Raw genomic sequence first — 56054 nt, 5'->3', positions numbered from 1 at the left:
GGCTCAGGCCGTGGCGCACCTGCTCGTGCCACCACTGCCCGGCCCGGCCGCGGTAGCCGTAGGCGAGCCCGAGCAGGACGTCGTCGGCGTCGAGCGCGGCCATGCAGCGCCAGCCCTCACGCAGCGCGTGGGTGAGCCACATCGGCGCGCGCTGCTCGGCGGTGCCGGCCGGGTACCGCATCGCCCGGACGTAGATGTCCAGCGCCTCGGGCAGGCGGGCGCGGAACTCGTCCGAGGAGAGCTGGACGTAGCGGGAGCAGCCGGCGGGCATCGCGGTCACGGCTGGCCATTCTCCTCCGCGCCGGCGAGCGCGCCCGGGGTGCCCCCGGTCAACGCCACCAGCTCGGCGAAGGTCGTGGGAAACACCGTCTTCGGGTGCCCGGCCGCGGCCCACACGACGTCGTGGGCGCGCAGCGCGGTGTCGACGAGCGTCGGCAGCGGCTCGGGGTGCCCGACCGGGGCGACGCCGCCGATCGGCTGCCCGGTGTGCGCCCGCACGAAATCGGCGTCGGCCTTGCCGATTCCGGCCCCGGCCAGCCGCTCGAGGGTGGCCGGATCCGCGCGGTGGGCGCCCGAGGTGAGCGCGAGGAGCGCTTTTTTGTCGGACCCCAGGCGGAAGATGAGGCTGTTGGCGATGGCCCCCACGGGCACGCCGAGCGCTTCGGCCGCCTGCGCGGCGGTCCGGACCTCGGCGGGCAGCACGCGGATGCCCTCGGCGGCGGCGTGCTGCCCGGCTTCGGCCAGCGCGGCCGCCACCTTGGCGACGGCGGGGTGGTCCAGCGAACTCATGAACCTATGAGATCACGCCACCGACCTGGTGTCCCGCACCACGTCCGGGGATTCCACCCGTGGGGTTGAGCGGACACCGGGTCGGGGTTACTCTGGAAATTGTTCGAACAAGCGTTCGACATCGGTGAGCGCGCACCGGTCAGGTGCCCGGCGGCGGGGCGGGGGAAGCGTCCTGCCGCCGGGTGCTCGATCGGGCTCACCCCGCGCAGGAGGAGGGTCGTCATGTCCGTCAAGGTCGTGTCCCCCACGGAGTCCGGGCAGCCGCAGCTGCCCATGCCGCTGCGCCCGCCGGTCACCCCGGCCGCGGCCGGCACCCACCACGGCCGCCCCCGCCGAACTCGCCCGGCACCCGACGGCGAGGGCCGCCCGCGCCCGCCCGCGGCGGTTGACCCGGGGCAGCCTGAGCTGCCGATGTCCCTGCGCCCGCCGGTCGCTGATGCCGGTCAGTCCGAGGTGCCGGCTTCGCTGCGCCCGCGCACCGCTGGTGCGGAGGCCGAGCAGGTCCGGCTGCCGATGTCCTTGCGCCCGCCCACCACCGATGCCGGTCAGGCCGAAGTGCCGGCCTCGCTGCACCCGCACACCGCTGATGTGGAGCGTGAGCAGGCTTCGCCGGAGCAGCCTGAGCTGCCGGCCTCGCTGCGCCCGCCCATCGCGGACTCCCCGCAAGCCCAGCTCCCCGAATCCCTGCGCCCGCCCACCGCGCCCACCGCCAATGTGCAGAACGAACCGGCCACCGACCCTGAGCGCAGCCAGTCCGAGCTGCCCATGTCCCTGCGGCCGCCCGCAGCGCCCGTTGCCGCCGGCCTGCTCGCCCAAGCCCGGCGCGGGCTCGCCGAGGCCGAGCGGGAGACCGCTCCCGCCGAGCGCTTCATCGGTGCCTACCTCGCCGCGCTGCGTGGTGCCGCCGCCGTGCTCGCCGCCCGGGGACGGCCGCACCGGGGCCGCGCGCGGCCGGCCAGCACCTGGGTGCTGCTCGACTCCGTCGCCCCCGAACTGCGGGAGTGGTCGGCCTTCTTCGCGGGCAACTCGGCCGCGCGCGCCGCCGCGCAGGCCGGGATCACCGGCAAGGTCACCGCGGAGTCGGCCGCCGAACTGGTGCGCGCCGCCACGCCGTTCCTCGAACTGGTCCGCCGCCTGGTGCACGGCCTCCCGATCACCGGGGAAGCCCATGTCGCGTGAGCACGGCCCGGTCGACCGCGGGCGGCTGCTCACGGCGCTGGGGATCGAAGGCCGCGTGCTGGCCGAAGCCGTCCACGCGGCGCCCGCCGAAGCGCCGGTGCCCGCCTGCCCGGGCTGGTCGGCCGCCGAGGTGGCCCGGCACGTCGGGAGCCTCTACCGGATGGTCCGGCGCCGGCTGGCCGACGGCCGCAACCCCGAAGACTGGCAGCGCGACCCCGAGCCGGGCCAGAGCCTGGCGGCGTACCTGGAGACGGGCCTGGCCGAACTGCTCGACGAGCTGGCCGCGCACGACCCGGAAGAGCGCGCCGACACGTGGTGGCCGGCCGATCCGACGTACGGGTTCTGGCGGCGGCGGATGCTGCACGAGACGCTGGTCCACCGCGTCGACGTCGAGCAGGCGGCGGGCGCGGAGCAGCGTGGCGTCGCCGAGGACCTGGCGATCGACGGCATCGACGAGGCGCTGACCCTCTGGTTCGGGCAGAAGCTGCCGATGCTGGGGCTGACCGGCACGAAGGCGGGCTCGGTCGGCGTGCGCGCCGGCGCGCACAGCTGGATCGCGCGGGCCGGACCCGAGGCCACCGAGGCCTGGCGCTGTTCGGCCGAGGAGGCCGAGGCCGCGGACGACGTCGTCACGGCCGCCGAACCCGGGCGGCTCTACCTGTGGTTGTGGGGCCGGTCGTCCCTGACCTCGGTGACCGTCCGGGGCGTGCACGACCAGGCGGCCCAGCTCTGGGCGCTGCTGCGGCTCGCGACCCGATGATCCGGCCGGTGGGGAAGCCGAACCGGAACTGTCGGAGGTGGCGGTTAGCCTGCGGCGCATGAACACGCGCCTGGTGAACCTGGTGATCGACGCGGCGCGGCCGAGGGTCTTGGCGGACTTCTGGGCCGCGCTGCTCGGCTGGCGCGTCGCGGTCGACGAGCCGGACGAGGTCGACGTGCGCGCCCCGGACACCGACGGCTGGGAGCTCGACCTCGTTTTCGTACCCGTGCCCGAGCCCAAGGAGGTGAAGAACCGGATCCACCTGGACCTGGCGAGCACGTCGCTCCCGCACCAGGCGGAGCTGGTGTCGCGCGCCTTGGCGCTCGGCGGCCGCCGGGTCGATCTCGGGCAGGGCGCGGTGCCGTGGGTCGTGCTGGCCGACCCGGAGGGCAACGAGTTCTGCGTCCTCGAACCCCGTGGCCGGTACGCGGGGTCGGGCGCGGTGGCCTCGATCGTGGTCGACGCCCACGATCCGGAGCGCCTGGCGGACTTCTGGGCGCGGATCACGGGTCTGCCGGTCAGCGCCCGCGAGGGCGACGTCCTGGTGGGGCTGCGCGCGCCTTCGGGCCGCGGGCCGTGGCTCGAGTTCCTCCGCAACGACGACGTGAAGCGGGTCAAGAACCGGGTGCACCTCGATGTCTCGCCGCGGTCGGGTACCGCGCACGCGGAGGCGGTGTCGGAGGTCGTGGCGGCGGGTGCGGCGCCCGCCGACCTCGGCGGCCCGGCGCTGCCGTGGCGCGTGCTGATGGATCCGGAGGGAAACGAGTTCTGCGTACTGACCCCGCGCTGACCTAGCTTGGGAGCATGGAGACCTTCGAGTGGCAGGGGCGCCGGATCGCCTGGGACCGGGCCGGATCCGGCCCCGCGGTGGTGTTCTGCCACGGCACACCGTGGTCGTCGGCGTTGTGGCGGCCTTTCGCCAAAGCGCTGAGCGAAGACTTCACCGTGTACCTCTGGGACATGCCGGGCTACGGCCGGTCCTCGAAGGCCGCGGACCACCCGGTCGGCTTCGGCGTCCAGGCCGAGGCGTTCCAGGCGCTGCTCGCGCACTGGGGTCTCGAGCGGCCGCACATCGTCGCCCACGACTACGGCGGTGCCGTGTCGCTGCGCGCCCACCTGGTCCACGGCGTGCCGTACGCGTCGCTGCTGATGGCCGACGCCGTGGTCATCCCGCCGTCGGGCTCGCCGTTCTTCCAGCTCGTCAAGGAGCACCCGGACGTGCTCGCCCGGGTGCCGCCGTACATCCACGAGGCGCTGGTCCGGGCCTACATCGGCAACGCGAGCTTCCGCGAACTGCGGGAGGCCGACCTCGCGGAGCTCGCCGCGCCGTGGCTCGGCGAGGAAGGCCAGCCGGCGTTCTACCGCCAGATCGCCGCGTACGACGAGCGCTACCTGGCCGAGAACGAAGCGGAGCTGGGCCGGGTGGAACTCCCGGTGCGCGTGCTCTGGGGCGCCGAGGACACGTGGATCCCGGTCCCGATCGGCGAGCGGCTGGCCGCGGGCATCCGCGGCGCGACGTTCACCCCGGTCGCCGGCGCCGGTCACCTCATCCAGCTGGACGCCCCGGTCGCCCTGGCGACCGAGCTGCGGTCCTGGCTGACGAGTGTTTCGGCCGGGTTGCCGGGCCCCGGCCAACGCTGACCTGAGCGAAACACCGGCGTCCTGGCCCGGCAACAACCGCGCGGGACCGTGGAGGACATGGAGACCTCCAGAGCGTTGCCCCAGGCCGGCCCGGCGGCCGCCGTCGAGGTGGCGGACACGCCGTCCGCGTGGCGGGTCCGGATCCGGATGCACGACCACCCCGGCACCCTCGCCCGCATCGCGATCCGGCTCGCCGACCTCGAGTGCAACATCCTCGGCCTGGCCGTGCTGCCCGTGCCCGGCGGCGTGCTCGACGAGATCGTCCTGCGCCCGGCGACCGGCCTGCCCCGGCGGCACCTGGCCGACGCCATCCGCGCCGAGGGCTGCGAGTGCACGGCGATCATCGACGCCGACGTCCACGAGCTGGTCGACCCGGCGTCGTCGACGCTGCTCGCGGCCCGCCGCGCGGTCGACGACCCGGCCCGCCTCGCCGACGTGCTGAAGGACGTGCTGGCCGCGGACGTGGTCACCCGCGTCCCCACGGCCGAGGCGAACCCGGCCCGCACCGAGAGCGGGCACCGGGCGGTGTTCGCGCTGGGCGATGGAGACGCGCTGGTGGCGCGGCGCCAGTGGGCGCCATTCGTGCAGCTGGAGCTCACCCGCGCCGAAGCGCTGGTCACGTTGCTGACCGCGGCGGCCCGGAACGCCGCGGGCCCGGTGGTGCTGAACCGCCCGGACGGCGCGGCGATCGTCCTGCGCAAGGGCGTTCCCGCCGACGCCGAAGCGGTAGCCGACCTGCACCGCCGCTGCTCGACGGCGACGCTCTTCCGGCGCTACCACACGGGAGTCCGGACGGTTCCGCGCCGCTGGCTGCACCGGCTGCTGGTGCCACCGCGCGGCACGAGCGTGCTCGCGGTCTTCGGCCGCGAGGTGATCGGCCTGGCCCAGCTGATCCCGTCCGCGACGGGCGGCGCCGAGATCTCCCTGCTGGTGGAGGACGACTGGCAGCGCCAGGGCATCGGCACGGCCCTGCTGTCCAGGGTGGCGGCGCTGGCGGAAACTCAGGGCATCACGGAGCTGAGGGCGGACTGCCTTTCGGGCGACGACGTGTTGCCCCGTACGGCGGCCCGGGCGGGGCTGCGCACGGAACGCTCCCTCGAGGAGGGCACCCAGCTGCGGATGTTCCTGCCGGCTTGAGGCCTGGTCAGCGCTTCCAGAACCAGTCCTTGTCGCGTGCTTCGCGCAGGGCCGTCTTCTTGCGCTCGGCCGTGAGGCGGTCGAGGTAGAGCACGCCGTCGAGGTGGTCGGTTTCGTGCTGGAGGCACTGGGCCAGCACGTCCTCGCCTTCGACCTCGATCGGCTCGTTGTGGATGTCGACGCCTCGCACCTTCGCGTGCTTGGCCCGCTTCGTCGGGAACCACAGCTCCGGCACCGACAGGCAGCCCTCGTCGATCTCGTGCGTCTCCTCGGACAGCTCCACGATCTCCGGGTTGACGACGTACCCGGCGAGCCCGGCGACGTCGTAGCTGAAGATGCGCAGCCCGACCCCGATCTGCGGCGCGGCCAGCCCGGCGCGCCCGGCCGGCTTCACCGAGTCGACCAGGTCCCGCACGAGCGCCTCGAGCTTCTCGTCGAACACGGTGACCGGGTCGCAGACGGACTTGAGGATCGGGTCCCCGAAATAGCGCAGCTCGCGCATGGCCATGAGCAGAACATCCTTCGTGCGTGTCGGACTGGCAGCTTAGGCCCGGAGGCGCAGACCCGAGGGCGTGGCCCGGAAACCGGCCTCCCGCAGCACCTCCGCCAGCTCGGACGTCAGCGCCTGCTCGCCGTCCGCGCGCTGGACCGCCAGCTGGCCCAGCCAGCCCTCCCGGACCGCGGCCGACAGCGCCTGCGCGGCGTCCGCCAGGGGTTGCCGTTCCTCGGTGAAGCTCAGCAGTGACCTTCCTCCTCGCTCGACGTACAGCGCCGGAACTCCGTCCACCAGCACCGCCAGCGCCCCGGCCTTGCGGGCCGGACGGTGCTTGGTGTCGCCCGTCGCGGCCGGCCAGGGGAGCGCCGCGCCGTACGGCTGGGCCGGGTCCGCCGCCGCCAGCACCACCGCGCGGCCGGGCGCCGGACGGCCCGGACCCGACAGCGCGCGCAGCCGGTCCACCGCTCCCTTCGCCGCGAACTGGGCCGCGCCCAGCCCCTCCACGACGTAGCCGCGGATCACCTGGCCGGTGTCCTCCATGCCGCGCAGCACCTTGTAGATCCCCGAGAAGCCGCCGGTGACGCGTTCGGTGTCGAGCGCGCCGCGGGTCAGGACGCCGTGGCGCTCCAGGAACGCCTCCGTCCGCGCGTGGGCGCGCCGGGTCGCGTCGGTTTCGCGGGACGGTGTCAGCGCCCAGCGGCCGGCGACCGTCGGTGGTCCCGACCGCGACGGCATCTGCGGCCGCCCCGCCCGCAACCGCGCGTACCGGCCGCGGGGCGCCTGCCGCCGCGGCTTGTGCGCGCCGTGCCCGGCCACCTGGGCCCGCAGCGGTCCCAGCGTGTCGCCGGTGACCAGCCCGGCCCACACCAGGTCCCACAGCGCGGCCACGACTTCGGCGTCCCCCGGCGCCTTCTCCACCAGCACGGTCGCGCGGTCCACCAGCTGGCGGAAGAACAGCGCGCCACCCTCCAAAGTGGACAGGAGTGCGTCGTGCAGCGGGCCGGTCGGGATGTCCTCGACGACTTCCGGCAGCAGCAGGTCGGCGACGTCGGTGGGGGCGAGCGCGATCCAGCCGTCCCCGCCCGACAGCGCGCCGCAGCCCGCCCACGTGACCTCGCCCGCGGTCGTCAGTTCGTCCAGCAACGCGGGGGAGTAGCCCGGCAGCCGGCCGGGCAGGATCAGCGACTCCACCGCGCTCGCCGGCAACGGCGCCCCGGCGAGCTGCTCGACCACCGACAGCACGTCGTCGGCCGTCGGCGCGGCCCGGACGCGGCCGCCGAACCCGTGCCACGCCGGCAGGAACCGGCCCAGCGCCGCCGGCTCGACCGGCTCCACCTCGGCCCGCAGCTTCGCCAGCGACGCCCGACGCAGCCGCCGCAGCACCGCGGAGTCGCAGTACTCGACCCCCCCACCGTGGGTGTCCGGATGCCCGACGGGACTCAGCTCGCCGCGCACCAGGCGGCCTTCCCCGGTCATCCGGTCGAGGACGCCGGTGACGACCGCCATGCCCAGTCCGAACCGCGCCGCCACCGTCGCCGCGGCGAACGGCCCGCGGCTGCGGGCGTAGCGCGAGAGCAGGTCGCCGAGCGGGTCCGCGACCGGTTCGGTGAACGCCTCGGGCACCCCCACCGGCAGTGCGGTGCCCAGCGCGTCACGGACCCGGCCGGAGTCCTCGATCGCCAGGAACCGTTCCGTGCCGCCGATCCGCACCCGGATCGCCCGCCGCGCCGCCTCCAGTTCGGTGAGCCACTCCGCCTGGATCCCGCGTTCGGCGGCCTCTTCGACGGTCAGGTCGCCGAGGAAGCGCAACAGGTCGGCGGCGTCCTCCGCCGAGCGCGCGTGCCGGTCGGGGTCGAGCCGCTGCAGCGACCGCTCCACCTCACGCACGGCTTCCGGGTCGAGCAGTTCGCGGATCGCCTCGGTGCCCAGGAGCTCGGCCAGCAGCGCCGAATCCAGCGACAGCGCCGCCGCGCGCCGCTCGGCCAGCGGCGCGTCGGTCTCGTACAGGAACATCCCGACGTAGCCGAACAGCAGGCTGCGCGCGAACGGCGACGCCGCCGGCGTCTCGACCTCCACCAGCCGGACCTTGCGGGCCCGGACGTCGGCCATCAGCTCGCGCAGCCCGCTCACGTCGTAGACGTCCTGCAGGACCTCCCGCATCGCTTCGAGGACGACCGGGAACCGCTCGTACTTCGACGCGACCGACAGCAGCTGCGACGCGCGTTGCCGTTGCTGCCACAGGGGAGTGCGCCGCCGCGGGTCCCGGCGCGGCAGCAGCAGCGAGCGCGCCGCGCACTCGCGGAACCGCGCCGCGAACACGGCCGAACCGCCGACCTCCGCGACGATCAGCTGCTCGACCTCCTCGGGGTCGAGCAGGATGTCGTCCGCGCCGATCGTGACGTCGCCGCCCTCGGCGTCGAGCGCGTCCGGCAGCCGCAGCACGATGCCGTCGTCGGAGTGCGCGACCTGCGCGTCCACCCCGCGGTTCTCCCGCAACCGGGCCGCGATGGCCAGCGCCCACGGCGCGTTCACCTGCGCGCCGAACGGCGAATGCACGATGATCCGCCAGTCGCCCAGCTCGTCGCGGTAGCGCTCCAGCAGGATCGTCCGGTCGTTCGGCACGTGCCGGGTGGCCGCCTTCTGCTCGCTCAGGTACGCGAGGAGGTTGTCGCACGCCCGCTCGTCGAGCCCCGCCGCCGCGGCCCGTTCGCGGGCCTTCTGATCGTCCGCTGTGGACAGTTCGCGGACGAACTTCCCCAGCGCCCGGCCGAGTTCCAGCGGACGGCCCGGCGCGTCGCCCTTCCAGAACGGCATCCGCGCCGGTTCGCCGGGAGCCGGCACCACGATGACCCGGTCGTGCGTGATGTCGGTGATCCGCCACGACGACGTGCCGAGCAGGATGGTGTCGCCGACGCGCGACTCGTAGACCATCTCCTCGTCGAACTCGCCGACGCGCGAACCGGGCTTGTCGTCCCCGCCCGGGGTCATCACGGTGAACAGGCCGCGGTCGGGGATGGTGCCGCCGGAGGTGACGGCCAGCCGTTGCGAGCCGGGGCGCCCGCGCAGCTCGCCGGCGATGCGGTCCCAGGTGATCCGGGCCCGCAGCTCGCCGAACTCCTCGCTCGGGTACCGGCCGGCGAGCATGTCGAGCACCGCGTGCAGCGCGTCGTCCGGCAGCGACGCGAACGGTGCGGCCCGCCGCACCAGCGACGCCAGGTCCGGCACCGTCCACGGCTCGAGCGCCACCATCGCGACGACGTGCTGCGCCAGGACGTCCAGGGGGTTGCGCGGGTAGCGGACCGCCTCGATCGCGCCGCTCGCCATCCGTTCGGCGACCACCGCGCAGGAGACGAGGTCACCGCGGAACTTGGGGAACATCACCCCGGACGACACCGCGCCGACCTGGTGCCCGGCCCGGCCGACGCGCTGCAGCCCGGACGCCACCGTCGGCGGCGCTTCGATCTGGATCACCAGGTCGACCGCGCCCATGTCGATGCCCAGCTCCAGCGACGACGTCGCCACCACGCACGGCAGCCGCCCGGACTTGAGGTCCTCCTCGACGTGCGTGCGCTGCTCCCGCGACATCGACCCGTGGTGCGCCCGGGCGATCACCGGCGGCGCGCCGGTGCTCACCCCGGACTGCCCGATGGCTTCGGCCGGGAACGCGTCTTCGGGGGTGAGCTCGGTCTGCTCGGCGGCCAGCTCGTTCAGCCGCGCTGTCATCCGCTCGGTGAGCCGGCGGGAGTTGGCGAACACGATGGTCGAGCGGTGGGACCGGATCAGGCTCAGCACCCGCTCCTCCACCGCCGGCCAGATCGACGGCCGCTGCACGGGGTTGCCGGAGATCTCCTCCAGTGTGCCCAGCCCGCCGGGCGCGACCTCACCCGGTGGGAAAGCCTCGGTCATCGACTCCAGTTCGTCGAACGGGCTCGGCGCCGGGCCGCGCGGGGCGTCGAGGTTGCTCATGTCCTCGACCGGGACCTCGACCCGCACCTCGATGGTCTTCGCCAGCTTCGGCTGGACCACCCGCACCGGGCGGCCGCCGGCCAGGAACGCGCTCACCTCGTCGACCGGGCGGACCGTCGCCGAGAGGCCGATCCGCTGCGCCGGCTTCGGCAGCAGCGAATCCAGCCGTTCCAGCGAAAGTGCGAGGTGCGCGCCGCGCTTGCCGCCGGCGACCGCGTGGACCTCGTCGACGATCACGGTCTCGACGCCGCGCAGCGACTCCCGCGCCGACGACGTGAGGATCAGGAACAGCGATTCCGGCGTGGTCACCAGGACGTCCGGCGGGGTCTTGCCGAACGAGCGGCGCTCGGCCGCGGTGGTGTCGCCGGTGCGCATGCCGACTTCGATCTCCGGTACCGGGAGCCCGAGCCGCCGCGAGGCCTGCGAGATGCCGGCGAGCGGGGCGCGCAGGTTCCGCTGGACGTCGACGGCGAGCGCCTTCAGCGGGGAGACGTAGAGGATCCGGCAGCGTTTCGTGGCCTCCGCGGGCGGTGGCTCCACCGACAGCCGGTCCAGCGCCCAGAGGAACGCCGACAGCGTCTTGCCGGAGCCGGTCGGCGCGACGACGAGGGCGTGCTCGCCCGCGTGCGCCGCCCGCCAGGCTCCTTCCTGCGCCGCGGTCGGCGCGGCGAAGGCCCCCGCGAACCAGTCGCGGGTCGCGGGGGAGAAGAGGTCGAGCACGTCAGTTGCCACGTCGTCCATGATGCGCGGCACCACCGACAGTTTCGGGATCGCTCGCCAGGATCACGCTCTGGGCGAACTGCGGATAGGTGACGTCGACCTTCGGTTCGTCGGTGATCAACCGGTACTCGCGGTCGAGCGGTGCCCAATACGAAAAGGGCGCCTGGCCCAGCTTGGAGTGGTCGGCCAGCACGTACGCTTCGCCGCCGGCGTGCAGCATCGCGTGCTTGACGACCGACTGCTCGAGTGAGGGGCAGCACAGGCCCCGATCGGCCACCAGGCCGTCCGCGCCCAGGAACACCCGATCGGGTGAGATGTGTCGCAGCTGGGCCAGCACGCTCTCGCCGAGGATCGCTTCGTCGGGGTGCCGCAGCCGGCCGCCGAGGACGATCAGGTCGATCCCGGCGAAGCCCGCCAGCTCACGGATGGCGTTGACGCCGTTCGTGACGACGGTCAGCCCCTCGCGGTGGGCGAGGTGGCGGGCGAGCCTGCCCGTGGTCGTGCCGGCGTCGAGCAGCACGACCTCGCCGTCGCGCACCAGCGCGGCGGCTTCCCGGGCGATGGCGTCCTTCGCCGCCGCGTGCTCGCGGTCCTTCTCGAGCGGGCCGCGTTCGGTGTCGAGCGCGCCGCCGTAGGTGCGGACCACGTGCCCGGCTCCGGCGAGCGAGGCGAGGTCGCGGCGGATCGTCGACTCCGAGACACCGAACTCCTCGGCCAGTTCCGCGATGCTGCCCGAGCCGTCGCGGACGGCTTCCAGGAGCATCGCGCGCCGGTCACGGGTGCCTGGTCGCGGCTGGGACATGCGCCGAGTCTTCCACGACGGACGGTTTCAGCCCGAAGAACGCCAGCCCGGCGGCCACGGCGAGGAACGCGGCCAGGACGACGAAGCCGGTGGTCGCGCTGCCGGTGACGTCGGTGAGCCAGCCGACCAGGTAGGGCCCGGCGAACCCGCCGAGGTTGCCCAGCGCGTTGATCAGGCCCATCGCCACGGCCACGACCTCGATGCCGAGGATCCGGCTGGGGATGGCCCAGAACGGCCCGTACGGCATGTAGACGCCGGTCGCGACGACGCAAAGCAGCGCCAGCTGCACCGCCGCCGGCCAGTGCACGAGGTTGCCGAGCAGCAGCCCGGCGATCGCGGCGACCAGGGGGACGGTGATCGCGAGCCGCCGGTTGCCGGTCCGGTCGGACCAGTGCGCGCACGTGACCATCCCCGCCAGCGCGAGGACGTACGGGATGGCCGACAGGAGGCCCACGGACGTCGCCGAGCCGCCCGTCATCGTCTTCACCACCGACGGCAGCCACAACGAGAAGCCGTAGAAGCCCGTCGTCCAGAAGAAGTAGACGCCGACCAGCAGCAGGACCTGCCGGTTCGCCAGCGCCTGCCGGTAACCCTGCTTCGCGAACGCCGGCTTCGCGTCTTCTTCGGCTTTCAGGGTGCTTTCGAGGTACTCGCGTTCTTCCGCGGAGATCCAGCGGGCCTGCGCCGGCCGGTCCGCCACCGCGAACCACCAGACGACCGCCCACAGCAGCGGCGGCAGGCCCTGGAGCACGAACACCCAGCGCCAGGACATGTGGTCGAGCATCAGCCCGGACAGCGGCGACATGATGATCGCCGAGATCGGCAGGCAGGTCATCCACAGCGCGTTCGCCCGGGCGCGTTCCGCCTGCGGGAACCACGACGCCAGCAGGATCAGCACGGCCGGCCAGACGCCGCCTTCGAACAGGCCGAGCAGCAGCCGCGCGAGGTGCAGCTGGGTCTCGTTCTGCACAAGTCCGCACAGGACGGCTGCGATCGCCCACGCGATCATCAGCACCAGCACCGTCTTGCGGGCACTCCACTTCACCGCCAGCACGGCCGCCGGGATCTGCAGGATCAGGTAGCCGAGGAAGAAGATGCCGCTCGCCAGCCCCTTCGCGCTGGCCGACAACGGGAAGTCGTCGCCGATGTAGGGCAGGATCACCGCGACGTTCGTGCGGTCGAGGTAGGCCAGCATGTACATGACCACCGCGACCGGGATGACGTACGCCCACCGCTTGCGGGGCACCCCCGCCGGCACCGCCGTCATCGGCTCGGTGGGTAGATGGCGGGCAGTTTCCGCGCGTACGGCGCCAGCGTCGCCGCCGCCTTGAACGCCGCGACCATCGTGCCGTGCGAGGCCCGGCCGGTGCCGGCGATGTCGAACGCCGTGCCGTGGTCGACCGACGTGCGCAGGATCGGCAGCCCGACCGTCACCGAGACCGTGCCGTCGAAGTCGTACGTCTTCGACGCGATGTGCCCTTGATCGTGGTAGAGCGAGAGCACGCCGTCGAACCGGCCCTGGATCCCTTGGTGGAACACCGAATCCGCGGGGATCGGGCCGACCACGTCCAGCCCGGCGACCCGCGCGGCGGCCACCGCGGGCGCGATCGCGATGATCTCCTCGTCGCCGAACTTGCCGTTCTCGCCGCCGTGCGGGTTCAACGCCGCCACGGCGAGTCTCGGTTTCTCCGTGCCGAACACCTCCAGCGCGGTGTACGCCTCGCGGATCGCGTGCTCGATGTTCTCCCGGGTGATCTGGTCGATCGCTTGGCGCAGCGAGAGGTGCCGGGTGGCGAAGAAGATCTTCAGGCCCGAGACCCAGAACATCGTGTTGAACCGGGTCGAGCCGGTCAGCTCGCCGAGCATCTCGGTGTGCCCGAGGTGCCGCGAGCCCGCCGCCCAGATCGCCTCCTTGTTGATCGGCGCGGTGACGACCGCGTCGACCTCGCCGGCCAGCGCGAGCCGGGTGGCCACTTCGATCGCGCCCACGGCGGCGGCGCCCGCGGTCGCGTTGACCTCGCCCCACGGCAGGTCTTCGCGGACGACGCCGAGGTTGAGGATGTCGATCACGCCCGTGGTGAAGCGCGCGTCGGCGACCGTGGCGATCGGGTTGATCTCCAGGTTCAGGCCGAGGTGCCGGACCAGGCGTTCCAGCACGATCGCGTCGCCGACCGCGACCCCGCGCGCCAGCTGCAGGGACTCGGGCTCGGCGAGCGTCTTGAGGGTGATCTCGGGGCCGATGCCGACGGGGTCGCCGAGGGTGACGGCGAGGATGGGGAGGTCGCTCACGGATTCTTCCTTCCGGTGGCCGGCACGTGGTTCAGGTCTTCCAGGCAGCCGACTGTGCCTCGGGTCGGGGGCTTGCCCGCGCCGCCTGTGCGGCGTGTGGTGGCGAAGCGTGGCGGGTACCCAGGTTGATCAGCAGTGCGTCAACGCTTTCTTGCGCGATCTGCGCAACTCGGATGACCGAACTGCGCAACTATCGTGCACCGTGATCACCGCCGAAGTCAAGGAGCGGCGACTTTCGCGGGTCCGCACGCACGGTGACCGCGCGCATGGCAGCATCACGGCGAACGCCGTCAAGGCGGGTTTTCGTGAAGGGGAGTGCAGTGCGGATCCTGTCGGTGGACCTCGGGACGTCCAACACCGTCGCCGTCCTTTCGGCGCACGGCATGCCGCCCCGGGTCGTCGAGGTGGACGGCTCGGCCAACATGCCGTCGGCGGTGTTCGCGACCGAAGAGGGCACGATCATGGTCGGCCGTGACGCCGAGCGCCGCGCCCGCCTCGACCCGACGCGCTTCGAGCCGAACCCCAAGCGCCGCATCGACGAACAGACCCTGCTGCTCGGTACCGACGTCGTCCCGGTGACCGACGCGCTGGCCGCCATCCTGCGCCGCGTGCTCGAAGAAACCTCCCGCCAGCTCGGCGGCGAGCAGCCCGACGAGGTCCGGCTGACCCACCCCGCGCAGTGGGGCCAGACCCGCCGCAACGTCCTGATGTCCGCCGCCCGGCTCGCCGGGATGGGCCAGAACATCCTGCTGGTGCCCGAACCCGTCGCCGCGGCGGCGCACTTCGCGTCGTTCCCCGGCAAGTCGCTGGCCCCCGGCCAGGCGCTCGCGGTCTACGACCTCGGGGCGGGCACCTTCGACGTCGCCGTCGTCGGCGCCACGCAGAACGGGTTCACCGTGCTCGCCGAGGACGGCCTGCCCGACCTCGGCGGCCTCGACGTCGACCAGGCGCTGATGGTGCACGTCGGGCGCGAGGTCTCGCACTCCGACCCGCAGCGCTGGCAGCGGCTGCTGCGCCCCGAGTCCACCGGCGACCGGCGCACCCGGCGCGCGCTGCAGGAGGACGTCAAGGCGGCCAAGGAGGCGCTGTCGCGGCACCCGCAGACCGAGGTGCCGATGCCCGAGCCGTTCAAGGACGTCCTCGTCACGCGCGGCGAGCTGGAAGGTCTGGTCCGGCCGGCGATGCTGCGCAGCGTCGAACTGCTCTCGCGGACGCTGCGCTCGTCCGGGCTGACCCCGGACCGGCTCGCGGGCATCTACCTCGTCGGCGGGTCGAGCCGGCTGCCGCTGGTCGGCACGATGATCGCGGAGAAGCTCGGCGTCGTGCCGGGCAGCCTCGATCAGCCGGAGACCGCCGTCGCGCTCGGGGCGCAGCACGTCGCCCGCGACGGCCTGGGGATGCGCACGCAGAACGTCGAAGGGGCGGTGGCCGCCGGTGCGCCGCACCGCCCGCAGTACGCGCTCCCGCCGCAGTACCCGGCCTACGCGCCGGCGAACTTCCCGCCCAGCGGCCCGCAGCCGGTGCCGTCGAACTTTCCCGCGTACTCGCCCGCCGCCGCCGCGGAGAAGGCGGCGCCCCAGGGGAAGAAGAAGCTGCTCATCGGCATCGCGGTCGCGGTCGTCGTGGTGCTCGCGGCCGGGCTGACCTTCTTCCTGACGTCGTCGTCCTCGACGACCACCTACACCGCCGACCAGTGCAAGACACCGGGCCAGGCGGACGACAAGGGCCTCACCGGCTGCCTGCGCCAGCTCGCCGGGAAGATCGCCGACACCGGCGACTGCAAACCGGGCATGGGCAACGGCCCGGCGGCGCCGGCGGAGAACCTCGGGGTGGCCTCGACCTGCTCCGCGCCGGGCCGGGCGGGCACGCAGGTCACCTACGTCCAAGGCACGAGCGCCGACACGCTCAAGCAGTACACGGACGGCCTGCTCACCTCGGCGGGCGGCGACCGCACCGAGGCCGACTGGGGCGGCAACGGGCTCAAGGGCCACTACTCGTCGGCCGCGGGCAGGACGGCGGCGGTGCTCGTGTTCACGGTGTCGGACCGGCCGCTCGCCGGGTTCATCTACCAGCTGAACTCGAGCGACCAGGCCGAGGCGACGACGCCGGACACGTTGGCCAACTACTTCGAGGCGAGCGTCCAGCCTGGTGGGTAGGTAGGGGCCGTCAGGGAGGTTCCGGCCTGCGTCGAGCCAAGCTTCGGCGGCCCCGCGGGTAGCGAACGGACCGTTCGCGCCGTCCGGATAGAGTGGGTTCGATGCGGATCACGGTTTTTCGGCGGCTGATGGCCGAGGAGTTCGGCCCCGGGCGAGCCCAGGTGCTGGCCAGGGACCACGTGCTCAGCGCGCTCGGCGGCCGCACGGTCGACCAGGCGCTGACCGCGGGAATTCCGGCCAAAGAGGTCTGGCGCGAGGTCTGCGACGCCTTCGACGTCCCGCCCGAACGGCGCTGACCTGGGCGGATGTGCGCGATCCTGACCCGGGCGGGCGAAAATCATAGCGCAAGGGTGTGTCGCTGCCGACCTCGAACAGGTGTTCGTCTAAGGTGTTGTCCACATCGGGTCCAGCGATCCACAGATTGGGCGCCGCGCCTGGAATTGTCGGACCCCGCCGCTAGCGTCGGACCGGACAGCTGAAGAACAGACACAGAGAGCCCTCGACGGGGCTCGGACCAGCGAGGTGGACTTCCATGCCTGCAGCACCCGACAAGGACAAGGCGCTCGAGCTCGCGCTCGCGCAGATCGACAAGCAGTACGGCAAGGGCTCGGTCATGCGCCTCGGCGAAGAGGGCCGCGCGCCCATCGCCGTGATCCCCACCGGGGCGATCGCCCTCGACGTCGCGCTCGGCATCGGTGGCCTGCCCCGCGGCCGGGTCATCGAGGTCTACGGCCCGGAGTCCTCCGGTAAGACCACGGTCGCCCTGCACGCGGTGGCGAACGCGCAGCGCAACGGCGGCATCGCGGCGTTCATCGACGCGGAGCACGCGCTGGACCCCGACTACGCCAAGAAGCTCGGCGTGGACACCGACGCGCTGCTCGTGTCCCAGCCGGACACCGGTGAGCAGGCGCTGGAGATCGCGGACATGCTGATCCGCTCCGGCGCGCTCGACATCCTGGTCATCGACTCCGTGGCCGCGCTCGTGCCGCGCGCCGAGATCGAGGGCGAGATGGGCGACTCGCACGTCGGCCTCCAGGCCCGCCTGATGAGCCAGGCGCTGCGCAAGATCACCGGTGCCATGAACAACTCCGGCACCACCGCGATCTTCATCAACCAGCTGCGCGAGAAGATCGGCGTCATGTTCGGCTCCCCGGAGACCACGACCGGTGGCAAGGCGCTGAAGTTCTACGCCTCGATCCGCCTCGACGTGCGCCGCATCGAGACGCTCAAGGACGGCGGCGAGCCGGTCGGCAACCGCACCCGCGTCAAGGTCGTGAAGAACAAGATGGCCCCGCCCTTCAAGCAGGCCGAGTTCGACATCCTGTACGGCCACGGCATCTCCCGTGAGGGTTCGCTCATCGACATGGGTGTCGACCAGGCGATCGTGCGCAAGTCCGGTGCCTGGTACACCTACGAGGGCGACCAGCTCGGCCAGGGCAAGGAGAACGCGCGGAAGTTCCTGCGCGAAAACCCGGACATCGCCAACGAGATCGAGAAGCGGATCAAGGAGAAGCTCGGCATCGGCGCGCAGGTCGACGCCGAAGCCGTCGAAGCCGTGCCGGCGCCGGTCGACTTCTGAGGGGCGTAGGGATTGGGTGAGGTGTGCTGCGGGATTGGGTGAGGTGTGCTCGCGGAGTGCGCTCGCCCTGATCCCTTCGCCGTGTCTCCCGGGGGTCGAACCCCCGGACCCCCGCCAGGGGGCAAGCCCCCTGGACCCCCGGTGTGGTCGCGTTGTGTGGTGACGCGCGGCTTGGGTTCGTGAAGAACGAGGAGTAGTTCAGGTGGCGAGGGCGCCGAAGATTCCGCCGGCCGAGCTGCCTCCCGAGGAGCGGTACAAGAAGGCCAAGGAGATCTGTTACGACCTCCTGGCCGTGCGTGCGCGAACTCAGGAGGAGCTCCGGCAGGCCCTGCACCGCAAAGGATTCGACGAGGAGACCAGCGAAACCCTGCTCGGCAAGCTCGACCGGGCAGGGCTGGTGAACGACGCGGAGTTCGCCGAGCTGTGGGTGAAGTCCCGGCACGAGACCCAGGGGCTGTCCCGCACCGCGCTCCTGGCCGAACTGCGGCGCAAGGGCGTCGACGACGAAGTCGCGGCGCAGGCGGCCGGTGAGGTCGATCGCGAGTCCGAGGAGCAGATGGCCAGGGAACTGGTCCGCAAGCGCCTCGGGTCGCTGGGCAACGTCGACGAGCAGACGGCGCTGCGTCGCCTGCTCGGCTTCCTGGCCCGCAAGGGCTACCCCCAGGGGCTGGCGTACACGGTGATCAAGGAGGAACTCCGCGAGTACGGCGCGGAGTCCGCCCTCCTCGACGACGCCTACATCGACTGACCCCGAGCGACAAACCTGGCCCGGGTCACCGCGGCGAAGGCCGCGAAAAGCGCTGTGTGCCGGCCGCGTTCGTCAGGCGGAGTTCGCGGACACCGCCTCCCGGGCCACCGACCGCCGGCGGTCCGAGCGGTGCTTGCGGACCGTCAGCAACAACACCGCCAGCAACCCCATCACCACGCACGTGACCACCGCCGACAGCACCAGGAACTCGTTCAGCTGCCCGGCCGCCAGGTACGCGCCCAAGGCCACCGCCACCAGGGCGCACACCGCGCGGTCCACGATGGACTCCATCGACAGCAGCGTCGCGCGGTAGCGGGAGTCCGGGATCGAGTCGTTCAGCAGCTGCTTCTGCACCGGGAACGAGATTCCCGTGGCCACCGCGAAGACGCACAACACCAGCACTGTCGGGAAGGAGCCCACGAACACGATCACGCCGAGGCAGAGCGCCATCACGATCGTCAGCGTGAACACCGTCCCCACCGGGCCGATCGCCCGGCGGAGCCGGTGTGGGCGGGCCGCGCCCAGGGCCTCGAAGACCGTCATCGCGGCCAGCACCGCGCCGTACCAGTTCACCGACAGCGACTTCGACTCCAGGATCGGCTGGAACAGGTTCACCTGACAGATCCTGACCAGCGTGAACATCGCGATGCCCTGCACCATCAGCAGCATCAGCCACCGGGACGAGCGCAGCGCCGACAGCGCGCCACCGACGCCCGCGACCAGTGAGGCCGTTTTACCGGCCACCCGGCGGCCGCCGGGGATCGCGGGGAGCTTCAACGCGAACGCCAGCGCCACCGCCGCGTTGATCGCCGTCAGCCAGTACGGGGACGGCAGGTTCCACGCCATCAGCAGGCCGATCACCGGCCAGTACACGATCTTGCCGATCAGGCTGTACGCGCGGCCGACGCCTTCCACTCGCAGATAGTGTTCCCCTGAGCCGGAGGCGTGCAGGTACTCGTACAGGTACGCGCTCTGCGCGCCGGACACCAGTGAGCGTGCCAAGGCGATCAGGATGAAATGCACCAGGAACCCGGTGTACGAGCCGAGGAGCACCGGCACCAGGTTCGCCGCCACCAGCACGCCGGCGCCGGCCGCCAGCGAAGTGCGGTAGTCGAACCGGTCGGCGATCATCCCGGTCGGGATCTCCAGCAGGCAGAACACGATGTAGTAGATGCTCTGGATGCCGAAGATCTCGCCGTCGGACAGGCCGGCGAGCTTCTGGTACTGGTAGAAGATCGGCACCCACAGCAGCAGGCCGAAGAAGAACTGGAACCCGTAGGTCAGCCGCACGGTGCGGCGGACGGTGGGGTTCGCGGGCAGGCGAAGGCCCAGCATGGTCGTGTCTCCCGGAAGATCAAACAGAATACGGACGCAGCTGCACGAGGTGGAGGTGCTCGCCGTCGGCGAGCCACTCGACGTCCACCGGCGAGCCGAACGTGTAGTCGGGCGAGAAGTGCCCCTGCAGCAGACGGCCGGCGATGGCGAGCCGCTGCAGCTGGTCGTGCGCCCGCGAGTCGAGGTCCGACGTGGCGTCGCCGAGCGACACCGTGCGGCCGCCGCCCTCGACCGTCGAGTACAGGTACTGCATGGGCAGCGCCGAACCGTCGACGACGTCGGTCACGCGAGGCGACACGTTGACGTACACCGTGCGGAAGTCCGCGCGGTTCATCGGGTTCGTCGTCACCAGCACGCCGCCGAAGTCCGCCGCGACCTGCTCCTGGATCACCACGCCCATGTAGCACTCGTCGAGGGAGATGCCGGCCTGCCGCCGCAGCCGGACGCTGCGCACCGACACCAGCGAAGCCCAGACTTCCTTGACACTGGCGAAGATCCGTTCAGCTGTGGTGACGTGGTTGAGCGACTCGTAGATCCCGGCCGCCGAGAAGCCCGCCAGGTCTTCGGCGTTCGACGAACTGCGCACCACGAACGTCCGCACGCCGGCCAGCTGCGACACCAGCGCGGAGTCGATTTCCCCGGCCAGCGCGCCCGGCATCCGCGCCGACCGGATCAGGCTCTGCAGCTCGACGCACAGCGGCTCGATCTCCCGCGCGTCCAGTTCCAGCGCCATCTTCAGCTTGCCGATCGCCTGCTGGATCCGCGGCGACGACTCCAGGAACCGCCGCTGCAGCGAGAACGGCAGCGCGATGCCGCGGGGCACGCGGACGTGGTCGTCAAGCAGCCGGCGGGCCGCGGCGCCCAGATCAGCGTCAAGAGGGACGTCCAGCAGCCGGGCCAGGTACGGCAGCAGGTTCTCCCGCGGCGGCCGCGGCACCTGGTAGAAGCCGAGCAGCCGCTGCGACCCGTGCGCCAGCACGTGGTGCAGCTCGCCGAGGTTGGCCGCCTTGGTGCCGTAGCGGTACCGGTCGGCCGCGCGCAGCCGTGCCAGGTTCACGATCGAGCTGCGTTCGGACTCCGGTTCCTCCAACGTGACGCGCTGGGCGTACCACTTCGGCGGCTCGGCCGAAGCCGGCTCGGCGATCTCCCGCAGCGAGAGCCCCTGAGCGTCCACTGTGTACTCGACCCACTTGCCGTCCAGCCCGCGGCGGTCGATGTCGGCCAGCGCGCCGAGCTGGACGGCGTTCGGGATCTGCCACCCGGTGGCGAGGACGTTGGTGTGCGACAACGGTGTCGTGTGCCGGGCGTTGACGATGCCCGACAGCCGCGGGATGTCGTCGGGCACGCGGTCCATCACGATGATGTCCGACCAGTCCAGCGTGGCGGCCCGGTATTCGGCCTCGCCGCGGAACGCGCGCAGCCGGCCCGTGGCCGTGCCGGGGTTCAGCGCGACGAACGGTGCCGTCGAGAACAGCTCGTGCGCGAACACGCGGGGCAGCTCGCCCGGCGGGATCTCCCGGACGATCCGCTCCTGCAGCTGGTTGGCCGGCTTGAACACCAGCGGCAGCGCCGGGTCGACGTACCGCGCGACGAAGGCGTGGAACTCGCGGATCAGCGCGGCCGGCATGGTGTCGACCTCGACCGTCTCCAGCGAGAGCATCTGCGGGTGCCGGGCCAGGATGCCGAGCAGGAACCGGCGGTCCGGCGCGTGGTAGAAGTCCTGGTTGTAGGTGTCGATCTCGGCGCGCACCCGTTCCCCGGGGACGCCGAGGATCTCTTCCCCGATATAGATCGCGTGAAAGGAATGGCGCGCGTCGTTCAGGAAGTGGATCACCGCGTTTTCGCGGTCCACCACGACCTTGACGAAGGAATAGCCGCCGAGGGTGCCGCCCAGCTGGTGGAGGGCGGACAGCGAAAGGCGTTCGCCGACGAGTGCGGCGACGTTCTCGGGGGCAGGACTGGGGGCGACCACATCGGTCAGGGACACCGGATCTCCTCGCTCGAAACAGCGAGGGGGAACGATAACAGGCCGGTAAATCACCCACTGGCGCCGCGAATGCTCCATTCAGTGGCACGGCCGGGCCATTCATGACCGCCGCCACACCCGCTCGGAGCACCGTTCCAGAAAGCTGGAACGGTGCTCCCGGAATGCGGACGCGCATTCGGCCGTTCGGGCGCGGCGATGACGCGGGGTGATCTCCGCTACAGCTGCGCGGCTTCCGCGGCCAGCTTCTCGATCGTCGCGACGTCGAGCGAGGACGTCAGCCACGAGCCGCCGATGCAGCCGACGTTCGGCAGCGCCAGGTACGAAGGCGCCGAGGCCACCGTGATCCCGCCCGTCGGGCAGAACCTGAGCGAAGGCAACGGGCCCGCGATCGACTTCAGGAACGCGACCCCGCCGGACGCCTCCGCCGGGAAGAACTTCATCGCCGTGAGCCCGCGTTCGGCCAGCCGCATCGCCTCCGACACCGTGCTCGCGCCGGGCAGGAACGGCAGCCCGGTCTCGAAGCACGCGTCGAGGACTGCGTCGGTGCAGCCCGGCGTCACGAGGAACTTCGCGCCCGCGTCGGCGGCCTGCTTCGCGTGCTCGGGCGCGGTGACGGTGCCGGCGCCGACGACGATGTCCGGCACCTCGGCCGCGACGCGCTCGATCGCGGACAGCGCTGCCGGGGTGCGCAGGGTCAGCTCGATGACCCCGATCCCGCCGGCGAGCAGGGCCCGGGCCGTGGGCACGGCGTCGGCGGCGTCGTCGATCACCACGACGGGCATCACGGGGGACAGCTCGAGCAGGTCCTGACCGGTGGTCACTGACCGACCTCCTGGGTTTCCAGAGCGGGCATTCCATGTTCCCTGGGGCCAAGCCCCAGACCCCGGCCGGGGGGCAAGCCCCCCTGGACCCCCGAAAGGACGCCGAGGTGCTCCGGCGTCAAGCCGCCGAACACCGAAGCGCCCTGGTCGGCGGGGCCGACGGCACGGCGCAACGGGGCGAACAGCTCTCGGCCGGTGCCGGTCCAGGATGCTTCGGACGGCGGCGAGTCCACAAGCTCACGCAGGGCGAGTTCTTCGTCACCGACCAGCACGTCGAGTGAGCCCGTGGACGCGTCGAGCCGGATGACGTCGCCGTCCGCGACGCGGGCGATCGGGCCGCCCGCCGCGGCTTCCGGCGTCACCTGGATGGCCGCCGGGATCTTGCCCGACGCGCCCGACATCCGGCCGTCGGTGAGCAACGCCACGGCGTGCCCGCGGTCCATCAGCACGCCCAGCGCGGGGGTGAGGCCGTGCAGCTCCGGCATGCCGTTCGCCCGCGGGCCCTGCTGCCGGATCACCACGACGACGTCGCGGTCCAGCTCGCCCGCTTCGAACGCGGCCGTGAACGCCTCCTGGGTGGTGAACACCCGGGCCGGCGCCTGCACGACCCGGTGCTCGGGCGCCACCGCGGACACCTTGACGACCGCGCGGCCCAGGTTGCCCTCGACCATCCGCAACCCGCCGTCCGCGGCGAAGGGCCGCCACGCCGGGCGCAGCACCTCTTCGTCGAGGCTGCGGGTGGGCACGTCGCGCCAGACCAGCTCGCCGTCGGACAGAATCGGTTCGGCCCGGTAGCGGTGCAGGCCGAACCCGGCCACGGTGTGCACGTCCTCGTGCAGGAGCCCGGCGTCGAGCAGCGTGCCGACCAGGAACTGGATTCCGCCGGCAGCGTGGAAGTGGTTGATGTCGGCGCTGCCGTTCGGGTAGACCCGCGCCAGCAGCGGCACGACGGCCGAGAGGTCGGAGAAGTCGTCCCAGGTCAGCTGGATGCCCGCGGCCGCGGCGATCGCGACCAGGTGCATCGTGTGGTTGGTCGAGCCGCCCGTGGCGAGCAGCGCGATCACGCCGTTGACGAACGCCTTCTCGTCGAGGATCCGCGAGACCGGCGTGTACTCCTCGCCCCGCGAGATCGCGACGACGCGCCGGCCGGCCTCTTCGGTCAGCGCGCGGCGCAGGGCCGAGCCGGGCTGGACGAAGCTGGCGCCGGGCAGGTGCAGGCCCATCACCTCGACGACCATCTGGTTGGAGTTGGCCGTGCCGTAGAAGGTGCAGGTGCCGGCCGAGTGGTACGACGCCGCTTCGGCGTCGAGGAGGTCTTCGCGGGTCGCGAGGCCCTCGGCGTACAGCTGGCGGACGCGGGCCTTCTCCTTGTTCGGCAGCCCGGAGTTCATCGGCCCGGCGGGCACCAGAATCGCCGGCAGGTGCCCGAACGAGAGCGCGCCGATCAGCAGGCCGGGCACGATCTTGTCGCAGACGCCCAGCAGCAGCGACGCGTCGAACATGTCGTGCGACAGCGCGATCGCCGTCGACATCGCGATGACCTCGCGGCTGAACAGGGACAGCTCCATGCCCGCGCGGCCCTGGGTGATGCCGTCGCACATGGCCGGGACGCCGCCGGCGAACTGGGCGACACCTCCGGCGGAGCGCACCGACTTCTTCAGCCAGGCCGGGTACTCCTGCATCGGCTGGTGCGCCGAGAGCATGTCGTTGTAGGAAGACACGATCGCGACGCCGGGGGCGCGCGCGGCCCGCAGCGCCTCCTTGTCGACGCCGTCCATGGCGGCGAAGCCGTGGGCGAGGTTGCTGCAGGCGAGACCGCGGCGGACCGGGCCTTCCGCGTGCGCGGCGGCCGTGCGGTCGAGGTGAGCAGTGCGCGTCGCGGCACTGCGCGCGGCGATGCGGGCGGTGACTTCGGCGACGACTGGGTGCAGCGTGGTGGGAGTGGGGCTCATGTCCGGCTCCGGATCACTGGTGTGTGGTGGTCCGCGGGACGGCAGCGCTGGCGCCTCTGGGTCGTGACACTGGCCACAATACCTCGCGAAAACGCCGAATCAAAATCGATTCAGAAGATCGACCCGCGTGACCCCGATCACCCCCAGAGCCGTTAGTGTGCTAGTTGTCACACTGCACGACGCACGGTAAAGCCGTAGGGCGAGTGATCGCCCGCCCGGCTTCCGCCGGCCCCACCACACCCGGGAGGAATGATGTCCACCTCCGAGATCGCCGAGCTGCGGCGAACCATCGGCCAGCTCAGGCAGTGCGTCGGCGCACTGCGCTCGCGTTACGGCGACGCTTCGGCGGTCCGCCGGCTCGCCAACGACGTGGAGCGCCTCGACATCGACACCGCGGACCTCGACGGCACGCCGCTCGCGGTGCCGGCCCAGGCGAAGGCCGCGGAGCGTGTCCAAGTTCCCGACACGCCCTACGACCCGGCGCTCTGGCACGGCGCCGATGACGAAGGCGTCGGCGGCTACCAGCGCGACCAGCGGTGAGCGCTCCCGCTGACAACGGCGTCGGCACCGGCGTCCGGGCCCCCAAGCGGGCCCGGATCGCCGAGCGCACCCTCCGCACGGACCGGTGGTGGCTCCAGCCGCTGCTGACCGTGCTCGGACTGTCGGCGTTCATCATCTACGCGACGGTCCGGTCGTTCGTGCGCACCGCGTACTGGGTGCCCGACTACCACTACCTGACGCCGTTCTACTCACCCTGCCTGTCGACGTCCTGCGTCGAGGGCTCGAGCCACTTCGGCCACTGGTTCGGCGACCTGCCCGGGTTCATCCCGCTCGGGTTCGTCGTGCTGCCGTTCCTGCTCGGGTTCCGCCTGACGTGCTACTACTACCGCAAGGCCTACTACCGGGCCGTCTGGTTCTCCCCGCCCGCCTGCGCGGTCGCGGAACCGCACGCGAAGTACACCGGCGAGACCCGGCTGCCGCTCATCATCCAGAACGTCCACCGCTACTTCTTCTACGTCGCGCTGATCGTTTCGCTGGTCAACACCTACGACGCGATCACGGCGTTCCACGGGAAGACCGGCGGCTTCGGCTTCGGGCTGGGCAACATCGTCCTGCTCGGCAACGTGATCCTGCTGTGGGCGTACACGCTTTCCTGCCACTCGTGCCGGCACGTGACCGGGGGCAGGCTGAAGCACTTCTCCAAGCACCCGGTGCGGTACTGGATCTGGACGCAGGTCACGAAGCTCAACACCCGCCACATGGCGCTGGCCTGGACGACGCTCGGCACGCTGGTGCTGACCGACTTCTACGTCATGCTCGTGGCCAGTGGAGCCATCGCGGACCTGAGATTCGTCAACTAGCGCATCCCCGACAGTGCTCCCCAAAAACGGACGTCCCCAGTTCCGAGGTGGAATTCTTCTATGACCGAGGTCGAACGCCACAGCTACGACGTGGTGGTGATCGGGGCCGGCGGCGCCGGTCTGCGCGCCGTGATCGAAGCCCGCGAGCGCGGTTTCCGCGTGGCCGTCGTGTGCAAGTCCCTGTTCGGCAAGGCCCACACGGTGATGGCCGAGGGCGGGTGCGCGGCGTCGATGGGCAACGCGAACTCGAACGACAACTGGCAGGTCCACTTCCGCGACACCATGCGCGGCGGGAAGTTCCTCAACAACTGGCGGATGGCCGAGCTGCACGCCAAGGAGGCCCCCGACCGCGTCTGGGAGCTGGAGACCTACGGCGCGCTGTTCGACCGCACCGCCGACGGCCGGATCAGCCAGCGCAACTTCGGCGGGCACACCTACCCGCGGCTGGCGCACGTCGGTGACCGGACCGGGCTCGAGCTGATCCGCACGATGCAGCAGAAGATCGTTTCGCTGCAGCAGGAGGACTTCGCCGAAACCGGGGACTACGAGGCGAAGATCAAGGTCTTCGCCGAGTGCACGGTCACCGAGCTGCTCACCACCGACGGGAAGATCGCCGGCGCGTTCGGCTACTGGCGCGAGAGCGGCCGGTTCATCCTGTTCGAGGCGCCCGCGGTCGTGCTCGCCACCGGCGGCATCGGCAAGTCGTTCAAGGTGACGTCGAACTCGTGGGAGTACACCGGGGACGGCCACGCGCTGGCCCTGCGCGCGGGCGCGAAGCTGATCAACATGGAGTTCGTCCAGTTCCATCCGACCGGGATGGTCTGGCCGCCGAGCGTCAAGGGCATCCTCGTCACCGAGGGCGTGCGCGGCGACGGCGGCGTGCTCAAGAACTCCGACGGCAAGCGGTTCATGTTCGAGTACGTGCCCGAGGTCTTCAAGGGCCAGTACGCCGAAAGCGAAGAGGAAGCCGACCGCTGGTACGCCGACGCGGACAACAACCGGCGCACGCCGGACCTGCTGCCCCGCGACGAGGTCGCCCGCGCGATCAACTCCGAGGTCAAGGAGGGGCGCGGCTCTCCGCACGGCGGCGTCTTCCTCGACATCGCCAGCCGGCTGCCGACCGAGGAGATCAAGAAGCGGCTGCCGTCGATGTACCACCAGTTCAAGGAGCTGGCGGACGTCGACATCACGGCTGAGCCGATGGAGGTCGGCCCGACCTGCCACTACGTCATGGGTGGCATCGAGGTCGACCCGGACACGGCCGCGGCGAGCGTGCCCGGCCTGTTCGCGGCCGGCGAATGCTCGGGCGGCATGCACGGGTCCAACCGGCTCGGCGGCAACTCGCTGTCGGACCTGCTGGTGTTCGGCCGCCGCGCGGGACTCGGCGCCGCCGAGTACGTGCTCGGCCTCGACGGCCGGCCCGCGGTCGCGCAGTCCGATGTGGACTCGGCGGCGAAGATGGCGCTCGCGCCGTTCGACCCGCCCGAGGGCGCGACAGCCGAGAACCCGTACACCCTGCACACCGAGCTGCAGCAGTCGATGAACGACTTGGTCGGCATCATCCGCAAGGCCGGAGAGATCGAGCAGGCGCTGGAGAAGCTGGGCGAGCTGCGGCAGCGGATCCTGCGCGTCACGGTCGAAGGGCACCGGCAGTTCAACCCCGGCTGGCACCTCGCGATCGACCTGCGCAACATGCTGATGGTCAGCGAGTGCGTCGCGAAGGCCGCCTTGACGCGGACCGAGAGCCGCGGCGGGCACACGCGGGACGACTTCCCGGGCATGGACGCCGAGTGGCGGCACAAGCTGCTGGTGTGCTCGTCGTCGCCGGGCGACAACCCCGTCGTCCCGGACATCGACGTCGTGGTGAAGGAGCAGGTCCCGCTGCGGCAGGACCTGCTGGAGCTGTTCGAGTTCGGCGAGCTCGGGAAGTACTACACCGACGATGAGCTCGAAGCGCACCCCGGGAGCAAGGCATGAGCTACAAGGCGAGCTTCCGCGTCTGGCGCGGCGACGACACCGGCGGCGGGCTGCAGGACTTCACGGTGGAGGTGAACGAGGGCGAGGTCGTCCTCGACATCATCCACCGGCTGCAGGCCACCCAGGCGTCGGACCTCGCCGTGCGGTGGAACTGCAAGGCGGGCAAGTGCGGCTCGTGCTCGGCGGAGATCAACGGCAAGCCGCGGCTGCTGTGCATGACGCGGATGTCGACGTTCACCGAGGAAGAGGTGATCACGGTGACGCCGATGCGGACGTTCCCGGTGATCCGCGACCTCGTCACCGACGTGTCGTTCAACTACACGAAGGCGCGGGAGATCCCGTCGTTCACCCCGCCCGCGGACCTGAAGCCCGGTGAGTACCGGATGCAGCAGGTGGACGTCGAGCGGTCGCAGGAGTTCCGGAAGTGCATCGAGTGCTTCCTGTGCCAGAACACCTGCCACGTCGTGCGCGACCACGAGGAGAACAAGGAGTCCTTCGCCGGGCCGCGGTACCTGATGCGCATCGCCGAGCTGGAGATGCACCCGCTCGACGTCGCGGACCGCCGTGATGCGGCGCAGGACGAGCACGGCCTCGGCTACTGCAACATCACCAAGTGCTGCAGCGAGGTCTGCCCGGAAGGCATCCACATCACCGACAACGCGCTCATCCCGATGAAGGAGCGCGTCGCCGACCGCAAGTACGACCCCATCGTGTGGCTGGGCAACAAGCTCTTCCGCCGGGACAAGTAGGACTTTTCCCTCGACGCTCGCGAACCGCGCCCAAGCCGGTTCGCGAGCGTCTTTTTCGCCCGTGCCAGAGTGGGGGCATGGAGATCGAGCTGCTGCCGCCGTCCGCCGGCGCCGCGGTGATCGCGCGGATCACCGCGCTGGTCAACCAGGTCTACGCCGAGTCCGACAAGGGGCTGTGGCGGGGGAGCATCGATCGGACGTCGGTCGACGAGGTCGCGGGGTTCGTCCGGGCGGGGGAGATCGCCGTCGCTCTCGTGGACGGTGACCTCGCCGGCTCGGTCCGGCTTCGGCGGCTCGACGCTGCGACCGGCGAGTTCGGCATGCTCGCGGCCGACCCCGCGCGGCGCGGGCTCGGCATCGGACGCGAGCTGGTCGCCTTCGCCGAGCGGGCGAGCCGGGACGCGGGTTGCCGCGAAATGCAGCTGGAACTGCTCGTGCCGCGCGAGTGGACGCATCCGGCGAAGCAGTTCCTCGCCGAGTGGTACGACCGGCTCGGCTACCGCGTGACACGCCGCGCCGACCTCGCCGAGGACTACCCGCACCTCGTGCCGTCGCTGGCCACGCCGTGCGATTTCCTCGGCTACCGCAAGGAACTCGCGTGACACTGCTCGCCGGCGCGCGCGTGTTCGACCCGGAGACCGGCGAGACGACCCGCGCGGACGTACGGCTGGACGGCTCGCGGATCGCCGAGGTCGGGCCGGGCCTCGACGGCGACGAGCGCGTCGACTGTTCCGGCGGGCTGCTGATCCCGGGGCTCATCGACTGCCACGTGCACGTCGCGTTCCGGCGGCCCGAGTCCTTGCCGCGCAGCGCGCGCATCCTCGAAGCCGTGCCGGTGCTGCGCCGGTTGCTGACGCGCGGAATCACCACCGTGCGTGACGCCTGGGGCGCCGACGCCGGCTTCAAGCACGCCCTGCGGGAAGGCTGGATCACGGGACCGGATCTGCTGGTCAGCCTGCGTCAGCTGGGGCCGACCGGCGGGCTCGGCGACGTCTGGGACCCGGCCGCGGGCGCCGTCGACAACTACGGCGACCCGTCGCTGCCGGACCCGCTGTTCGACGGGCCGGACGCCGCCCGTGCCGCCGTCCGCCGGATGGTGCGCGCGGGCGCCGACTGGATCAAGGTCGGCGCGAGCGGGTCGATGCGCGCGGTCCGCGCCGGCGTGGACGTCCGCCCGACCGACGACGAGCTCGCCGCCGTGGTCGACGAGGCCGGCCGCTGCGGCCGCGATGTCCTGGCCCACGCGCACACCGCTTCGGCGGTGGTGTCGGCGGCCCGCGCCGGGGTGCGCAGCATCGAGCACGGCACCTTCCTCGACGACGACGCCGTCGCGGCCCTGGCGAACGCCTGGTACGTGCCGACGCTGTCGCCGATGAGCGACACCGAGTTCGCCGGCACGCACCGGCGTTCGCTGCGTCTCGCGGTGGAGGCGGGCGTCCGGATCGCCGCCGGGTCCGACCTCGCCCCGCGTCCCCATGTCGACTTGACGACCGAGCTGCGCCTGCTGGCCGAGGTCCTCGGCGACGCGGCGGCCCTCAAGGCAGCCACCTCGGAAGCGGCCCGCCTGCTCCGGCTCGACGACGACCGTGGCCGCCTCGAGCCGGGCCTGCGCGCGGACCTCGTCCTGCTCGACGGCACGCACCTGGACGTGACCGACCTGCCCGGCAGGATCCGCGCCGTCTGGCACGACGGCGACCGGGTCGGTGCACTCAATTCGCCATGAGATCGAACTCCTCGGCCAGCCGGACCAGGAACTCCCGGGATTCTCGTTCGGACAGGGCAGCCTGCTCCAGCCGGGTACGCAGGACGTAGAAGGCTTCGACCGCCACGCGTTCGTCGATGAACAACCCGGCGGTGAAGGTCTCTTCGTAGGCCACCGGTGGATGTTCGGCGAACTCGAGGATCGTGAACCGGCTGCCCACCAGGTGGTACGGCGGCGCGGACGCGGGGACGACCCGGATGGTGCAGTGCGGGAGGTTGGTGGCCAGCACCAGGTACTGCAGCTGTTCGTGCATCAGGGCCGGGTCGCGCAGGATCGATCTCAGGGTGTGCTCGTAGACGAAGTAGAGGCACTGCGGTGGGTTCCGGCGCTGCAGCAGCCGTTGCCGATCGATCCTCGCCTGGACGAGCAGCTTCAGCCGGTCCGTGGTGTACCGCCCGGACAGCTCGTAGACGGTCCGCACGTAGTCTTCGGTCTGGAGCATGCCGGGCAGGGCCATCGGGCTGTTCGAGATCACCGCCGTCGCCAGGTTTTCCTGGATGATGAGGGACTTCATCGGGTCGACGAGCCGGTCGAAGTACGGCCGCACCCAGTACAGCTCGCTCGGTGGCCCGGTCAGGTGCAGCAGCCGCTCGCGTTCGGCGGCCTCGGTTCCGCAGTGCGCGAGGTAGATGGCCGCGTCGATCGGCGAGATCCGGCGGCCGTTCTCCCAGCCGGACACCTTCGACGCCGACCAGTGGGCGCGCCGGGCCACCTCGCGCAGCGACATCTGCTTGGCCTCGCGCTGGGACTTCAGTTCGACGCCCATCTCCCGGGTGCGCACCGTGCTCTTTTCGGTCATGCCCGCACGCTAAAGGCAACCACCGACAAAACGGCCCGTGCCGCGCAGGGGTTCACCGGAACGGATGTTGCTGTTCTGCCTGTGCGACAACGGATTCCGCTCGCGAAGCGCTGCGAAGCACCTTCGCATAATGAAGCGCGCTTCGCACCTTTCGCGAGTCACAATGGCGTTCATGACGTTCATTCCCGGAATCGAACTGAGCCGCCGCTTCTACGCCGAAGCGGTCGCGCCCGTCGTCGGCGGGCCGCACAGCGCCGCGCTGGTCGGGCCCGGTTCGGAAGTCCTCGGCTTCGACACCGGCCGTTCCACCGACCACGACTGGACCGCCCGCGTCCTCCTCTTCCTCCCGGAACCACGCGAACTGCCGGTGCCGGCCACTTTCCTCGGCCATCCGGTGAAGCTGGTCGTCGGGACGCTCGACGGCTGGACGCGCGGCTTCCTCGGCTTCGACCCGCGGCACCCGGCGCCGCGCGACTGGCTCGCCACCCCGACCCAGGTCTTCGCCGAGTTCACCGGAGGCGCCGTCTTCCACGACGACCTCGGGTTCGAGCGGCTCAGGCAGCGCGTCGCCTGGTACCCGGACGACGTCTGGCGCTACGTCCTCGCCTGCCAGTGGCAGCGGATCGGCCAGGAAGAGGCCTTCGTCGGACGCTGCGGGGAGGTCGGCGACGAACTGGGGTCGGCCGTCGTCGCGGCGCGGCTCGTGCGGGACCTCATGCGGCTGTGCCTGCTGATGGCGCGCCGGTACCCGCCGTACAGCAAGTGGCTCGGCAGCGCCTTCGCGCGGCTGCCCGCGGCCGCGACGCTGTCGCCGCACCTCACCGGCGCCCTCGCGGCGACGACGTGGCCGGAGCGTGAACGGCACCTCGTCGCGGCCTGGGAGTACGTCGCCGGGTTGCACAACGCGCTCGGCCTGACCGACCGGGTGGACCCGCGGGCCAGGCCGTTCTTCGACCGGCCGTTCCAGGTCATCGACGCGGGCCGGTTCGTCACGCCGCTGCTGGCCGGGGCGTCCGTGATGTACCCGATCGGGGCGATCGACCAGTTCGTGGACAGCACCGACGCGCTCGGGCACCGCGAGCTGACCCGCGCGGTGGTTGACTGCGTTCATGGCTGAACCGAAACCGCGGGACCTGGCCGCCCTGCTGCTGGCGCTGACCGTCGTGACCGGGGTCGTCGACGCGGTCAGCTTCCTCGGGCTGGGCCGGGTGTTCGTGGCCAACATGACCGGGAACGTCGTCTTCCTCGGGTTCGCGGCGGCGGGGGAGTCGACGCTGTCGGTGCTCGCGTCGCTGACCGCGGTGCTGGCGTTCCTCGCGGGCGCGCTCGCCGGTGGGCGGCTGGCCCGGCGCGAAGACGACTACGACACCCTCCGCCAGGCGACCGCGGTCCAGGCGGCGCTGATCGCGGTGGCGGTCGTGCTGTCCGCGACCCTCGGCAGCGGCACGCGGCTCGGGAGCGAGCTGCTGATCGTCGTGCTGGGCGTGGCGATGGGCCTGCAGAACGCGGCGGTCCGCCGGATCGGCGCGCCCGACCTGACGACGACGGTCCTGACGATGACGCTGACGGGCTTCGCGGCGGACTCGAAGGCGGCCGGCGGGCCGGGGTCGCACCCGCTGCGGAAGGTGGTCGCCGTGGCCGCGATGCTGGTGGGCGCCTTCGCGGGTGGCCTGCTGCAGCTGCACGTCGCGATGTGGACGGCGCTCACGCTGGCCCTGGTGCTCGTGGTCGGGGTGCTGGTGGTGCTGTGGCGGCAGCGCAGGCCGGCCGGCGAAGCGGCCTGAACGCAGCGAATCCACCCCTTGTTCGCGCCGGCCGTCGGCGCGGCGCTCTTGAACCCGGGAACGGCCGCCGCGGCCACGGCGAAGATCCCCTGCACGCCACCAAGCTGAGCGCGCCGGGCCAGCCGGACGCCTGCCAGGGCGAGTTCCGGGCGGGCGACCCGATGCGGACGTGGGCCTGTGGCTGGGGCGCGCTGCACGCCGGAACCCTGCAGCCGAACGTCGCCAAGCGCGACAACGAGTCCGTCAAGATGGTGCTGCGCTGGTAGGTCAGCCGAGCGCGCGGCCGCCGTCGACCAGGAGGCGCTGGCCGGTGATGAAGCCCGTGTCCTTCGAGGCGAAGAAGCTCACCGCCGCGGCGACGTCCTCCGGGGTGCCCAGCCGGCCCGCCGGCACGCCCGCCAGATAGGCCTCGCGCTCGGCTTGCGGGACGTCCGCGTGGCGCTCCACCGGCACGAAACCCGGGGCCACCGAGTTGACCGTGATGCCGTCCGGGGCCAGTTCGCGGGCCCACGACCGGGCCAGGCCGACCTGGGCCGCCTTGGCCGTCGCGTACGCCGAACGGCCGGGTGGCGGGCGCTCGGCGACCTCCGAATCGATGTGGATGATCCGGCCGTAGCCGCGGGCGCGCATGCCCGGGAGCACCGCGTGTCCCAGCAGCACCGGCGAACGCACGAAGAAGTCCAGGTGCCCCAGGTGATCCGCCCAGTCCACATCGGACAGGAGGACGTCCGGCTGCGGGCCCGTCGCGTTGAGCACCAGCACGGTGATCGAGCCCAGCAACGCCGTCACCGCGTCGACCAGCTCGCCGACCTGGTGCCGGTCGGTGACGTCGGCGGCGAAGGCGGCGGCCTTGCCGCCCTCGGCGAGGACGCCCTCCGCGGCGGTCTCGAGGTCGGGGTCGTCGTGCAGCGCGTTCACGGCCACCGCGAACCCGTCGCGGGCCAGCCGCCGGGCGATCGTCCGGCCCAGTCCTCGGGAACTTCCGGTCACCAGTGCGACACCCATGGCCCCGACGCTAGGGGAGACCCCCGGGTACGACAACCCCGGCGAGCCTCGATCGGGGCAAACGAAAAGCGGGTGAGCGCGCTGCCGCGCACTCACCCGCTTCCGGTGATCCGAGATCAGGCCGAGCTGTTGCCGGTGGCGAAGTCGGTCGCCGCCGTCACCGCGGCCGGGGGGCCTTCCAGCGGCTTGGCTCCCCGCGGTGCCTTCTTCCGGCGCGCCAGCTTCCGCTCCAGCCACGAGGCGAACCACGAGAGGAGCAGGTTGAGCGCGATGAAGATGAGCGCGATGACGATCAGCGTCGGGATCGTGTTGTTGAAGTTGCCGGTGATCGGCCCGGAGCCGCGGATCAGCTCGTCGTAGCCGATCGTCAGCTGGCCGGCGAGCGCCGTGTCCTTCAGGATGACCACCAGCTGGCTGACCAGCGCCGGCAGCATCAGGGTCACGGCCTGGGGGAGCAGGATGCTGACCATCGTCTGGGTCTTGCGCAGGCCCAGCGCCGACGACGCCTCTGTCTGTCCCTTCGGCAGTGACAGGATGCCCGCCCGGAAGACCTCCGCCATCACGGAGCCGTTGTAGAGCACGAGGCCCGTGACGGCCGCGAACAGCGGGCGGGTGTCCGGGCTGATGTCGGTGTAGTAGGCGTACAGCGACGCCCCGAACACCATCAGCAGCAGCACCGGGATGGCCCGGAAGAACTCGACCACCGCGCCGACCGGGATCCGCACCCACTTGTGCTCGGACAGCCGGCCGACGCCCAGCAGGGCACCGATCGGCAGCGCGATCACGATGGACAGCCCGGCCGCCTTGAGCGTGTTCAGCAGGCCCGGCAGCAGGAACTGGGTCCAGGTCGACCCCTCGATGAACGGCTTCCAGAGCGCACCCGCCCACTGGCCCTTCTTGGCGAAGCCGTCGTAGACGAAGTACGCCACCAGCAGCAGGACCAGCACGAACAGCACGGAGTAGAGGAAGTTGCGGGTCCTGGCCTTCGGTCCGGGGACGTCGTAGAGAACGGACTGCGTGCTCATCGCTTGACCTCGGCTTTCTTGGCGACCCAGCCGAGCAGCAGGCCGAGTGGCAGGACCAGCGCGACGAACACCAGGGCGAACAGGATGAAGACGTAGAAGAGCGAGTCGGACTCGTTCTCCACCATCGTCGACATGAGCAGCGACGCCTCCGCGACGCCGATCACCGAGGCGACCGTGGTGTTCTTCAACAGCGCGATCAGGACGTTCGCCAGCGGCGCGATCACCGCGCGGAACGCCTGGGGCAGCACGATCAGGCCCAGCACCTGCGTGAAGTTGAGGCCCAGGGCCCGCGCCGCTTCGGCCTGGCCGACCGGGACGGTGTTGATGCCCGACCGCAGCGATTCGCAGACGAAGGTCGCCGTGTAGACGATGAAGCCCAGCACGGCCAGCCGGAACGCGTTGTCGGCCAGCGAGGTGGGCGAGTCGGATGCGGCCAGGTTGACGCCCAGCGTGGAAGACAGGCCCAGCGACGTGAAGATGATGATCACGGTCAGCGGGGTGTTCCGGAAGACGTTCACGTACACGGTGGCGAAGCCGCGCATGATCGGCACCGGGCTGACGCGCATGCCCACGAGGATCGTGCCCCAGATCAGCGCGCCGATCGCCGAGAAGAACGTCAGCTGGATCGTCGTCCAGAACGCGCCGACGAGGTCGTAGTCAGGATTGCTGAGGAAATCGAACACGGTTGTCCAACCTGGCCTCGGTAACGGGAACGGTGCGCCGCTTGCACGGCGCACCGTTCGACTTCAGAACCGGATATCAGGGAGCGATCGCCGGCGCGGCCGGGATCTTGTAGCCCGACGGGCCGACGTTGCTCTCCAGCGACTTCTGCCAGGAACCGTCCTGCTCCATGGCCTGGATGGCCTTGTTGACGGCGGCCTTGCCGTCCGCGTCGTCCTTCTTCAGGCCGACGCCGTAGTTCTCGTCGGTGAAGCCCTTGCCGACCAGCTTCAGCTTGCCGGGCTGCTGCGCGGCGTAACCGGCGAGGATCACGTCGTCCGTGGTCATCGCGTCGACGGAGCCGTTGAGGAGCGCGGTCACGCAGTCGGTGTACTTGCCCACCTCCTGCAGCTGCACCTCCTTGGCGTACTTCGTCTTCACGTTCTGCGCCGGGGTGGAGCCCTTGACCGAGCAGAGCTTCTTGTTGCCGGTCAGCGACTCGGGACCGGTGATGTCGGTGTTGTCCGACCGCACGAGCAGGTCCTGGTGCGCGATGAAGTACGGGCCGCCGAAGGAGACGTCGTTCTTGCGCTTGTCGGTGATCGAGTAGGTGGCGACGATGAAGTCGACCTCACCCTTCTTGATCAGGTCCTCGCGCTGCGCCGACTGCGCTTCCTTCCAGGTGATCCCCGACTCTTCGACACCGAGCTGCTTCGCGATGTACTTCGCGACGTCGACGTCGAAGCCGGCGTAGGTGCCGTCCGGCTTCTTCAGGCCGAGGCCCGGCTGGTCGAACTTGATGCCGATGGTCAGCTTCTTGTTGTCCTTGGCCCGCTGGACCAGGTTCTTGTCGCCGCTCGCGCCGCTGCCGCTGCCGGAGCCGCCGCCGCAGGCCGTCAGGGTCAGCCCGGCGGCCAGCACGACCGCGCCGACCTGCAGAACTCGGTTCAACCGCATCGTCTCTCAGGTTCCTTCCGAATCTCGCCCGGCCACGCGGGCCGGGGAAAAGTGTTCAGTGAGTCAGGATCTTGCCGAGGAAGTCCTTCGCGCGCTCGCTCTTGGGCGCGGTGAAGAACTCTTCGGGTGTCGTGTCCTCGACGATCTCGCCGTCGGCCATGAAGATCACCCGATCGGCTGCCCGGCGGGCGAAGCCCATCTCGTGGGTGACGACCAGCATCGTCATGCCGTCCTTGGCCAGGCCGGTCATGACGTCGAGGACCTCCTGGACCATCTCCGGGTCCAGGGCCGAGGTCGGCTCGTCGAACAGCATGACCTTGGGCCGCATCGCCAGCGCCCGCGCGATCGCGACGCGCTGCTGCTGGCCACCCGAGAGCTGCGCCGGGTACTTGTCGGCCTGGTTGGCGATGCCGACGCGCTCCAGCAGTTCCATCGCCGTCTTGCGCGCTTCGTCCTTCGAGGCCTTGCGGACCTTCATCGGCGCCAGCATGACGTTCTCGACGATCGTCTTGTGCGCGAAGAGGTTGAACGACTGGAACACCATGCCGACGTCGGCGCGCAACGCCGCCAGGGCCTTGCCCTCCGCGGGCAGCGGGACACCGTCGACGGCGATATCGCCCGAGTTGATCGGCTCGAGGCGGTTGATCGCCCGGCACAGGGTCGACTTGCCCGACCCCGACGGGCCCAGCACCACCAGGACCTGGCCGCGAGGTACCTCGAGCGTGATCTCCCTGAGCACGTGCAGGTCGCCGAAGTACTTGTTCACGGCGGACGCCTTGATCATCGGCGCCGCCACCTCCGCGGTCATCTGGCCTCCAGGGTCGTTCGAATGCGGCGTGGGTCACCCGCGATGGCGAGAACCTACCGTTGCTGCACCGGCTGGCAAGCCGAGTTGAGCAATACTTAGGGTTTCAACTGCGTATCGATGTCCATTTTGCGGTGATCAGGGGTACTGTAGCCCCCTGATCACCGAGCGTGACTGCTCGGGTGGCTCGTGCGCGCGGGGCCGCGTGGTCACTAGAGTTCGGCGCTACCGGCCGGTGGAGCAGGTCACCATGGGAGGCGGACGGGTGCGGGTGCTGCTGGTGGAGGACGACGACCGGGTCGCGGGTGCGCTCATCCCGGCGCTGGCCCGCCGCGGCCTGGCGATCGCCCGGCTCGCCACCGGCGCCGGCGTCCTCGAGCGCGTCCACGAGGTCGACGTCATCCTCCTCGACCTCGGCCTGCCGGACATCGACGGCGTGACGCTGTGCACCCAGATCCGCGCGGTGAGCGACGTCGCGATCATCGTGGTGTCGGCCCGCGGCGAGGTCGACGACCGGATCCGGGGCCTGCGCGCGGGCGCCGACGACTACCTGGTCAAGCCCTACGACGTCGAGGAGCTGCTCGCCCGCGTCGAGGCGGTGCGCCGGCGGCGCCCGGAACACGCGGTCAGCGAGCCCGTCGTCATCACGGTCGGAGACGTCAGCGTCGACCTGGCCCGGCACGAGGTGCTGGTCGACGGGAACGCGATCGCGTTGTCCCGCAAGGAGTTCCAGGTGCTCGCCCTCGTCGCGGGCGCGCGCGGCGCGGTGTGCTCGCGCGAGCAGGTGCTCACCGAGGTGTGGGGGCACCGGGGGCCCGCGGAGAGCCGGTCGCTCGACGTCCACGTCGCGACCCTGCGGACGAAGCTGGGCCGCCCGGCGCTGATCGAGACGGTGCGCGGGGTCGGCTACCGGCTCGGCGGCCAGACCGCCCGGAGCTGACGGCGTGCGCGTCCGGCTGCAGGGCATCGTGCTGACCCTGGTCGCGCTGCTGGTGTTCGGCCTGGGCATCCCGCTGGCCATCTCGATCGCCGCCGGCGCGCAGCAGGACCTCTTCCTCGACCGGCTGACCGACACCGCCCGGTTCGCGTCGCTGGCACAGCGCCCGCTGCTGGACAACAAGCCGTACCTGATCGAGCCCGACGTGCGCCGCTACACCGAGGTGTACGGCGTCCGGGTGGTGGTCGTCGACCAGGACGGCAAACCGGTCGTCACCTCGCTCGGCCCGGCCGCCGCGCGGATCGACCTGCAGGACGAGCGGATCAGCGACCCCGTCCACGAAGCGCTGGCCGGCCGCCGTTCGCAGCCGGCCGGCGTGCTGATGCCGTGGGACTCGACGCCGCTGGTGCTCGCCGAACCGGTGCTCGCCGACGGCGAGGTGCGCGGGGCGGTGCTCACCGTGTCGGCCACCGATTCCGAGCGCGCCGCCGTGCTGTGGTGGTGGCTGCTGCTCGCCGCGGGCGGGATCCTCGCCTTCGTGCTCGCGCTGGCCGTGGCGATCCCGGTGGTCCGGTGGATCCTGAAGCCGGTGAAGCGGCTCGACGACGCGACCGGCGCGCTGGTGGCCTCGGTGGTCAGCGGGCGGGAGGCCGAGCCGGTGGGGGAGGGCGGCGGCCCGCCGGAGCTGCGGCAGCTCGGCCGCTCCTTCGACCGGATGGCCGAGAGCGTGTCGGGCGCGCTGGCCGCGCAGCGGGCGTTCGTCGCGGACGCCTCGCACCAGCTGCGCAACCCGCTGACCGCGTTGAAGATCCGGCTCGGGAACCTCGACGGCCACGTCGACGACGAGCCGGCCGCCGCCGACCTCGAGGCCGCGCGCGTCGACGCCGGGCGGCTGCACCAGATCCTGGACGGCCTGCTCTCGATGGCCCGCGCCGAGGCGTCCGGCGGCGAGCTGGACCCGGTGGTGCTGGACGAGGTCGTCGCCGAGCGGGTCGCCGACTGGTCGGTGGTCGGCGAAGCCCGGGACGTGCGGCTGGTCGTCGACGCCGCCGGCGACGGGGCCCGGGTCCGCATGCCGCCGCGCGGCGCCGAGACGATCCTGGACGCGCTGCTCGACAACGCGCTCAAGTTCACCGCGTCCGGCACCGAGATCCGGATCGCCGTCGAGCGCGACGGCGACCGGGTCCGGCTGTCGGTGCGCGACCACGGGCCGGGGCTGCCGCCCGAGGAGCTCGACCGCGCGCTGGACCGGTTCTGGCGCAGCCCGGCGCACCAGAACGTGCCGGGGTCGGGGCTGGGCCTGGCGATCGTCAGCGAGCTGACCGCGCACTCCGACGGCGAGCTGACGCTGGACCTGCCCGAAGGCGGCGGCCTGCGGATCGCGATGACGTTCCCGGCGGCTTAGGTCTTCTTCGCCCGGTAGTAGCGCATCGCGCCGGGGTGCAGGGGGATCGGCTGGGTCTCGATGCCCGGGTGGACGTCGATCGACAGCGCCGCCGGGTTGGCCACCGCGAGCTGCTGGCGGGCGTCGAACAGGCCGCTGACCAGCGCCTCGGCGACGTCGTCGCTCATCGAGTTCGGGACGACGAGGAAGTTCGGCACCAGCAGCGTCGTCACCGGGCCCGGCTGGTTGTAGGTGGTGGCCGGGATGGACGCGGTGCCGTAGACCTGGTTGACCTCCTGCATCTTCGGCATCACGTCGGCGATGTCGAGCAGGCGCAGGGACTGCTTTTCGTTGTACTTCACCAGGCTGGGCGTCGGCAGGCCGCCGGACCAGAAGAACGCGTCGATGTCGCCGCCGAGCAGCGCCTTGATCGAGTCGTCGAGGCCGCGGGCGCTGGTGGTGACCGACCCGGTGAGCCCGGTGACCTCCAGCAGCCGGGTGGCGATGTACTCGACCCCCGAAGACGGCGAGCCGATCGCGATCTTCCGGCCCCGCAGCTGCTCGACGGTCCGGATGTCGGAGTCGGTGCGCACGACGATGTGCAGGTAGTCGTCGTGGATCCGGGCGAGGGTGGCCAGCCGCGGGTCCTGCTTGTACCGGTCGGCGGCGACGTCCGCGGCGACGAACGCGACGTCGGCCTTCCCGGCGAGCACCTTGTCGAGGTTGTCGGGCGAACCCTGGGTCTGCAGCACGGCGGGCCGCTCGATGTCCAGGCCCGAGGCCCACGCCGTGGCCAGGGTCTGGGCGAGCTTGTCGTAGACCCCGCCCGGGTTGCCCGCGGCGATCCGCAGCTTGAGGTCGCCGAAGCCGGCGCTGCAGGAAGCCAGCACCAGCAGCAGGGCGGCCGCCATCGCGAGCACTCGCCCCCGTCGCGTCCTGGCCACGGCCCGATCGTGCCAGATCCGGCGCTCCGGTGGTTGGTGGCGGGCGATCCGGGCATTCTGCGGAGGACGGAGGGAGCGCGGCATGGACGTGGTCGTCGTGGGTGGCGGGCTGGCGGGGCTGAGCGCGGCGCGGCGGCTGTGCGGCGCCGGGGCGGAGGTCACGGTGCTGGAGGCGGGCGACGAGGTCGGCGGCCGGGTGCGCACCGACGTCGTCGACGGCTTCCGCTTCGACCGCGGGTTCCAGGTGCTGCTGCCCGCGTACCCGGCGCTGCGGCGGCTGGCGGACGTCGGTGCGTTGCGGCCGCGCCCGTTCACGCGCGGCACGATCGCGATGACCGCTTCCGGGCGCCGCTGGCTCGCCGGCCCGTGGCACGGCCTGCCCGCGGTGCGCGGCGCCGCGGAGTTCGTCGCGGGCCGGCCCGCCGACGGCGCGCGGATGGCGGCGCTCGCGGCCCGTGACGTGCTGAAGGCCGACCGCGCCGACAACGGGCGCAGTACCGCCGAGGAGCTGCGACGCTGGGGGCTGACGCGGTCGACGATCGAGGAGGTGCTGCGGCCGTTCCTCGCCGGGGTGTTCCTCGACCGGGAGCTGGCGACGTCGAGCCGGCTGTTCCACCTCATCTGGCGCAGCTTCCTGCGCGGCGGGGGCGTGCTGCCGGCCGAGGGGATGCAGGCCCTGCCGCGTCAGCTGGCGGCCGGGGTGCCGGTCCGCACGGGCGTCGAGGTCGAGGCGATCACCGAGGACGGCGTGCGCACGCGCGACGGCGAAGACGTCCCCGCGCGGGCCGTGGTTGTGGCGACCGACGGGGACACGGCCGCGCGGCTGCTGCCCGGGGTCGAGGCGCCGGGCTGGCACGCGGTGACGACCTTCTACTACCGCGCCGGGGTGGCGCCACTGCGGTCGCCGACGCTGCTGGTCGACGGCCTCGACGAGCTGCTGGTGAACACGGCGGTGCTCAGCGAGGTGGCGCCGGGGTACGCCCCGCCCGGGTCGGCGCTGATCGCCGCTTCGGTGCCCGACCGGGCCGAGCCCGGCCTGGAGCCGCGGGTGCGCCGGCGGCTGGCGCGGATCTACGACACCGACACGCGGGAGTGGGAGCTGCTGCGGACGTACGCGATCCCGAAGGCGCTGCCGGTGTTCGGCCCCGGCGCCCCGCTGCGGCGTCCGGTGCGGGTCGCTCCCGGGCGGTACGTCTGCGGCGACCACCGGGACACGCCCTCGGTGCAGGGCGCGCTGGTGTCCGGGCAGCGGGCGGCCGCGGCGGTGCTGGCCGACCTCGTGGCTTGAGTCCACAGTGGACTGAATGGGCGCAGGGGTGCCGGGCGACGGCCGTCGTTCCCGAGAACGGTCGCGACGGTCGTTCGAAGGGCACCGCTGGACATGGCTGACTCCCGGTGAGCCGGCCTCTGGGCGGGTGGCGGCGCCACGCAGAGGATTTCGAGGTGGAACCGGTTCCGAGGATCGCCCCGCGGCCCGGAACTGTCAAGGGTTGACAGGCCGGGGGCGGTGGTATGAACCTTTTCACCGTCGTCCCCCGCCGGCCCTCGAGGGCATCCGCCCGGCGCTCAGGGGGCGAGCCGGACGACGCCGTCCCCTGACCGGCGGCGGGTCCGTCCCTTTCCCGGCCAGGGAGGAACCCATGCCCTCGACCACCCTGCCGCGGCGCCTCCGCCGCGGCCCCGGAACCCGCTTGGCGACGCTCGCGGCGGCGCTGGCGGTCGCCGTGCTCGGCATCGCCGCGCCGTCGGCGAACGCGGCGGACAGCCTGATCTCGCAGGGAAAGGCCGCCACGGCGTCCTCGGTGGAGAACGCCGGGACACCCGCTTCCGCGGCCGTGGACGGCAGCACCGGCACCCGCTGGTCGTCGCAGTTCAGCGATCCACAGTGGATCCAGGTCGACCTCGGCGGCGCGGCGACCGTCAGCCGGGTCGTGCTGAACTGGGAGGCCGCCTACGCCACCGCCTACCAGATCCAGCTGTCCGACAACGGTTCTGCCTGGTCCACTGTGTACCAGACGACGACCGGGACCGGCGGCACGCAGACGCTGGCCGTGACCGGAACCGGGCGGTACGTGCGCCTCGCCACGACCGCGCGGGCCACCCCGTACGGCGTCTCGCTGTGGGAGTTCCAGGTGTTCGGCAGCGGCGGCGGGACCACGCAGCCCGGCGCGGGCACCCCGCCGGACTCGTTCTGGGGTGACACCGCGAGCATCCCGGCCGCGCGCAACGTGCTCACCGTGAAGGTGCTCAACCGGACCAACGGCAAGTACCCCGACAGCCAGGTGTACTGGAACTTCGGCGGCCAGACCCACTCGATCGCCGAGCAGCCCTACATCGACATGCCGGCCAACTCCGCCGGCCGGATGTACTTCTACCTCGGCACCCCGAACGGCCAGTACGCCGACTTCATCGAGTTCACCGTCGGCCCGGACGTGTTCAACGGCAACACCACCCGGGTGGACGCGTTCGCGCTGAAGCTGGCCATGCGGTTGCACGCGCACGACGGCTACGACGTCCAGGTGGGCGACGACTACGGGACCTTCCAGGAGGACCGGGCGGCCACCTTCGCCAGGTTCCAGGCCGAGGTGCCGACGGAGTTCAAGGGCCTGGCGACGGTGAACGCGCCGTACCGGATCCCGGCGCCCGGCAGCGCCCCGGACTTCCGCACGGGCGGCCGCTACGCGAACTACTTCACCGCCTACGCGCAGTCGGTGGGCGTCAACGAGCCGACGTCGAACATCACCGGCTGCGCCGGCTCGCTGGCGGGGAACCCGAACATGTGCGCGGCGCTGAACCGGCACACGGCGCAGCTGCCGGCGTCGCAGCAGCAGGACCCGGCGAACTACTACCAGGCCGCTCCGGCGAACTACTACGCGAAGTACTGGCACGACCACGGCATCAACCACCTGGCGTACGGCTTCCCGTACGACGACGTGGCCGGCCAGTCCTCGTTCGTCTCCCACGGAGACCCGCAGTGGCTGCTGGTGGCCGTCGGCTGGTGACCGGCCCTCGGTGTGGCGGCTCCCGGGCCGTCGCACCGAGGCTCAGCGCAAGGTGGCGATCCCGGCCAGGAAGATGTCGACGCCGGCGAGGAACTGTTCGCGGTCGTCGTGCTCGCGCAGCTGCGCCGACGCCTTGTGCACGAACGGATACCGCTCCGGATCGAGCTCCGCCCACTGCTGGGCGACCTTGCTCAGGAACACCGATCGGTCCGCCTCGCCGGACTTCAGGAGCCGGGCGTTCGCGGCGTTCTGCCCGGCGACGCCGAGGACGTAGTTGACGAGCGCGCCCGCGGCGTCGAAGAGCGCTCGCCCGGGCACGCCGAGCGCGTCGAGCAGCCCGCCGATGCGTTCGTAGATCGCCAGCAGGGCGGGGCGCCACGGCTCCCGGGAGAGCTGCGCGCCGACCCAAGGGTGCGCGTCGATCGCGTCGAACAGGCCCAGCGCGACGGTGCGCAGCGTTTCCCGCGGCTCCGCGTCGACGACGGCGCCGGTCATGACGCTCGCGATGACGTCGTCGGTGGCCGCCGCGAGCAGGTCGCTCTTGTTCGCGACGTGGTGGTAGATCGCGCCGTAGCCGGTGCTCAGGTGGGTGGTGAGCGCCCGGAAGGTCAACGCGGTCTCACCGCCGGCGTCGAGGAGCTCTTTCGCGGCCTCGACGATCAGCTCCGGGGACAGCCCGTCGGCGCGCCTCTTCGTCATGACCGCATCATCGCATGGGTGGATCGCCGATCCAAACTCGTGCTAGCCTGATTGGATCGGCGATCCACCCACGGAGGCAACCATGACGGTCACGATCATCGGCGCCGGCCTCGGCGGCCTGGTGCTGGCCCGCGTCCTGCACCGGCACGGCATTCCGGTCACGGTCTACGAGGCGGAACCTTCGCCGGCCGCGCGCCGGCAGGGCGGGATGCTCGACATCCACCCGTGGAACGGCCAGCCGGCGCTCGAGGCGGCCGGGCTGATCGCGGAGTTCCGCGCGCTGGTCCTGCCGGGCCGCGAGTCGTACCGGGTCCTCGACCGGCACGGGACCGTGCTGGCCGACCGGCCCGACGACGGCACGGGCGAGCGTCCCGAGGTCCAGCGTGGCGAGCTGCGGCAGCTGCTGCTGGATTCCCTGCCGGACGGCATCGTCCGGTGGGGGCACAAGGCCACCGGTGTGCGGGCGCTCGGCTCAGGACGGCACGAGGTGAGCCTGGCCGACGGGACGACGATCGTGACGAGCCTGCTCGTCGGCGCGGACGGCGCGTGGTCGCGAGTGCGTCCGGTGCTTTCCGACGCGAGTCCTTCGTACGTCGGCTTCACGGTCGTCGAGACGTTCCTGTTCGACGGCGACACCCGCCATCCCGCCGCCGCGGAAGCGGTCGGCGCCGGATCGCTGTTCGCGCTCGCGCCGGGCAAGGGCATCCTGGCGCACCGCGAAAGTGGCGGGACTCTGCACGCGTACACGCAACTGCGGAAGCCGCCGGACTGGCTGGACGGCGTTGATCCCGCGCGGGTCATCGAGGAGTTCTCCGGCTGGGCTCCCGAGCTGACCGCGCTGATCACCGACAGCGACGTACCGCCGGTCGTGCGCCGCCTGTTCACGCTGCCGCCCGGGCATCGCTGGGACCGCGTGCCGGGGGTGACGTTGCTCGGCGACGCGGCCCACCTGATGCCCCCGAACGGCGAAGGAGCCAACCTGGCCATGCTGGACGGCGCCGACCTCGGCCAGTCCCTCGCCGCGCACCCGGACGACATCGAGACGGCGCTCACGGAGTACGAAAAGACGATGTTCGAGCGTGCGGCCGCAGAATCGGGCGAGGAGGACATCTACGCGGTCATGTTCGGCGATGACGCGCCTCACAGCATGGCCGCGCTGCTGACCGGGGCCGGGTTGAACCGGTGATGTCGCGGTGAGGCGTTTGCCCTGAAGGGGTCAGCTGAATTGACACACCGCAAGAGGTAATCGGCGTCGAACAAGACTTCCCAGAGGTCGCAGGTTCATAACTGCCGCGACCGTCGGCGCGATAATGCTTGATCATGTCGACGTGCTCGTGCAAGTGGTCGCTCTTTTCGCGCGCCCGGTTGACTTCACTCACCTTGTCACCGTAGCGGCGGTCGTCTTCGACCCTTACCCTCCATATCCTTGATCATCGTGCACACCAGGAACCCGATCTTTGTGGTAATTCTCGCGGCCGCACTTCTCGGCCTGTCCGGATGCAGTGCCGCCACGTACGACGAACGCATGTCCTACCTGCGCAAGGTCGCCCAGCAAGGTGCTGACACCCACCAGTTGCTCGCTTCCCAGGAAGGACCGGTCATCAACGGCGACCGCTGCGGCAAAGCCTGGGATGGCCTCAAAAATCCCGGTGATTTCCCCTCGGACATCAGTGGTGGCGGCACAACTGCCGCGTGGCAGGAACAAATACGGCAGTTCTTCGTCGACTCCTGTGTCAGTGGAAAACCCAAGTCTGTACCTGGCCTCCCCTCGAGCCCGGCGCAAACTTCTACCCCGGGGAGCAGCAACGCGCCGACGACGCCATCTCGAACTGGGTAGACCGTCGTCGGAGGTGGTGGTGCTGGTCCGCGGTCCGGCTGGCCTGGCTCGTGCGTGGGCGCGCTTGGGGAACGGCAGGGCGGGCGGCGGCTTTACCTGGTCAGGTGGGGGTTACCCTGGACGACGATGACCGAGACACAGGCACCCAGGGCGTACCAGATCCGCACCTTCGGCTGCCAGATGAACGTGCACGACTCGGAGCGGCTCGCCGGGCAGCTCGAGGAAGCCGGGTACGCCCCTGTCGAAGACGGGGCCAAGCCCGACCTCATCGTGTTCAACACCTGTGCCGTCCGGGAGAACGCGGACAACAAGCTCTACGGCACCCTGGGCCACCTGCGCCCGGACAAGGTCGCGAACCCGGACCTGCAGATCGCCGTCGGCGGGTGCCTCGCGCAGAAGGACCGCGGGGAGATCGTCAAGCGGGCGCCCTGGGTCGACGTCGTCTTCGGGACGCACAACATCGGCTCGCTGCCGACGCTGCTGGAGCGCGCCCGGCACAACGCCGAGGCCGAGGTGGAGATCCTCGAATCGCTCGAGACCTTCCCCTCCACGCTGCCCGCGCGCCGTGAATCGTCCTACGCGAGCTGGGTGTCGGTTTCGGTCGGGTGCAACAACACCTGCACCTTCTGCATCGTGCCCGCCCTGCGCGGCAAGGAACGCGACCGGCGGCCCGGCGAGATCCTCGCCGAGGTCGAGGCGCTCGTCGCCGAGGGCGTGCTCGAAGTCACGCTGCTCGGCCAGAACGTGAACTCCTACGGCGTCGAGTTCGGCGACCGGCTGGCCTTCGGGAAGCTGTTGCGCGCGACCGGCGCCATCGACGGCCTGGAGCGCGTGCGCTTCACTTCACCGCACCCGGCCTCGTTCACCTCCGACGTCATCGAGGCCATGGCCGAGACGCCGAACGTCTGCCACCAGCTGCACATGCCGCTGCAGTCCGGGTCCGACCGGGTGCTGCGCGAGATGAAGCGGTCCTACCGCTCGGCGCGCTTCCTGAAGATCCTCGACGAGGTCCGCGCGGCGATGCCGGACGCGGCCATCACCACCGACATCATCGTCGGCTTCCCCGGCGAGACGGAGGAGGACTTCCAGGCGACCCTGGACGTCGTGGCGCAGGCCCGCTTCTCCAGCGCGTTCACCTTCCAGTACTCGATCCGCCCCGGCACGCCGGCCGCGACGATGCCGGACCAGCTGCCCAAGGCCGTGGTGCAGGAACGCTACGAGCGCCTGGTCGAACTGCAGAACGCGATCTCCTGGGAAGAGAACAAGAAGATCGTCGGCCGCCGGGTCGAGCTGCTCGTCGCCGCGGGCGAGGGCCGCAAGGACGCCGAGACGCACCGGATGAGCGGCCGCGCCCGCGACGGCCGCCTGGTGCACTTCACGCCGTCCGGTGCGGCGGTGGACCGAGCCGTCCGCCCCGGCGACGTCGTCGAGACGATCGTGACCTACGGCGCCCCGCACCACCTGGTCGCCGACGGCGACCTGCTGTCCCACCGGCGGACGCGGGCCGGCGACAACGCGGAGGCGGGGCTCCGGCCGAAGACGAGCGGCGTCACGCTGGGCTTGCCGGGCTTCGGTGCGCCGGCCGCCCAGCCGGAGCCGGTGAGCGGGTGTGCGCTGTGACCGAGTCCAAGGGCAACGGCGAGCTGGCCGAGCTGGCCGCCGAGATCGACGAGGTGGGCGACCGCGCGTCGCGCACGGTGGAGCTGGGCCGGCGCGGGTTCACCATCGCCGTGTTCGCGTTCGTGCTGCTGATCTGCCTGCTCCTGCCGTGGGTCGGCGACCACGCGGGCTGGCAGGTGCTGGCCGGCGAGGGCGGCGGCATCCCGCAGCTGTTCGCGGCGACGTCGACCGCCGTCGGCATCCTCGCCTCGGCGCTGGCGCTGGTGACGCGCCGCTGGTGGCTGGCCTGGGTGTGCGCCGCCGGCGGCTGGTTCGCCTCGGTGGACGGGCTGCTGGCGATCTGGTCGCAGCAGTCGTCGCACGCCAGCGGAGCCGCGGGCGGCGGACCCGGGTACGGCCTGATCATCGCCTGGATCGCGATGATCTGCCTCGCGGTGTCGTGGATGCGGACGGCGTTCTCTCGGAACTAGACCACCACGACGCTGAACACGCTGGAGACCGCGCTGACGTAGAGGTCGGTCTCCGGGTGGTAGACGCGCAGGCTCAGGGTGGCGCGCAGGCTGAAGCTGAGGCTGAACACGAAGTTCCCGTTCGGCCGGCAGGTGCCGGTGCTGAGGTTGACCCAGACGCCGGCCTGCAACTGCTGCACGATCACCGGTTCGCCGCCGGCGACGCTCTCCTGCCCGCCGAGGTCGGCGAACGTGCCCTTGATCTTCGTCTCTTCACCGACCTTGACGCGGCTCTTGTCGGCTTTGGCCTCGACCTTGGCCTTGTGCTTCTTGCCTTGGACGGCGGCGTGGGCAGGGCCGGTGGCCGCGAGCGCGACGGCCGGGGCGGCGAGCGCGACGGTGCAGGCGATGACCAGTGCGGACACGAGGTTCGATGTCTTGCTCATGATCGAAGTGGAGCACCGGCGGGGCGGGAAAGCGCCCGGAAACCCCCGGCCGGGGAGGGCGTCACACCGCTTCGGGTGACGCGTTAACCGTCCGCTTGCCGAGCGGCCCCCGCCCTCCCTGGGGGCGACCCCGCTTCCAGCGTATCGGCACCCACCCACGAACCACCGAAAACCAGCGCCGGGCGGCCGGCTTGTCCACATCACGGTGCCGCTGTGGACAAGCCGAGCCGGACTCAGCGATCCGCGATCGCCGCCTCCGCCGCCTGCAGCCACTCGCGCCACTGCGCCGCCTGCTCGTCGGCCTTCTTGGCCCGCCGCTCGTCCCCGGCGGCACGCGCCTTCTCCGCCTGGCTCTCGAACTGGGCCACGCGCTCGCGGAACTGCGCGGCGCGGGCCTGCGCCTCCGGGTCCGTGCGGCGCCAGCGGGAGTCCTCGGCCGACTTCACCGCGTCCTGGACCGCCTTCAGCCGGCCGTCGAGCTCGCGGATCCGCTCGCGCGGGACCTTGCCGATCTCGTCCCACTGCTCCTGGATCTTGCGCAGTGCGTTCTTCGCGGCTTCCAGGTTCGCGGCCGCGTCGATCTTCTCGGCCTCGACCAGCAGCTCTTCCTTGCGGGTCGCGTTCTGCGTGAACTCCGCGTCACGCTCGGAGAACACCGCCGACCGGCGGGCGAAGAACTTGTCCTGCGCCGCGCGGAACCGCTGCCACAGTGCCTCGTCGCTGTCCTTGGGCGCGCGGCCGGCGGCCTTCCACTCGGTCATCAGGTCCTTGTAGCGGCCCGCCGTCTCGCCCCAGTCCTCGGACTCGCTGATGGCCTCGGCCTCGGCGATGAGCTCTTCCTTGCGCGTCTTGGCCGAGGCGCGCTGCTTGTCCAGCTCCGCGAAGTGCGACCCGCGACGGCGGTTGAACCCTTCCCGGGCCTTCGAGAACCGCTTCCACAGCTCGTCGTCGGTCTTGCGGTCGACGCCCTTGACCGTCTTCCACTCGTCGAGGATCGCGCGCAGCCGGTCGCCCGCCGCCTTCCACTGGGTGGAGTCGGCGGCGATCTTCTCGGCTTCTTCGGCCAGCTCCTGCTTCCGGGCGACGGCGGCCGCGCGGGCCACCTCGCGCTCCTGCTTCGCGCTGGCCAGCGCCTTCTCGGCGTGCCCGATGACGTACTCCAGCCGCGCGGCGAGCGCGGCCAGGTCGCCGACCACCGCGGCTTCGGCCAGGCCGTCCCGGATCTGGGTGGCGCTCGACAGCGCGTGCTTCGGGTCGCCGGCCCCGGAAGCCAGCCGGGTCTCCAGCAGCTCGACCTCGGTGCGCAGGTCGTCGAAGCGGCGGGCGTAGTGCACCAGGCCCTCGTCGGGGCTGCCCGCCTGCCAGACGCCGACCGCGCGTTCACCCTCGGCGGTGATGACGTAGACGGTGCCCTCTTCGTCGATGCGGCCCCAGGTGGACGGGGTGGTCTCGGCGAGCGGCACGGGCGGGGCGGCGTGCCCGGCGTGCAGCGCGTGCGGCACCGGGTGCGGGGCCGGGGTACCGGTGGAAGTGTTCTCCTGGGCCATCGCAGGCTCCTTATCGCCTGTACGCCCGCTGGTGCGGGCGCCCCGCCGCGGAAGCGGGGCCGGGTAGTGCGGTCGTCACGGGCCGTGCTCGGATGCTACGGCCCCACGCGGCATTCAAGCAGCTCAGCGCGCACCGTGGTACTGGATGGGCCATCCGAAGCTCGTGATCCTACTTCCGGTGGACGCTCCGTGTCGGCCCGCAGGTATCGTCAGCCGCCGTGAGCAGCACGTCCGGACCCCGTCCCGTGGCGGTGGTCGGGCCGACGGCCACCGGCAAGACCGCGCTGGCCGTGGAGCTGGCCCTGGAGCTGGGCGGCGAGGTCGTCAACGCCGACGCGCTGCAGCTCTACCGGGGAATGGACATCGGCACCGCGAAGGCGACCGACGCCGAGCGCCGCGGCGTCCCGCACCACCTCCTCGACGTGCTGGACGTGACCGAGACGGCGTCCGTCGCGGCCTACCAGCGCGACGCGCGCGCCGAGATCGAGCGGCTCCTGGCCGCCGGCAAGGTGCCGGTGCTGACCGGCGGGTCCGGTCTCTACGTCCAGGCCGTGCTCGACGACCTGCGGTTCCCGGGCACCGACCCCGCCGTGCGCGCCCGGCTGGACGCGGAGGCGGTCTCGCTCGGCACCCCGGCGTTGTACGCCCGCTTGGGTGAACGCGATCCGGCCGCCGCGGCCGCGATCCTCCCGACCAACACCCGCCGGATCGTGCGCGCGCTCGAGGTCATCGAGATCACCGGCGAGCCCTTCTCGGCGAACCTGCCGAAGCCCGGGCCGGCCCGCTACGGCACGGTCGTGATCGGCATTGACCGGCTGCCGGAGGAGCTCGACGAGCGCGTGAACGAGCGCGTCCGGCGGATGTTCGAGGCCGGGCTGGTCGACGAAGTCCGCGGACTCGTGAAGGAAGGCCTGCGCGAAGGGAAGACGGCGTCGCGAGCGCTGGGTTACCAGCAGGTGCTCGCCGAGCTGGACGGCGAAGGCGACTTCGACGCGGCCGCCGCGGCGACGGCGCAGGCCACGCGGCGCTTCGTCCGGAAGCAACGGTCCTGGTTCCGGCGCGACCAGCGGATCCACTGGTACGACGGCGCGGAGGCCGGGCTGGCCGACCGCGTCCTGGATACCCTGGGGCGGTAATCTGCCCCTATGGGCGGAATCGAGTTCCTCAAGGGGCACGGCACGCAGAACGACTTCGTGCTGCTCCCCGACGCGGCGGGCCGCCTCGACCTGACCGAGGCGAGGGTCGCCGCGCTGTGCGACCGTCACCGCGGCCTCGGGGCCGACGGCGTGCTGCGCGTCGTCCGCGCCGCGGCGCTGGACATCCCGTCCGCGGGCGAATGGTTCATGGACTACCGCAACGCCGACGGGTCGATCGCCGAGATGTGCGGCAACGGCACCCGCGTGTTCGCCCGCTACCTCGTCGAATCGGGCCTGGAGACCGAGGGCGAGTTCGTCATCGGCACCCGCGCCGGCGACCGCCCGGTGGTGGTGCACCCGGATCGCTCGGTGACGGTCCGGATGGGACCGGCCGCGATCACCGGCACCTCGGTGACGGTGGTGGCCGGCCGGCCGTTTTCCGGCGTGGCGGTGAACGTCGGCAACCCGCACCTGGTGTCGCTGCTCGACGACGACGTCGCGGACCTCGACCTGCGCGACCAGCCCGACTTCGACCACGACGTCTTCCCGCACGGGGTGAACCTCGAGTTCGTCAACCGCCTCGGCGAGGGCGCGCTGCGGATGCGCGTGCACGAGCGCGGGGTGGGGGAGACCCGGGCGTGCGGAACGGGCACGGTGGCCGCGGTGGCGGCCGCGCTGCACCTGGCGGGCACGGACACGGGAGCGTCCACGGTGGACGTTCCCGGCGGCCGCGTCGAGGTGACGGTGTCCCGCGGCGATTCGACGCTGTCGGGCCCCGCGGAGATCGTGGCGCGCGGCGAGCTCGACGAAGCCTGGTGGGCCGCCGCCGGTTCCTGACACCCCGGCTCAAGCGCCCCAATGTGGCGTTCGGTGCGTCAGACGCACCGAACGCCACATTGGGTGCGTCTCACGCAACCAACGCCACATTGGGGCGCAGTGGCGCCCGTCACACTGGGGTCCGCTGAGCTGCGGTGACACACTGTCGCCCGGGGTCACCGCAACTTTTCCCGTACGCGGGCCGTATTCACTGGTGAAGCCGCATGTTCGGGAGGACCCATGCCCAAAACCGCGAGACGGGCCGCGGCCGTCGCCGTGCTCGCACTGGCGGTGATCGGCGCCGTGACGGCCTGTGAGCAGCAGCCCGTCGCCGCGCCGGCGGCCGGGCCCGTGGTCATGGCCATCGGGGAGGCCACTTCCGTGCCGCCGCCGCCCGACGAGCGGGCGCCCGTCACCCAGGCCGCACCCGTCGAGGTCGCCATCACCTTCCCGCGGACCGGCTCCGGCCAGTGGATGTTCACCCCCGGCAGTGACGAGGTGGCCGGCACCAAGGGCAAGCTCATGCGGTACCGGATCGCGCTCGAGACCGACATCGACGGCGTCGGGCCGGCCGCGTTCGCCAAGGCCATCCGCGGCATCCTCGGCGACCCGCGCGGCTGGACCGGCGGCGGCGAGTGGCGGCTGCAGCAGGTCGGGCCCGACGACGACGCCGACTTCACGATCTACCTGGCCACCCCGGCCAGCCGCGACAAGCTGTGCGGCGGCTCCCCGGACGGCTACACCTCCTGCCGCAACGGCAGCAACGTCGTGCTCAACATCGCCCGCTGGGCCAACGCCGTCCCGGACTACGGCGCCCCGATCGACGTCTACCGCCAGTACATGGTCACCCACGAAACCGGGCACCGGCTCGGCCACGGCCACGAGCTGTGCCCGGGCGCGGGCCGGCCGGCGCCGGTGATGGAGCAGCAGACGCTCGGATTGCACGGCTGCGTCCCGAACCCCTGGCCGTTCCCGAACGGCCGCGAGTACGCCGGCCCGTCGGGCGAGTACGACGACCCGATCCCGGCCGGCGACTCGTAGCCGTCAGCGGCCCTGCAGGGACTTGACGTTGTCGCCGAAGGTCCAGCCCTTCGAGCCGTCCCAGTTGATCGACCAGTCCATCAGGCCCTTCAGCCCCGGAACCGACCGCCACGCCTGGGAAACCAGGTTCGGCGACATGTACCCGCCGCCCGCGCCCGGCTGGGCAGGCAGGCCCGGAACCTGCTTGTCGTACGGCACGCGAATCGTCGTGCCCTGGATGACCAGGCCCTGGTTCAGGCACTGCGTCTGCACGGTGAAGCCCTGCACGGTCCCGGCCTGGTACGAATCGCCCGAGCAGCCGTACATCGACCCGTTGTAGTACTGCATGTTCAGCCACCACAGCCGGCCGTTGTCCGCGTACTTCTTGATGATCGGCAGGTACGCGCCCCAGATCGAGCCGTACGTGATGCTGCCGCCGGTCACGTACGCGGTTTCCGGCGCCATCGTCAGCCCGAAGTTCGACGGCATCTGCGCGAGCACGCCGTCGATGATCCGGATCAGGTTCGACTGCGACGCCGACAACGTCTTGATGTTCCCGCTGCCGGTCAGCCCGGTCTCGATGTCGATGTCGATCCCGTCGAAGTTGTACTGCTTCAGAATCGGGACCACCGTGGCGATGAACTTGTCCGCCACCGCGGACGAAGACAGGTCTATCCCGACGGCCGCGCCGCCGATCGACATCAGGAGTGTCGCGCCCGCGGCCTTCGCGGCGCACATCTCGGCGGGCGTCGACACCTTGACACCGGCGTCCATCCCGTTCTCCCACAACACGGTCCCGTCGGACCGGATCACCGGGAAGGCGGCGTTGATGACGTTGTAGCCGTGCTGCGCCATGCGGCTGTCGGTGATGGGGACCCAGCCCATCCCGGGGTGGACGCCGTTGGCGGCGCCGTCCCAGTTCTCCCAATAGCCCTGGAGAACCTTCCCGGCGGGGCGGGATTTCACCGCGCACGTGTCGGCCGACACCGCCCCCTGCGCGGGGGCCGACACGAGCAGCGGGACGGCCAGCACCGCCGCCAAGAGGGTTCCGAACAGGCGGGTTCTACGACCGGACATACCGGCTCCCATCGTCGTTGAGGGCGAACGCGGCGTGTCCGCTCAAGATAGGTGCCGCCGGGAACCGCTGACTACCTACGATCGGGTGGTCTAGACAAATTACCGAGGGTGGCACTTTCACGTGAAAGTGCCGCCCCCGGGGTGGGTCAGACGGTCAGCGTCCAGGAGGACAGGTAACCGGTGTCGGCCGGGCCGACGTCGCGCAGCCGCAGCTGCCAGGCACCGTTCGCGACCTCGGACGAGGCGTTGACGGTGTAGGTGGTGTCGAGGTTCGGCGTCGAGTCGCTGCTGGAGTTCTTCAACCGGTACGCCGTGCCGTCCGGGGCGACGAGGTCGAGGACCAGGTCACCGCGGTAGGTGTGGGTGATGTGCACCTCGACCTTGGTCGTCGACGACGCGTTGCGCGCGCAGCCGCCGACGGTCGCGGTGCTGTTCACCGCGGCACCCGGGTAGTCCGGGATGGTCAGCCGCGTCCCGTTGGTCACCGGCGCGCACGACGAAGTGCCGACACCCAGCGAGAACGACGCCGTGTGGTCGACGCTCGCGCCGTCGGCCGTCACGGTGATCGGGAAGGTGCCGGTCGGCGTCGACGCGGAAGTCGCGATGGTCAGCGTCGAGGAACCGCCGGACTGCACGGTGGCCGGGCTGAACGACGCCGTCGCACCCGCGGGCAGGCCCGAAGCCGACAGCGAGATGGACTGCGCGCTGCCGGACGTCGTCGCGGTGCTCACCGCGACCTGCAGCGACTGTCCGGGTTGGACGGTCCCGGCGGTCGGGTTCAGGTTCACCGAGAAGTCGTTGCCCTGCGTCGTCGCGACGGCCAGCTTCCACAGCGCGTACCCGATCGCGTCACTGTTCTTCTCCAGCGGCGCGTCCGGGATGTTCGACGTCGTGTCGCACGCGCGGTGGTAGCAGTTGTCGAACGCCGCACCCGCGGTGCCGCCCCACTTCTGCGCCTGCGCGGAGCTCTTGATGTCGCCGGCGCCGGTGGCCAGGCCGCCGACCGGGATGCCCGCGCTCTTGAAGGACGCGTGGTCGGACCGGCCGTCGCCCTCGCTGTCGCCCTCGGTCTGGATGCCGATCGACGAGAAGTACTCGTCGAAGATCGCCTTGACCGAAGCGACGTCGTCGTAGACGAAGTAGCCCCAGTTCTTCGAGCCGATCATGTCGAAGTTGAGGTAGGTCTTGATCTTCGTGCGCTCGCTGCTCGGCAGGTTGTTGACGTAGTACTTCGAGCCGACCAGGCCGGACTCCTCGTCGGCCCACCAGCCGAACCGGACGCGCTTGGCCATCGCCGGGTTGGTGCGGGCCAGCGTCAGGGCCGTCTCGAGGATCGACGCGCTGCCGGAGCCGTTGTCGTTGATGCCGGGGCCGGCGCTGACGCTGTCGAGGTGCGCGCCCAGCATGATGACCTGGCTCGCGTCACCCTGCGGCCACTCCGCGATGAGGTTCTGCGACTGGCCGATGCAGCTGGTGCACGTCTGGCGGGTCGTCGTGTACCCCGCGTTCTTGAGCAGGTTTTCCACGTAGGTCACGGAAGCCGCGTAACCGGCGCCGCGCGGCGAGCGCGTGCCGCCGTTGTTGTTGGCGATGGTCTGCAGCTGGTTGAGGTGGGTCTTGATGTTGGCCAGCGAGATGTCCGGTGCGGCGAGCGCGGTGGCGGGCGCGGCGGTGGCCGCGGGCGCGGTCACGACACCCATCACGGCGGCCAGGGCGGTGACCCCGGCTCCGAGTCTGGTCTTCCACTTCATGGCGGTGAGTTCCTTCGGTGGGGGTTGGGGAGAGAACTTCGGGGGCGGCACTTTCACGTGAAAGTGCCGCCCCCCGCGGGGGCGTGTGCACGGGTAATTGCTACACGGCCCGGTTGACGTAGCACGTACCTTGCGGCACCTGATCACG

52 protein-coding genes and 1 pseudogene (1 of these 53 running past the window's edge) are annotated in these 56054 nt (G+C 71.4%); 30 read left to right on the top strand and 23 right to left on the bottom strand.

The annotated features are described in order from the left end of the window. Together AB0M83_RS32355 and AB0M83_RS32350 are read right to left on the bottom strand one after the other, a co-directional pair. Positions 1–280: the 5' portion of a GNAT family N-acetyltransferase gene (locus tag AB0M83_RS32355; RefSeq protein ID WP_284741052.1), read on the bottom strand. Its footprint begins 293 nt before the window's first position; 280 of the gene's 573 nt are visible here — the first part of the coding sequence; its start codon is at positions 278–280; its stop codon lies off the left edge, out of view. After that, positions 277–789, bottom strand: coding sequence for a YbaK/EbsC family protein (locus AB0M83_RS32350; protein ID WP_364522698.1), 513 nt, complete (start codon positions 787–789; stop codon positions 277–279). Before AB0M83_RS32350 ends, AB0M83_RS32355 begins: the two co-directional genes overlap by 4 nt. A 765-nt stretch (positions 790–1554) precedes the next feature. Here AB0M83_RS32350 and AB0M83_RS32345 point away from each other — a divergent pair. Genes AB0M83_RS32345 through AB0M83_RS32325 form a run of 5 tightly spaced genes read left to right on the top strand, consistent with a single transcriptional unit; the run spans position 1555 to position 5506 of the window. Continuing rightward, the gene (locus tag AB0M83_RS32345; protein WP_364522723.1) at positions 1555–1968 is read left to right on the top strand and encodes an SAV_6107 family HEPN domain-containing protein; all 414 of its coding nucleotides are present in this window, start codon (positions 1555–1557) and stop codon (positions 1966–1968) included. Then, positions 1958–2728: a maleylpyruvate isomerase family mycothiol-dependent enzyme gene (locus AB0M83_RS32340; RefSeq protein ID WP_364522696.1), complete on the top strand. Its 771-nt coding sequence runs from the start codon at positions 1958–1960 to the stop codon at positions 2726–2728. The genes AB0M83_RS32345 and AB0M83_RS32340 overlap by 11 nt, the downstream gene beginning before the upstream one ends. Positions 2729–2786: 58 nt before the next feature. Then, the gene (locus AB0M83_RS32335; protein WP_364522694.1) at positions 2787–3518 is read left to right on the top strand and encodes a VOC family protein; all 732 of its coding nucleotides are present in this window, start codon (positions 2787–2789) and stop codon (positions 3516–3518) included. 14 nt (positions 3519–3532) lie between these two features. After that, positions 3533–4369: an alpha/beta hydrolase gene (locus AB0M83_RS32330; RefSeq protein ID WP_364522692.1), complete on the top strand. Its 837-nt coding sequence runs from the start codon at positions 3533–3535 to the stop codon at positions 4367–4369. A 57-nt stretch (positions 4370–4426) separates the two neighbouring features. After that, positions 4427–5506: a GNAT family N-acetyltransferase gene (locus AB0M83_RS32325; protein ID WP_364522690.1), complete on the top strand. Its 1080-nt coding sequence runs from the start codon at positions 4427–4429 to the stop codon at positions 5504–5506. 7 nt (positions 5507–5513) lie between these two features. On the opposite strand, the gene def is transcribed toward AB0M83_RS32325, so the two are convergent. Genes def through pdxA form a run of 5 tightly spaced genes read right to left on the bottom strand, consistent with a single transcriptional unit; the run spans position 5514 to position 13779 of the window. Next, a complete protein-coding gene (gene def, locus AB0M83_RS32320) occupies positions 5514–6014 on the bottom strand; it encodes a peptide deformylase (RefSeq protein WP_364522688.1) in 501 nt (166 codons plus the stop codon). Between the two features lie 36 nt (positions 6015–6050). Continuing rightward, on the bottom strand, positions 6051–10709 hold the full coding sequence (locus AB0M83_RS32315) for a DEAD/DEAH box helicase (RefSeq protein ID WP_364522686.1): 4659 nt from the start codon (positions 10707–10709) through the stop codon (positions 6051–6053). Next, a complete protein-coding gene (locus AB0M83_RS32310) occupies positions 10690–11490 on the bottom strand; it encodes a DeoR/GlpR family DNA-binding transcription regulator (RefSeq protein WP_364522684.1) in 801 nt (266 codons plus the stop codon). Before AB0M83_RS32310 ends, AB0M83_RS32315 begins: the two co-directional genes overlap by 20 nt. Beyond that, on the bottom strand, positions 11462–12757 hold the full coding sequence (locus tag AB0M83_RS32305) for an MFS transporter (RefSeq protein WP_364522682.1): 1296 nt from the start codon (positions 12755–12757) through the stop codon (positions 11462–11464). The genes AB0M83_RS32310 and AB0M83_RS32305 overlap by 29 nt, the downstream gene beginning before the upstream one ends. Further along, positions 12754–13779: a 4-hydroxythreonine-4-phosphate dehydrogenase PdxA gene (gene pdxA, locus AB0M83_RS32300; protein WP_364522680.1), complete on the bottom strand. Its 1026-nt coding sequence runs from the start codon at positions 13777–13779 to the stop codon at positions 12754–12756. The genes AB0M83_RS32305 and pdxA overlap by 4 nt, the downstream gene beginning before the upstream one ends. Before the next feature lie 320 nt (positions 13780–14099). Between pdxA and AB0M83_RS32295 the strand changes: the two genes are divergently transcribed. From AB0M83_RS32295 to AB0M83_RS32280, 4 genes are all read left to right on the top strand, one after another. Continuing rightward, positions 14100–15935, top strand: a complete 1836-nt coding sequence (locus AB0M83_RS32295) for an Hsp70 family protein (protein ID WP_364522721.1) — start codon at positions 14100–14102, stop codon at positions 15933–15935. Between the two features lie 101 nt (positions 15936–16036). Continuing rightward, positions 16037–16231 (top strand): DUF3046 domain-containing protein, encoded by a 195-nt coding sequence (locus AB0M83_RS32290; protein WP_364522678.1) that lies wholly within the window; start codon positions 16037–16039, stop codon positions 16229–16231. A 236-nt stretch (positions 16232–16467) separates the two neighbouring features. After that, positions 16468–17514 carry a recombinase RecA gene (gene recA, locus AB0M83_RS32285; RefSeq protein WP_364522676.1) on the top strand — a complete coding sequence of 349 codons (1047 nt, stop codon included), beginning with the start codon at positions 16468–16470 and terminating at the stop codon, positions 17512–17514. Positions 17515–17734: 220 nt separating this feature from the next. Then, positions 17735–18262 carry a regulatory protein RecX gene (locus AB0M83_RS32280; RefSeq protein WP_364522719.1) on the top strand — a complete coding sequence of 176 codons (528 nt, stop codon included), beginning with the start codon at positions 17735–17737 and terminating at the stop codon, positions 18260–18262. Positions 18263–18334: 72 nt separating this feature from the next. Here the strand turns inward: AB0M83_RS32280 and AB0M83_RS32275 are convergent, their stop codons facing one another. The 4 genes from AB0M83_RS32275 to edd form a co-directional block, all read right to left on the bottom strand. Next, complete coding sequence (locus AB0M83_RS32275; RefSeq protein WP_364522674.1) at positions 18335–19597, bottom strand: MFS transporter; 1263 nt, start codon at positions 19595–19597, stop codon at positions 18335–18337. 19 nt (positions 19598–19616) lie between these two features. Then, positions 19617–21584 (bottom strand): PEP/pyruvate-binding domain-containing protein, encoded by a 1968-nt coding sequence (locus tag AB0M83_RS32270; protein WP_364522672.1) that lies wholly within the window; start codon positions 21582–21584, stop codon positions 19617–19619. A gap of 215 nt (positions 21585–21799) precedes the next feature. Then, the gene (gene eda / locus AB0M83_RS32265) at positions 21800–22405 is read right to left on the bottom strand and encodes a bifunctional 4-hydroxy-2-oxoglutarate aldolase/2-dehydro-3-deoxy-phosphogluconate aldolase (RefSeq protein ID WP_364522670.1); all 606 of its coding nucleotides are present in this window, start codon (positions 22403–22405) and stop codon (positions 21800–21802) included. Then, positions 22402–24357 (bottom strand): phosphogluconate dehydratase, encoded by a 1956-nt coding sequence (gene edd, locus AB0M83_RS32260; RefSeq protein WP_364522668.1) that lies wholly within the window; start codon positions 24355–24357, stop codon positions 22402–22404. Before edd ends, eda begins: the two co-directional genes overlap by 4 nt. A 252-nt stretch (positions 24358–24609) precedes the next feature. Here edd and AB0M83_RS32255 point away from each other — a divergent pair, with 252 nt between their 5' ends. The 6 genes from AB0M83_RS32255 (at position 24610) to AB0M83_RS32230 (ending at position 30167) form a co-directional block, all read left to right on the top strand. Then, positions 24610–24897 carry a hypothetical protein gene (locus tag AB0M83_RS32255; RefSeq protein ID WP_364522666.1) on the top strand — a complete coding sequence of 96 codons (288 nt, stop codon included), beginning with the start codon at positions 24610–24612 and terminating at the stop codon, positions 24895–24897. Continuing rightward, positions 24894–25718: a hypothetical protein gene (locus AB0M83_RS32250; protein WP_364522664.1), complete on the top strand. Its 825-nt coding sequence runs from the start codon at positions 24894–24896 to the stop codon at positions 25716–25718. The genes AB0M83_RS32255 and AB0M83_RS32250 overlap by 4 nt, the downstream gene beginning before the upstream one ends. A gap of 60 nt (positions 25719–25778) precedes the next feature. Then, positions 25779–27695 carry a fumarate reductase/succinate dehydrogenase flavoprotein subunit gene (locus AB0M83_RS32245; protein WP_364522662.1) on the top strand — a complete coding sequence of 639 codons (1917 nt, stop codon included), beginning with the start codon at positions 25779–25781 and terminating at the stop codon, positions 27693–27695. After that, entirely contained in the window at positions 27692–28444 is a 753-nt protein-coding gene (locus tag AB0M83_RS32240) for a succinate dehydrogenase/fumarate reductase iron-sulfur subunit (RefSeq protein ID WP_364522660.1), read from the top strand. The genes AB0M83_RS32245 and AB0M83_RS32240 overlap by 4 nt, the downstream gene beginning before the upstream one ends. Before the next feature lie 77 nt (positions 28445–28521). Further along, positions 28522–29046 carry a GNAT family N-acetyltransferase gene (locus AB0M83_RS32235; RefSeq protein WP_364522658.1) on the top strand — a complete coding sequence of 175 codons (525 nt, stop codon included), beginning with the start codon at positions 28522–28524 and terminating at the stop codon, positions 29044–29046. Then, complete coding sequence (locus tag AB0M83_RS32230; protein ID WP_364522656.1) at positions 29043–30167, top strand: amidohydrolase family protein; 1125 nt, start codon at positions 29043–29045, stop codon at positions 30165–30167. The genes AB0M83_RS32235 and AB0M83_RS32230 overlap by 4 nt, the downstream gene beginning before the upstream one ends. Here AB0M83_RS32230 and AB0M83_RS32225 read toward each other — a convergent pair. Further along, positions 30154–31005 carry a helix-turn-helix transcriptional regulator gene (locus AB0M83_RS32225; protein WP_364522654.1) on the bottom strand — a complete coding sequence of 284 codons (852 nt, stop codon included), beginning with the start codon at positions 31003–31005 and terminating at the stop codon, positions 30154–30156. The genes AB0M83_RS32230 and AB0M83_RS32225 overlap by 14 nt on opposite strands. Positions 31006–31177: 172 nt before the next feature. Here AB0M83_RS32225 and AB0M83_RS32220 point away from each other — a divergent pair, with 172 nt between their 5' ends. The 3 genes from AB0M83_RS32220 to AB0M83_RS32210 are packed head-to-tail and all read left to right on the top strand — an operon-like array spanning position 31178 to position 33055. Beyond that, complete coding sequence (locus AB0M83_RS32220) at positions 31178–32122, top strand: DUF4037 domain-containing protein (protein ID WP_364522652.1); 945 nt, start codon at positions 31178–31180, stop codon at positions 32120–32122. Then, positions 32115–32789, top strand: a complete 675-nt coding sequence (locus AB0M83_RS32215; RefSeq protein ID WP_364522650.1) for a YoaK family protein — start codon at positions 32115–32117, stop codon at positions 32787–32789. Before AB0M83_RS32220 ends, AB0M83_RS32215 begins: the two co-directional genes overlap by 8 nt. After that, a complete protein-coding gene (locus AB0M83_RS32210) occupies positions 32753–33055 on the top strand; it encodes a hypothetical protein (protein ID WP_364522648.1) in 303 nt (100 codons plus the stop codon). Before AB0M83_RS32215 ends, AB0M83_RS32210 begins: the two co-directional genes overlap by 37 nt. Position 33056: 1 nt before the next feature. On the opposite strand, the gene AB0M83_RS32205 is transcribed toward AB0M83_RS32210, so the two are convergent. From AB0M83_RS32205 to AB0M83_RS32185, 5 genes are all read right to left on the bottom strand, one after another. Beyond that, the gene (locus tag AB0M83_RS32205; RefSeq protein WP_364522646.1) at positions 33057–33794 is read right to left on the bottom strand and encodes an SDR family oxidoreductase; all 738 of its coding nucleotides are present in this window, start codon (positions 33792–33794) and stop codon (positions 33057–33059) included. Between the two features lie 116 nt (positions 33795–33910). Next, positions 33911–34819, bottom strand: a complete 909-nt coding sequence (locus AB0M83_RS32200; protein WP_364522644.1) for an amino acid ABC transporter permease — start codon at positions 34817–34819, stop codon at positions 33911–33913. After that, positions 34816–35502, bottom strand: coding sequence for an amino acid ABC transporter permease (locus tag AB0M83_RS32195; protein WP_364522641.1), 687 nt, complete (start codon positions 35500–35502; stop codon positions 34816–34818). The genes AB0M83_RS32200 and AB0M83_RS32195 overlap by 4 nt, the downstream gene beginning before the upstream one ends. Positions 35503–35578: 76 nt before the next feature. Next, a complete protein-coding gene (locus tag AB0M83_RS32190) occupies positions 35579–36436 on the bottom strand; it encodes a glutamate ABC transporter substrate-binding protein (RefSeq protein ID WP_364522638.1) in 858 nt (285 codons plus the stop codon). 55 nt (positions 36437–36491) lie between these two features. After that, positions 36492–37220, bottom strand: a complete 729-nt coding sequence (locus AB0M83_RS32185) for an amino acid ABC transporter ATP-binding protein (RefSeq protein WP_364522717.1) — start codon at positions 37218–37220, stop codon at positions 36492–36494. A gap of 286 nt (positions 37221–37506) precedes the next feature. Between AB0M83_RS32185 and AB0M83_RS32180 the strand changes: the two genes are divergently transcribed. Further along, positions 37507–38181, top strand: coding sequence for a response regulator transcription factor (locus AB0M83_RS32180; protein ID WP_364522715.1), 675 nt, complete (start codon positions 37507–37509; stop codon positions 38179–38181). Positions 38182–38185: 4 nt separating this feature from the next. Continuing rightward, positions 38186–39583, top strand: a complete 1398-nt coding sequence (locus tag AB0M83_RS32175; RefSeq protein ID WP_364522636.1) for a HAMP domain-containing sensor histidine kinase — start codon at positions 38186–38188, stop codon at positions 39581–39583. Here the strand turns inward: AB0M83_RS32175 and AB0M83_RS32170 are convergent. Then, complete coding sequence (locus AB0M83_RS32170) at positions 39580–40506, bottom strand: TAXI family TRAP transporter solute-binding subunit (RefSeq protein ID WP_364522634.1); 927 nt, start codon at positions 40504–40506, stop codon at positions 39580–39582. The genes AB0M83_RS32175 and AB0M83_RS32170 overlap by 4 nt on opposite strands. An 82-nt stretch (positions 40507–40588) precedes the next feature. On the opposite strand from AB0M83_RS32170, the gene AB0M83_RS32165 reads away from it, so the two are divergent. The 3 genes and pseudogenes from AB0M83_RS32165 to AB0M83_RS32155 all read left to right on the top strand — a co-directional run bounded on the left by AB0M83_RS32165 (position 40589) and on the right by AB0M83_RS32155 (position 43508). After that, positions 40589–41794: an NAD(P)/FAD-dependent oxidoreductase gene (locus tag AB0M83_RS32165; protein ID WP_364522632.1), complete on the top strand. Its 1206-nt coding sequence runs from the start codon at positions 40589–40591 to the stop codon at positions 41792–41794. Between the two features lie 352 nt (positions 41795–42146). Beyond that, positions 42147–42671, top strand: a pseudogene (locus AB0M83_RS32160) (discoidin domain-containing protein); the annotation flags it as partial. A gap of 174 nt (positions 42672–42845) precedes the next feature. Continuing rightward, a complete protein-coding gene (locus AB0M83_RS32155) occupies positions 42846–43508 on the top strand; it encodes a glycoside hydrolase family 64 protein (protein ID WP_364522713.1) in 663 nt (220 codons plus the stop codon). A 42-nt stretch (positions 43509–43550) separates the two neighbouring features. Here AB0M83_RS32155 and AB0M83_RS32150 read toward each other — a convergent pair whose 3' ends face one another. Beyond that, entirely contained in the window at positions 43551–44207 is a 657-nt protein-coding gene (locus tag AB0M83_RS32150) for a helix-turn-helix domain-containing protein (protein WP_364522630.1), read from the bottom strand. A gap of 82 nt (positions 44208–44289) precedes the next feature. On the opposite strand from AB0M83_RS32150, the gene AB0M83_RS32145 reads away from it, so the two are divergent. The 4 genes from AB0M83_RS32145 to AB0M83_RS32130 all read left to right on the top strand — a co-directional run bounded on the left by AB0M83_RS32145 (position 44290) and on the right by AB0M83_RS32130 (position 48134). Beyond that, a complete protein-coding gene (locus AB0M83_RS32145) occupies positions 44290–45393 on the top strand; it encodes an NAD(P)/FAD-dependent oxidoreductase (RefSeq protein WP_364522628.1) in 1104 nt (367 codons plus the stop codon). Between the two features lie 240 nt (positions 45394–45633). Beyond that, the gene (locus tag AB0M83_RS32140; protein ID WP_364522626.1) at positions 45634–46044 is read left to right on the top strand and encodes a hypothetical protein; all 411 of its coding nucleotides are present in this window, start codon (positions 45634–45636) and stop codon (positions 46042–46044) included. Positions 46045–46170: 126 nt separating this feature from the next. Continuing rightward, positions 46171–47664 (top strand): tRNA (N6-isopentenyl adenosine(37)-C2)-methylthiotransferase MiaB, encoded by a 1494-nt coding sequence (gene miaB, locus AB0M83_RS32135; RefSeq protein ID WP_364522624.1) that lies wholly within the window; start codon positions 46171–46173, stop codon positions 47662–47664. Beyond that, positions 47661–48134 carry a hypothetical protein gene (locus tag AB0M83_RS32130; protein WP_364522622.1) on the top strand — a complete coding sequence of 158 codons (474 nt, stop codon included), beginning with the start codon at positions 47661–47663 and terminating at the stop codon, positions 48132–48134. The genes miaB and AB0M83_RS32130 overlap by 4 nt, the downstream gene beginning before the upstream one ends. On the opposite strand, the gene AB0M83_RS32125 is transcribed toward AB0M83_RS32130, so the two are convergent. After that, positions 48131–48559, bottom strand: coding sequence for a hypothetical protein (locus tag AB0M83_RS32125; RefSeq protein WP_364522620.1), 429 nt, complete (start codon positions 48557–48559; stop codon positions 48131–48133). The genes AB0M83_RS32130 and AB0M83_RS32125 overlap by 4 nt on opposite strands. Positions 48560–48792: 233 nt before the next feature. After that, complete coding sequence (locus AB0M83_RS32120) at positions 48793–50106, bottom strand: DUF349 domain-containing protein (protein WP_364522618.1); 1314 nt, start codon at positions 50104–50106, stop codon at positions 48793–48795. A gap of 218 nt (positions 50107–50324) precedes the next feature. Between AB0M83_RS32120 and miaA the strand changes: the two genes are divergently transcribed. The 3 genes from miaA (at position 50325) to AB0M83_RS32105 (ending at position 53099) form a co-directional block, all read left to right on the top strand. After that, on the top strand, positions 50325–51242 hold the full coding sequence (gene miaA / locus AB0M83_RS32115) for a tRNA (adenosine(37)-N6)-dimethylallyltransferase MiaA (RefSeq protein WP_364522616.1): 918 nt from the start codon (positions 50325–50327) through the stop codon (positions 51240–51242). A gap of 9 nt (positions 51243–51251) precedes the next feature. Next, positions 51252–52079 (top strand): diaminopimelate epimerase, encoded by an 828-nt coding sequence (gene dapF / locus AB0M83_RS32110; RefSeq protein ID WP_364522614.1) that lies wholly within the window; start codon positions 51252–51254, stop codon positions 52077–52079. Between the two features lie 219 nt (positions 52080–52298). Next, on the top strand, positions 52299–53099 hold the full coding sequence (locus AB0M83_RS32105; RefSeq protein WP_364522612.1) for a DUF3152 domain-containing protein: 801 nt from the start codon (positions 52299–52301) through the stop codon (positions 53097–53099). Between the two features lie 3 nt (positions 53100–53102). Here AB0M83_RS32105 and AB0M83_RS32100 read toward each other — a convergent pair whose 3' ends face one another. Both AB0M83_RS32100 and AB0M83_RS32095 read right to left on the bottom strand, forming a co-directional pair. Next, positions 53103–54155 (bottom strand): chitinase, encoded by a 1053-nt coding sequence (locus AB0M83_RS32100; protein ID WP_364522610.1) that lies wholly within the window; start codon positions 54153–54155, stop codon positions 53103–53105. Between the two features lie 146 nt (positions 54156–54301). After that, positions 54302–55906 (bottom strand): M28 family peptidase, encoded by a 1605-nt coding sequence (locus tag AB0M83_RS32095; RefSeq protein WP_364522608.1) that lies wholly within the window; start codon positions 55904–55906, stop codon positions 54302–54304. Positions 55907–56054 lie beyond the last annotated feature (148 nt).

It is taken from the genome of Amycolatopsis sp. NPDC051106 (genome assembly GCF_040682775.1).
Taxonomy (GTDB): domain Bacteria; phylum Actinomycetota; class Actinomycetes; order Mycobacteriales; family Pseudonocardiaceae; genus Amycolatopsis.
This window is presented reverse-complemented; position numbering and strand designations above follow the sequence as displayed.

Bases quoted from the DNA above. Each gene is read 5' to 3' on its own strand.
- AB0M83_RS32350 (WP_364522698.1), bottom strand. From the start codon at position 789: ATGAGTTCGCTGGACCACCCCGCCGTCGCCAAGGTGGCGGCCGCGCTG.
- AB0M83_RS32345 (WP_364522723.1), top strand. From the start codon at position 1,555: ATGTCCCTGCGGCCGCCCGCAGCGCCCGTTGCCGCCGGCCTGCTCGCC.
- AB0M83_RS32340 (WP_364522696.1), top strand. From the start codon at position 1,958: ATGTCGCGTGAGCACGGCCCGGTCGACCGCGGGCGGCTGCTCACGGCG.
- AB0M83_RS32335 (WP_364522694.1), top strand. From the start codon at position 2,787: ATGAACACGCGCCTGGTGAACCTGGTGATCGACGCGGCGCGGCCGAGG.
- AB0M83_RS32330 (WP_364522692.1), top strand. From the start codon at position 3,533: ATGGAGACCTTCGAGTGGCAGGGGCGCCGGATCGCCTGGGACCGGGCC.
- AB0M83_RS32325 (WP_364522690.1), top strand. From the start codon at position 4,427: ATGGAGACCTCCAGAGCGTTGCCCCAGGCCGGCCCGGCGGCCGCCGTC.
- def (WP_364522688.1), bottom strand. From the start codon at position 6,014: ATGGCCATGCGCGAGCTGCGCTATTTCGGGGACCCGATCCTCAAGTCC.
- AB0M83_RS32315 (WP_364522686.1), bottom strand. From the start codon at position 10,709: ATGGACGACGTGGCAACTGACGTGCTCGACCTCTTCTCCCCCGCGACC.
- AB0M83_RS32310 (WP_364522684.1), bottom strand. From the start codon at position 11,490: ATGTCCCAGCCGCGACCAGGCACCCGTGACCGGCGCGCGATGCTCCTG.
- AB0M83_RS32305 (WP_364522682.1), bottom strand. From the start codon at position 12,757: ATGACGGCGGTGCCGGCGGGGGTGCCCCGCAAGCGGTGGGCGTACGTC.
- AB0M83_RS32290 (WP_364522678.1), top strand. From the start codon at position 16,037: ATGCGGATCACGGTTTTTCGGCGGCTGATGGCCGAGGAGTTCGGCCCC.
- recA (WP_364522676.1), top strand. From the start codon at position 16,468: ATGCCTGCAGCACCCGACAAGGACAAGGCGCTCGAGCTCGCGCTCGCG.
- AB0M83_RS32275 (WP_364522674.1), bottom strand. From the start codon at position 19,597: ATGCTGGGCCTTCGCCTGCCCGCGAACCCCACCGTCCGCCGCACCGTG.
- edd (WP_364522668.1), bottom strand. From the start codon at position 24,357: ATGAGCCCCACTCCCACCACGCTGCACCCAGTCGTCGCCGAAGTCACC.
- AB0M83_RS32255 (WP_364522666.1), top strand. From the start codon at position 24,610: ATGTCCACCTCCGAGATCGCCGAGCTGCGGCGAACCATCGGCCAGCTC.
- AB0M83_RS32245 (WP_364522662.1), top strand. From the start codon at position 25,779: ATGACCGAGGTCGAACGCCACAGCTACGACGTGGTGGTGATCGGGGCC.
- AB0M83_RS32240 (WP_364522660.1), top strand. From the start codon at position 27,692: ATGAGCTACAAGGCGAGCTTCCGCGTCTGGCGCGGCGACGACACCGGC.
- AB0M83_RS32235 (WP_364522658.1), top strand. From the start codon at position 28,522: ATGGAGATCGAGCTGCTGCCGCCGTCCGCCGGCGCCGCGGTGATCGCG.
- AB0M83_RS32225 (WP_364522654.1), bottom strand. From the start codon at position 31,005: ATGACCGAAAAGAGCACGGTGCGCACCCGGGAGATGGGCGTCGAACTG.
- AB0M83_RS32220 (WP_364522652.1), top strand. From the start codon at position 31,178: ATGACGTTCATTCCCGGAATCGAACTGAGCCGCCGCTTCTACGCCGAA.
- AB0M83_RS32215 (WP_364522650.1), top strand. From the start codon at position 32,115: ATGGCTGAACCGAAACCGCGGGACCTGGCCGCCCTGCTGCTGGCGCTG.
- AB0M83_RS32205 (WP_364522646.1), bottom strand. From the start codon at position 33,794: ATGGGTGTCGCACTGGTGACCGGAAGTTCCCGAGGACTGGGCCGGACG.
- AB0M83_RS32200 (WP_364522644.1), bottom strand. From the start codon at position 34,819: ATGAGCACGCAGTCCGTTCTCTACGACGTCCCCGGACCGAAGGCCAGG.
- AB0M83_RS32190 (WP_364522638.1), bottom strand. From the start codon at position 36,436: ATGCGGTTGAACCGAGTTCTGCAGGTCGGCGCGGTCGTGCTGGCCGCC.
- AB0M83_RS32185 (WP_364522717.1), bottom strand. From the start codon at position 37,220: ATGATCAAGGCGTCCGCCGTGAACAAGTACTTCGGCGACCTGCACGTG.
- AB0M83_RS32165 (WP_364522632.1), top strand. From the start codon at position 40,589: ATGGACGTGGTCGTCGTGGGTGGCGGGCTGGCGGGGCTGAGCGCGGCG.
- AB0M83_RS32155 (WP_364522713.1), top strand. From the start codon at position 42,846: ATGCCGGCCAACTCCGCCGGCCGGATGTACTTCTACCTCGGCACCCCG.
- AB0M83_RS32150 (WP_364522630.1), bottom strand. From the start codon at position 44,207: ATGACGAAGAGGCGCGCCGACGGGCTGTCCCCGGAGCTGATCGTCGAG.
- AB0M83_RS32145 (WP_364522628.1), top strand. From the start codon at position 44,290: ATGACGGTCACGATCATCGGCGCCGGCCTCGGCGGCCTGGTGCTGGCC.
- miaB (WP_364522624.1), top strand. From the start codon at position 46,171: ATGACCGAGACACAGGCACCCAGGGCGTACCAGATCCGCACCTTCGGC.
- AB0M83_RS32125 (WP_364522620.1), bottom strand. From the start codon at position 48,559: ATGAGCAAGACATCGAACCTCGTGTCCGCACTGGTCATCGCCTGCACC.
- AB0M83_RS32120 (WP_364522618.1), bottom strand. From the start codon at position 50,106: ATGGCCCAGGAGAACACTTCCACCGGTACCCCGGCCCCGCACCCGGTG.
- dapF (WP_364522614.1), top strand. From the start codon at position 51,252: ATGGGCGGAATCGAGTTCCTCAAGGGGCACGGCACGCAGAACGACTTC.
- AB0M83_RS32105 (WP_364522612.1), top strand. From the start codon at position 52,299: ATGCCCAAAACCGCGAGACGGGCCGCGGCCGTCGCCGTGCTCGCACTG.
- AB0M83_RS32100 (WP_364522610.1), bottom strand. From the start codon at position 54,155: ATGTCCGGTCGTAGAACCCGCCTGTTCGGAACCCTCTTGGCGGCGGTG.
- AB0M83_RS32095 (WP_364522608.1), bottom strand. From the start codon at position 55,906: ATGAAGTGGAAGACCAGACTCGGAGCCGGGGTCACCGCCCTGGCCGCC.